The organism is Pseudomonas auratipiscis (genome assembly GCF_036324085.1).
GTDB lineage: Bacteria > Pseudomonadota > Gammaproteobacteria > Pseudomonadales > Pseudomonadaceae > Aquipseudomonas > Aquipseudomonas auratipiscis.
On sequence record NZ_JAZDCU010000017.1, the window covers coordinates 1 to 57,671 of the forward strand.

Annotated in this window: 51 protein-coding genes, 1 tRNA gene and 2 pseudogenes (1 of these 54 running past the window's edge); 29 read left to right on the forward strand and 25 right to left on the reverse strand. The window is 58.1% G+C overall.

Features of this window, described 5'->3' with window-relative positions; all coding sequences use genetic code 11:
- From V0R60_RS20635 to V0R60_RS20645, 3 genes and pseudogenes are all read left to right on the forward strand, one after another.
- A pseudogene (locus V0R60_RS20635) lies at window positions 1-1,503 on the forward strand (T6SS effector BTH_I2691 family protein); the annotation flags it as partial.
- A 16-nt stretch (window positions 1,504-1,519) separates the two neighbouring features.
- Window positions 1,520-2,278: a hypothetical protein gene (locus V0R60_RS20640; protein ID WP_330080596.1), complete on the forward strand. Its 759-nt coding sequence runs from the start codon at window positions 1,520-1,522 to the stop codon at window positions 2,276-2,278.
- A 271-nt stretch (window positions 2,279-2,549) separates the two neighbouring features.
- The gene (locus V0R60_RS20645; RefSeq protein WP_136478967.1) at window positions 2,550-3,308 is read left to right on the forward strand and encodes a hypothetical protein; all 759 of its coding nucleotides are present in this window, start codon (window positions 2,550-2,552) and stop codon (window positions 3,306-3,308) included.
- A 48-nt stretch (window positions 3,309-3,356) separates the two neighbouring features.
- Here V0R60_RS20645 and V0R60_RS20650 read toward each other — a convergent pair whose 3' ends face one another.
- Window positions 3,357-4,406, reverse strand: coding sequence for an AraC family transcriptional regulator (locus V0R60_RS20650; RefSeq protein WP_330080597.1), 1,050 nt, complete (start codon window positions 4,404-4,406; stop codon window positions 3,357-3,359).
- Between the two features lie 126 nt (window positions 4,407-4,532).
- Here V0R60_RS20650 and V0R60_RS20655 point away from each other — a divergent pair, with 126 nt between their 5' ends.
- The 4 genes from V0R60_RS20655 to V0R60_RS20670 all read left to right on the forward strand — a co-directional run bounded on the left by V0R60_RS20655 (window position 4,533) and on the right by V0R60_RS20670 (window position 9,463).
- Complete coding sequence (locus V0R60_RS20655) at window positions 4,533-5,222, forward strand: OmpW/AlkL family protein (RefSeq protein ID WP_330080598.1); 690 nt, start codon at window positions 4,533-4,535, stop codon at window positions 5,220-5,222.
- Between the two features lie 37 nt (window positions 5,223-5,259).
- The gene (locus V0R60_RS20660; RefSeq protein WP_330080599.1) at window positions 5,260-6,876 is read left to right on the forward strand and encodes a GMC family oxidoreductase; all 1,617 of its coding nucleotides are present in this window, start codon (window positions 5,260-5,262) and stop codon (window positions 6,874-6,876) included.
- Between the two features lie 3 nt (window positions 6,877-6,879).
- Window positions 6,880-8,316 carry a coniferyl aldehyde dehydrogenase gene (locus V0R60_RS20665; RefSeq protein ID WP_330080600.1) on the forward strand — a complete coding sequence of 479 codons (1,437 nt, stop codon included), beginning with the start codon at window positions 6,880-6,882 and terminating at the stop codon, window positions 8,314-8,316.
- Between the two features lie 223 nt (window positions 8,317-8,539).
- Window positions 8,540-9,463, forward strand: a complete 924-nt coding sequence (locus V0R60_RS20670) for a SphA family protein (protein ID WP_330080601.1) — start codon at window positions 8,540-8,542, stop codon at window positions 9,461-9,463.
- Between the two features lie 16 nt (window positions 9,464-9,479).
- Here the strand turns inward: V0R60_RS20670 and V0R60_RS20675 are convergent, their stop codons facing one another.
- Entirely contained in the window at window positions 9,480-11,318 is a 1,839-nt protein-coding gene (locus V0R60_RS20675) for a sigma 54-interacting transcriptional regulator (protein ID WP_330080602.1), read from the reverse strand.
- Between the two features lie 331 nt (window positions 11,319-11,649).
- Between V0R60_RS20675 and V0R60_RS20680 the strand changes: the two genes are divergently transcribed.
- From V0R60_RS20680 to V0R60_RS20695, 4 genes are read left to right on the forward strand one after another with little or no spacing between them, the layout of a single operon-like run.
- The gene (locus V0R60_RS20680; protein ID WP_136476915.1) at window positions 11,650-13,125 is read left to right on the forward strand and encodes an aldehyde dehydrogenase family protein; all 1,476 of its coding nucleotides are present in this window, start codon (window positions 11,650-11,652) and stop codon (window positions 13,123-13,125) included.
- A gap of 36 nt (window positions 13,126-13,161) precedes the next feature.
- Window positions 13,162-13,497, forward strand: coding sequence for a c-type cytochrome (locus V0R60_RS20685; protein WP_136476916.1), 336 nt, complete (start codon window positions 13,162-13,164; stop codon window positions 13,495-13,497).
- A 10-nt stretch (window positions 13,498-13,507) separates the two neighbouring features.
- Complete coding sequence (locus tag V0R60_RS20690) at window positions 13,508-14,197, forward strand: hypothetical protein (protein ID WP_330080603.1); 690 nt, start codon at window positions 13,508-13,510, stop codon at window positions 14,195-14,197.
- Between the two features lie 11 nt (window positions 14,198-14,208).
- The gene (locus V0R60_RS20695) at window positions 14,209-15,777 is read left to right on the forward strand and encodes an FAD-binding oxidoreductase (protein ID WP_330080604.1); all 1,569 of its coding nucleotides are present in this window, start codon (window positions 14,209-14,211) and stop codon (window positions 15,775-15,777) included.
- A gap of 56 nt (window positions 15,778-15,833) precedes the next feature.
- Here the strand turns inward: V0R60_RS20695 and V0R60_RS20700 are convergent, their stop codons facing one another.
- On the reverse strand, window positions 15,834-20,453 hold the full coding sequence (locus tag V0R60_RS20700; protein ID WP_330080605.1) for an NEL-type E3 ubiquitin ligase domain-containing protein: 4,620 nt from the start codon (window positions 20,451-20,453) through the stop codon (window positions 15,834-15,836).
- Between the two features lie 173 nt (window positions 20,454-20,626).
- A complete protein-coding gene (locus V0R60_RS20705; RefSeq protein WP_330080606.1) occupies window positions 20,627-22,045 on the reverse strand; it encodes an amino acid permease in 1,419 nt (472 codons plus the stop codon).
- Window positions 22,046-22,268: 223 nt separating this feature from the next.
- On the opposite strand from V0R60_RS20705, the gene V0R60_RS20710 reads away from it, so the two are divergent.
- A complete protein-coding gene (locus V0R60_RS20710) occupies window positions 22,269-23,690 on the forward strand; it encodes an aminotransferase-like domain-containing protein (protein WP_330080607.1) in 1,422 nt (473 codons plus the stop codon).
- A gap of 17 nt (window positions 23,691-23,707) precedes the next feature.
- On the opposite strand, the gene V0R60_RS20715 is transcribed toward V0R60_RS20710, so the two are convergent.
- From V0R60_RS20715 to V0R60_RS20725, 3 genes are read right to left on the reverse strand one after another with little or no spacing between them, the layout of a single operon-like run.
- A complete protein-coding gene (locus V0R60_RS20715) occupies window positions 23,708-24,739 on the reverse strand; it encodes a histone deacetylase family protein (protein ID WP_330080608.1) in 1,032 nt (343 codons plus the stop codon).
- Window positions 24,740-24,749: 10 nt separating this feature from the next.
- Window positions 24,750-25,979 (reverse strand): Zn-dependent hydrolase, encoded by a 1,230-nt coding sequence (locus V0R60_RS20720; RefSeq protein WP_330080609.1) that lies wholly within the window; start codon window positions 25,977-25,979, stop codon window positions 24,750-24,752.
- Between the two features lie 28 nt (window positions 25,980-26,007).
- Window positions 26,008-27,312, reverse strand: coding sequence for an MFS transporter (locus V0R60_RS20725; RefSeq protein WP_330080610.1), 1,305 nt, complete (start codon window positions 27,310-27,312; stop codon window positions 26,008-26,010).
- A 168-nt stretch (window positions 27,313-27,480) separates the two neighbouring features.
- Between V0R60_RS20725 and V0R60_RS20730 the strand changes: the two genes are divergently transcribed.
- Entirely contained in the window at window positions 27,481-28,443 is a 963-nt protein-coding gene (locus V0R60_RS20730; RefSeq protein ID WP_330080611.1) for a LysR family transcriptional regulator, read from the forward strand.
- On the opposite strand, the gene V0R60_RS20735 is transcribed toward V0R60_RS20730, so the two are convergent.
- From V0R60_RS20735 to lexA, 4 genes are read right to left on the reverse strand one after another with little or no spacing between them, the layout of a single operon-like run.
- Entirely contained in the window at window positions 28,394-31,501 is a 3,108-nt protein-coding gene (locus V0R60_RS20735) for an error-prone DNA polymerase (protein ID WP_330080612.1), read from the reverse strand. The genes V0R60_RS20730 and V0R60_RS20735 overlap by 50 nt on opposite strands.
- Window positions 31,477-32,892, reverse strand: coding sequence for a Y-family DNA polymerase (locus tag V0R60_RS20740; protein ID WP_330080613.1), 1,416 nt, complete (start codon window positions 32,890-32,892; stop codon window positions 31,477-31,479). Before V0R60_RS20740 ends, V0R60_RS20735 begins: the two co-directional genes overlap by 25 nt.
- 6 nt (window positions 32,893-32,898) lie before the next feature.
- Window positions 32,899-33,516 (reverse strand): translesion DNA synthesis-associated protein ImuA, encoded by a 618-nt coding sequence (gene imuA, locus V0R60_RS20745; RefSeq protein WP_136476927.1) that lies wholly within the window; start codon window positions 33,514-33,516, stop codon window positions 32,899-32,901.
- A complete protein-coding gene (gene lexA, locus V0R60_RS20750) occupies window positions 33,516-34,136 on the reverse strand; it encodes a transcriptional repressor LexA (protein ID WP_330080614.1) in 621 nt (206 codons plus the stop codon). The genes imuA and lexA overlap by 1 nt, the downstream gene beginning before the upstream one ends.
- 77 nt (window positions 34,137-34,213) lie before the next feature.
- Between lexA and V0R60_RS20755 the strand changes: the two genes are divergently transcribed.
- Window positions 34,214-34,876, forward strand: coding sequence for an HAD family hydrolase (locus V0R60_RS20755; protein WP_330080615.1), 663 nt, complete (start codon window positions 34,214-34,216; stop codon window positions 34,874-34,876).
- Between the two features lie 48 nt (window positions 34,877-34,924).
- Here the strand turns inward: V0R60_RS20755 and V0R60_RS20760 are convergent, their stop codons facing one another.
- The gene (locus tag V0R60_RS20760) at window positions 34,925-35,275 is read right to left on the reverse strand and encodes a hypothetical protein (RefSeq protein WP_330080616.1); all 351 of its coding nucleotides are present in this window, start codon (window positions 35,273-35,275) and stop codon (window positions 34,925-34,927) included.
- A gap of 160 nt (window positions 35,276-35,435) precedes the next feature.
- Between V0R60_RS20760 and V0R60_RS20765 the strand changes: the two genes are divergently transcribed.
- The 8 genes from V0R60_RS20765 (at window position 35,436) to csrA (ending at window position 41,165) form a co-directional block, all read left to right on the forward strand.
- On the forward strand, window positions 35,436-35,738 hold the full coding sequence (locus tag V0R60_RS20765; protein ID WP_038612501.1) for a DUF1883 domain-containing protein: 303 nt from the start codon (window positions 35,436-35,438) through the stop codon (window positions 35,736-35,738).
- Window positions 35,739-35,741: 3 nt separating this feature from the next.
- Window positions 35,742-35,912 carry a hypothetical protein gene (locus V0R60_RS20770; RefSeq protein ID WP_203481303.1) on the forward strand — a complete coding sequence of 57 codons (171 nt, stop codon included), beginning with the start codon at window positions 35,742-35,744 and terminating at the stop codon, window positions 35,910-35,912.
- A 28-nt stretch (window positions 35,913-35,940) separates the two neighbouring features.
- The gene (locus tag V0R60_RS20775; protein ID WP_136476931.1) at window positions 35,941-37,014 is read left to right on the forward strand and encodes an NAD(P)H-dependent flavin oxidoreductase; all 1,074 of its coding nucleotides are present in this window, start codon (window positions 35,941-35,943) and stop codon (window positions 37,012-37,014) included.
- An 81-nt stretch (window positions 37,015-37,095) separates the two neighbouring features.
- Complete coding sequence (gene modA / locus V0R60_RS20780) at window positions 37,096-37,854, forward strand: molybdate ABC transporter substrate-binding protein (RefSeq protein ID WP_136476932.1); 759 nt, start codon at window positions 37,096-37,098, stop codon at window positions 37,852-37,854.
- A complete protein-coding gene (gene modB, locus V0R60_RS20785) occupies window positions 37,854-38,534 on the forward strand; it encodes a molybdate ABC transporter permease subunit (protein WP_136476933.1) in 681 nt (226 codons plus the stop codon). The genes modA and modB overlap by 1 nt, the downstream gene beginning before the upstream one ends.
- A gap of 3 nt (window positions 38,535-38,537) precedes the next feature.
- Window positions 38,538-39,626: a molybdenum ABC transporter ATP-binding protein gene (gene modC, locus V0R60_RS20790; RefSeq protein ID WP_371922206.1), complete on the forward strand. Its 1,089-nt coding sequence runs from the start codon at window positions 38,538-38,540 to the stop codon at window positions 39,624-39,626.
- A 42-nt stretch (window positions 39,627-39,668) separates the two neighbouring features.
- Complete coding sequence (locus tag V0R60_RS20795) at window positions 39,669-40,682, forward strand: DNA topoisomerase IB (RefSeq protein WP_136476934.1); 1,014 nt, start codon at window positions 39,669-39,671, stop codon at window positions 40,680-40,682.
- A 282-nt stretch (window positions 40,683-40,964) separates the two neighbouring features.
- Window positions 40,965-41,165 (forward strand): carbon storage regulator CsrA, encoded by a 201-nt coding sequence (gene csrA, locus V0R60_RS20800; RefSeq protein ID WP_136476935.1) that lies wholly within the window; start codon window positions 40,965-40,967, stop codon window positions 41,163-41,165.
- Window positions 41,166-41,237: 72 nt separating this feature from the next.
- Here csrA and V0R60_RS20805 read toward each other — a convergent pair whose 3' ends face one another.
- Genes V0R60_RS20805 through V0R60_RS20815 form a run of 3 tightly spaced genes read right to left on the reverse strand, consistent with a single transcriptional unit; the run spans window position 41,238 to window position 44,241 of the window.
- Window positions 41,238-41,609, reverse strand: coding sequence for a response regulator (locus tag V0R60_RS20805; RefSeq protein ID WP_136476936.1), 372 nt, complete (start codon window positions 41,607-41,609; stop codon window positions 41,238-41,240).
- Between the two features lie 19 nt (window positions 41,610-41,628).
- Window positions 41,629-43,074, reverse strand: coding sequence for an ATPase domain-containing protein (locus tag V0R60_RS20810; RefSeq protein WP_330080655.1), 1,446 nt, complete (start codon window positions 43,072-43,074; stop codon window positions 41,629-41,631).
- Window positions 43,075-43,086: 12 nt separating this feature from the next.
- Window positions 43,087-44,241, reverse strand: a complete 1,155-nt coding sequence (locus V0R60_RS20815; RefSeq protein WP_256658222.1) for a two-component system sensor histidine kinase NtrB — start codon at window positions 44,239-44,241, stop codon at window positions 43,087-43,089.
- Between the two features lie 269 nt (window positions 44,242-44,510).
- On the opposite strand from V0R60_RS20815, the gene V0R60_RS20820 reads away from it, so the two are divergent.
- Together V0R60_RS20820 and V0R60_RS20825 are read left to right on the forward strand one after the other, a co-directional pair.
- Window positions 44,511-44,595: transfer RNA gene (locus tag V0R60_RS20820), tRNA-Leu, on the forward strand.
- A gap of 118 nt (window positions 44,596-44,713) precedes the next feature.
- Window positions 44,714-45,127 (forward strand): DoxX family protein, encoded by a 414-nt coding sequence (locus V0R60_RS20825; protein ID WP_136476938.1) that lies wholly within the window; start codon window positions 44,714-44,716, stop codon window positions 45,125-45,127.
- A 15-nt stretch (window positions 45,128-45,142) separates the two neighbouring features.
- On the opposite strand, the gene V0R60_RS20830 is transcribed toward V0R60_RS20825, so the two are convergent.
- Window positions 45,143-45,328: a hypothetical protein gene (locus tag V0R60_RS20830; protein ID WP_136476939.1), complete on the reverse strand. Its 186-nt coding sequence runs from the start codon at window positions 45,326-45,328 to the stop codon at window positions 45,143-45,145.
- An 85-nt stretch (window positions 45,329-45,413) separates the two neighbouring features.
- Here V0R60_RS20830 and V0R60_RS20835 point away from each other — a divergent pair, with 85 nt between their 5' ends.
- The gene (locus tag V0R60_RS20835; RefSeq protein WP_136476940.1) at window positions 45,414-45,656 is read left to right on the forward strand and encodes a hypothetical protein; all 243 of its coding nucleotides are present in this window, start codon (window positions 45,414-45,416) and stop codon (window positions 45,654-45,656) included.
- 1 nt (window position 45,657) lies between these two features.
- Here the strand turns inward: V0R60_RS20835 and V0R60_RS20840 are convergent, their stop codons facing one another.
- Window positions 45,658-46,116 (reverse strand): GNAT family N-acetyltransferase, encoded by a 459-nt coding sequence (locus tag V0R60_RS20840; RefSeq protein WP_136476941.1) that lies wholly within the window; start codon window positions 46,114-46,116, stop codon window positions 45,658-45,660.
- 117 nt (window positions 46,117-46,233) lie between these two features.
- Entirely contained in the window at window positions 46,234-46,425 is a 192-nt protein-coding gene (locus V0R60_RS20845) for a hypothetical protein (RefSeq protein WP_136476942.1), read from the reverse strand.
- A gap of 267 nt (window positions 46,426-46,692) precedes the next feature.
- Here V0R60_RS20845 and V0R60_RS20850 point away from each other — a divergent pair, with 267 nt between their 5' ends.
- Window positions 46,693-46,932: a hypothetical protein gene (locus tag V0R60_RS20850; protein ID WP_136476943.1), complete on the forward strand. Its 240-nt coding sequence runs from the start codon at window positions 46,693-46,695 to the stop codon at window positions 46,930-46,932.
- Window positions 46,933-47,257: 325 nt separating this feature from the next.
- On the forward strand, window positions 47,258-47,839 hold the full coding sequence (locus V0R60_RS20855) for a hypothetical protein (RefSeq protein WP_136476944.1): 582 nt from the start codon (window positions 47,258-47,260) through the stop codon (window positions 47,837-47,839).
- Between the two features lie 339 nt (window positions 47,840-48,178).
- Here the strand turns inward: V0R60_RS20855 and V0R60_RS20860 are convergent, their stop codons facing one another.
- From V0R60_RS20860 to V0R60_RS20880, 5 genes are all read right to left on the reverse strand, one after another.
- Entirely contained in the window at window positions 48,179-48,478 is a 300-nt protein-coding gene (locus V0R60_RS20860; protein ID WP_330080617.1) for a hypothetical protein, read from the reverse strand.
- A gap of 271 nt (window positions 48,479-48,749) precedes the next feature.
- A complete protein-coding gene (locus V0R60_RS20865) occupies window positions 48,750-49,118 on the reverse strand; it encodes a hypothetical protein (protein WP_330080618.1) in 369 nt (122 codons plus the stop codon).
- 238 nt (window positions 49,119-49,356) lie between these two features.
- Window positions 49,357-51,894, reverse strand: a complete 2,538-nt coding sequence (locus tag V0R60_RS20870; RefSeq protein WP_330080619.1) for a TonB-dependent siderophore receptor — start codon at window positions 51,892-51,894, stop codon at window positions 49,357-49,359.
- Between the two features lie 96 nt (window positions 51,895-51,990).
- The gene (locus tag V0R60_RS20875) at window positions 51,991-52,977 is read right to left on the reverse strand and encodes a FecR family protein (protein ID WP_330080620.1); all 987 of its coding nucleotides are present in this window, start codon (window positions 52,975-52,977) and stop codon (window positions 51,991-51,993) included.
- Window positions 52,974-53,489: a sigma-70 family RNA polymerase sigma factor gene (locus tag V0R60_RS20880; RefSeq protein WP_330080621.1), complete on the reverse strand. Its 516-nt coding sequence runs from the start codon at window positions 53,487-53,489 to the stop codon at window positions 52,974-52,976. Before V0R60_RS20880 ends, V0R60_RS20875 begins: the two co-directional genes overlap by 4 nt.
- Before the next feature lie 231 nt (window positions 53,490-53,720).
- Here V0R60_RS20880 and V0R60_RS20885 point away from each other — a divergent pair, with 231 nt between their 5' ends.
- Window positions 53,721-54,905 carry a zinc-dependent alcohol dehydrogenase gene (locus tag V0R60_RS20885; RefSeq protein ID WP_330080622.1) on the forward strand — a complete coding sequence of 395 codons (1,185 nt, stop codon included), beginning with the start codon at window positions 53,721-53,723 and terminating at the stop codon, window positions 54,903-54,905.
- A 279-nt stretch (window positions 54,906-55,184) separates the two neighbouring features.
- Entirely contained in the window at window positions 55,185-55,661 is a 477-nt protein-coding gene (locus V0R60_RS20890) for a hemerythrin domain-containing protein (protein WP_330080623.1), read from the forward strand.
- A 65-nt stretch (window positions 55,662-55,726) separates the two neighbouring features.
- On the opposite strand, the gene V0R60_RS20895 is transcribed toward V0R60_RS20890, so the two are convergent.
- Both V0R60_RS20895 and V0R60_RS20900 read right to left on the reverse strand, forming a co-directional pair.
- A complete protein-coding gene (locus V0R60_RS20895) occupies window positions 55,727-55,960 on the reverse strand; it encodes a PLD nuclease N-terminal domain-containing protein (protein WP_203542731.1) in 234 nt (77 codons plus the stop codon).
- Between the two features lie 68 nt (window positions 55,961-56,028).
- Window positions 56,029-57,671, reverse strand: a pseudogene (locus V0R60_RS20900) (DNA repair ATPase) (its annotated part continues 3,307 nt past the right edge of the window); the annotation flags it as partial.

Sequence of the window (57,671 nt, forward strand, 5' to 3'; positions counted from 1 at the left end):
GCCCTGCAGGCGCTGGATGGGCGAATGAAAACGCAGGTCCTGATGCGCCCCAACCAAATCATCGCCAGCGCCAGTGGTGCCACCCGCCTGAAGATCGGCGTGACGCAAATCAACCACTGGCTCACCGACCTGGGCCAGGCCGAAGTCATGGCAAACATGCAAACCAACGATCGAGGCCAGTATCTGGCCCGCACCAAAACCTGGATGGGACAAAGCCTGGGCACCGCCCTCCCCGCGGTGCTGGTCGGCTTGAACGCATGGAACCTGTGGAACACCGCCAAACAAGCCAGCAATGACGGACAGTTCACGGCGGAGGAATGGCGAGTACTGAGTGCCAATGCGGCGTATGCGGGGAATGCGATAGCAGCGCTGTGGGTGGGGCCGGCGTGGAATCGGGCGGGAGCGATGATTACCGAACTTGGTACGGAAACGTTGAAGGTCGCTCAAGCTGGCTATTCCCAATGGCTGCGAGAGGCGCAAACCGTTGCCAGCGGTAGTAGCCAGGCAGCAGTAGCACAAGAGTTTGCGGCGGTTTCGAAAGGTCTGATTCTGCGCACGGTGACATGGGCAACGCTGGGGGCTGTTGCAGCCGGGCTAGAAGCTTGGCAAATCGCAAATGAGGCCGCCCGTGCAACCAGTGAAGAAGAGCATGCGCTCCTCACTGGGAAGGAACGTATCGTCAAAGGGATGGCAGTCATTTCCACAGGGCAGTTGGTTGGCGTTGGCCTAGGCTACTGGTTCAACTTTGCTTGGGTCATGTCCACACCCGTGACAGTTGCTCTAGCAATTCTTGGCATTGCCTACTTATTGATCACTATGGCCGCCAACAACTACAAGCGCGAGGGTCTACGTCTATGGCTCCACCGGTGCAGTTGGGGACGCGGTATAAAACCTGAATGGATGGGCAACGACGGCCACCCCCAACAAATGCGCGCGCTGCTGGAGACGCTGCAACGCCCCACTGTCGTGGGCAGGGGATTGTATTACGGCGGTGGCCACACCATGAGAAGGTGGAAGGGCTTTTGGATACAGGTTCTAGTACCTGCGACATTGGCGGGAAAGGAGCTGACCTTACAACCTGCAATGGTCGACAAAACCTACTTTTGCAAGGCCGGATTGCAACTCACACCGGATAATTATTACGTCCAATTTCTTAACGGTAATTGGGTAAACCCCAGATTACTTGGTCATCTACCTGACGACCCTCGTGGAGCCACAAACAACAAAGATTACATCTATACCGATACCGATGAGCATAGACTTTGGCAAGCCTGGATCGAAACATCAACTGCCGAGCCTACTTTTGAAATGGAAGTTTTATATCCAGCCGATGTACTGCGGCGCGCTGACGGTCGCGGCTACCTATTTCGCTTGTCTCTTGCAGGGTTTGCAGAAGAAGCGGACCGTTCCAATAATGCCTTTAGCGGAGAACTGAAGGAAGAAGATGGCGTAGTGCTGATGAATAAAAGCACCCAACTATTAAAGCTAGCAATACCCCACTAAATTCAAGAGCATCATTATGCTAATCAGCCTCAACAAACCACCCGATCTACCAAGCCAACTCAAGTGGAAATTTTTGCATGAGCCCGAACTATTAACCTGGACAATTCAAGCACGGAACTACAACACATTCATAGCAAATTGCATGTTTGCATTCATGAACCTAATAACATTAGGTGTCGCATATTCCGTATACTTAAATCCCTCCCCAGGAGAGGGATTCTTTGCTCGAATATCCATCAGCATAGGCTTCTATATACTTATAATCTTGACCATTTCCTCCATGACCCACCAACGAATGAATTTCGCCTATCGCATCAGTAAGTCTGGCGTGGAGTATTGTAAATGGAAAGATTTTCCGAAATGGGCACTGCCCTGCCTAAAATGGATGGCTGGTATCACCGCTGTCATCTTCATTTTCATGGCAACCATTGACCCTTCTTTCTTGATCGGCGCCCTGGTAGGCCCAGGCGGTCTAGGCTTGACCTATCTTTCAATAGCACACTCAAAAAGCTATAGAGAGCTGCACACCCAATACCATCACCACGAATTCGAGTGGAAGGATATTGTCCAACTCGCCATTGCCACTAACAGAGAAGTGGTCGATGTGAAATACAAATTCTTCCGCAAAGGTGATACCGTCAAGACGTGCTGGAACTTCAACATTCATTGCCAAAAGAAAGATAAAGAGCGCGTTGCGAATTTCATTAGACCCTACCTTTTGCCTGGCGTACCTTTCATCAGAGCAAAAGTGAACGTTCCGCTGGGCACTGATTAACTCATCAAATTCGACCGTTAGAGACGCTCAGGTCAAAAGATCGACAAATCATCCAACCACCGAAATGGCAGCTTATTTCTGACCAATTTACTGAGTCGCGCGGACGGTCGCGGACACCAGTGATTAGCACTTGAAATGCCTAGAACAAGAGGCGAGTAACGCAATGACAACTTTAGGAGCGAATTCAGAGGAAGGCAAGACATTGTACCATTGAAAAATAATACAAACTTTAAAATTAAACCGCATCTAACCAGAAAACGTCGTGACGACCATGCTATTTAATATTTATAGAGCACCTGACCTCCCACCACAACTTTTGTGGAAATTTTCGCATGAGCCAGAACTACTTGGCTGGACGATCCGAGCGCGTAACTACAATACATTCGTAGCAAATTTCATGTTTGCATTCATGGCTGTAGCAACCATTGGCGGCGCCTATACGGTGTATTTACACCCTGCACCAGGAGTTGAGCACTTGACTCAACTGGCGATCAGTGCAGGTTTTTATATATTTATCACCTTGACAATATCCAGCATGACCCATCAAAGAATGAATTTCGCCTATCGCTTCAGCAAATCAGGTGTGGAATATTGTAAATGGAAAGACTTTCCGCAGTGGGCGCTGCCCTGCCTAAAATGGTTGGCTGGCATTACAGCTGTTATCTTTATTTTCATGGCGACCATTGATCCTTCTTTCTTGATCGGCGCCCTGGTAGGCCCAGGCGGACTAGGCTTGACCTATCTTTCAATAGCACACTCAAAAAGCTATAGAGAGCTGCATACCCAATACCATCACCACGAGTTCGAGTGGAAGGATATTGTCCAGCTCGCCATTGCCACTAACAGAGAAGTTGTCGATGTGAAATACAAGTTCTTTCGCAAAGGCGATACCGTCAAGACGTGCTGGAACTTCAACATTCATTGCCAAAAGAAAGACAAAGAGCGCGTCGCGAATTTCATCAGACCCTACCTCTTGCCTGGCGTACCTTTCATCAGAGCAAAAGTAAACGTCCCGCTAGGCACTGATTGAGGAACATCAGTCTGATTTGTCCTTATCTCTCTGGTCATCACCACACCGTCAAGAACCACTGCGCAGCGACCTGCGGTAGTCACCTGGCGCTCGCCCTGTCCATTTCCTGAACGCTTTGCGAAAGTTGGCCGCTTCGGAAAACCCCACTTGAACCGCCAGGTCGTCCATCGGCATATCGCTCTGCTGTAAAAACTCGATGGCCAAGGCGCAGCGTACTTCATCGAGTACGCTCTGGTAGGTGCGTTGGTGTTCTGCCAGGCGCCGATGCAGTGTGCGGGTCGATAGGCCAAGAGTTTGTGCAACTACGTCGATGCCAGGGAAGCGTCCGGTGCGACTCAGGCAGGCCAGGCGCACGGATTCAATCAGGTCGGATTCGTCGGGCAGGCTGGCAACGAGTTGTTGACAGAACCCCATCGACATCGCCGAGGTAATCGGGTTGGCATTCGGGCAAGGCTGTTGCAGCACCGAAGCATCAAAGCGCCACTCCATGACCGGGCTGTTGAATTCAACCGGGCAACGAAAGACTTCTTCATAGCGCTGCCAATAGGCCGGTGCAGGGTACGGGAACGCCATTCGCACGGACGGAAAAGGCCTTTCCAGCACACATTGGATCAACGACTGGATGGAGGCGAACCAGAACTCCGTAGCCAATGGCATCAGTTCGCCCAGGGCAAAGAACCCCTGGCCAACGAAAATGCCCTCATTTCCCTCCACTCGAAAGGTTTTTTCGAACACCGGCCCCAGCAAGCGGATGTGCCTGATGCCGAAATCCACGGCCTGACCGAAGTGTTCGCTGCTCAGCAAGGCGTAGCCGAAGATACCGAAGTCACTGATACGTTGGCGCTCACCGGCGCGCAAACCGCTGTCAGGGTGGCGCATCAGCCGCTGCATGTTGGCGAAAATTGTCACTTTTTGCCGATGAGAGATGCGCGTGTTGGCGTCCTGCATCTGTGCCAGCGAAAGCGCGGTGCCCTCCAGCAATCCCTCGACGCCCACGTCCTGGCTGCGCAGCTCGGCCAGCAACGCCGGGAGGCCGAACATATTGTTCTGTGGCACATCTTGAGAGGTGCCATATGCGCCCACGATCAGTTGGGTCATCAGCGGATCTCCATTCAGGGTTGGCAGAAATTAACCCCCACGCTGGCGGAATACAACCTCCCGTGCCATCACCAAGCGTTGCAGCATTAGATCAGAAGCACCAAAAAAATAAGATCTGAGGCTCCCATGAGACGAATGCTTGCTCCCACGCTAGCCGCGGGCACGCTGCTGATTTCATTACCGTCACTGGCCAGCGACGCCCCCCTGAATAGTGTGCGCATCGGCTACGCCGACATCCAGTTCAACACCCACTCCGGCGATATGACCGGGATGCCCGGCACCACCCCGGCCGATGTCCAGGCCACCGTGCGAGACAGCGGCACGCTAGCGCTGATTTATGAGCGCAGGCTCGGCGGACCTTGGTCCTTGGTGATACAGACCGGCGCACCGCCAGTGATTGATTTTGATGGTGCCGGCTCCGCAGCTCCGCTCGGTAAGGTCGGTAGTGCCCGGGCCTGGTTCCCCGCAGTGCTGCTGGCCTACAACTTCAATGTGCTGGGTGTCGAGCCGTATGTCGCCCTGGGTGTCAATTACACCTGGTTCAGCGAAGAAAAAATGACTGCCGCCTACAACACCGCCTTTGGCGGTACTTCCAGCACCTCGAAGATGGACGATTCCTGGGGCGCGGTCGCCAAGGTGGGTGTCGAGATCCCCTTGACCGGTCACTGGAGCGCCGGATTTTCCTACGCCCGCTACTGGCTCGACACCACCGCCACCATCAAGACCCAAACCCCAGGGCTAGGCCAGGTCAAACGCAAGATCGATGTCGAGGCTGACCCAGATGTCTATTCCTTCACCGTCGGCTACCGCTTCTGACTCTTCTTTTGCACGCGCACTTCACGGAGCACTGAACGTGACTACTGAACACAACAACAGTTTCGACTACATCGTCGTCGGCGGCGGCTCGGCAGGCTGTGTGATCGCCAGCCGCCTCAGCGAAGACCCGAACATCAGCGTCTGCCTGGTCGAAGCCGGTGGTGCCGATCGCAGTGTGCTGATCCATGCACCGGTCGGCATGGTTGCCATGCTGCCGACAAAGATCAACAACTGGGCGTTCCAGACCGTACCACAGCCCGGACTTAACGGGCGTCGGGGCTATCAACCACGCGGCAAGACGCTCGGTGGTTCCAGTTCGATCAACGCCATGCTCTATGTGCGCGGGCATCGCCAGGACTACGATCACTGGGCTGCGCTTGGTAACCAAGGCTGGTCATATGCAGAGGTGCTGCCCTACTTCATCAAGTCGGAGCACAACCACAGCCTCAACGATGACTATCACGGTCAACACGGGCCTTTGAGTGTGGGTGAGGTGAGTTGTCCCAGCGCCTTGAATGCAGCGTTTCTCCAGGCCGCCCAGCGCAACGGCATCGATCCTGTCAAAGACTACAACGGTGCCGAGCAGGAAGGCGCGTTCATGTACCAGGTCACTCAGCGCAATGGCGAACGTTGCAGTGCAGCCAAGGCTTTCCTTACGCCCAACGTAGAGCGCCCCAACCTCACGGTGTTGACGGGTGCCACTGTCGAGCGGGTCTTGATTGAGTCAGCCCGGGCCACCGGCGTGCAACTGCTACAGGGTGGCCAGCGTGTGGTGCTCAAGGCGCGTCAGGAGGTGATCCTCAGCGCCGGCAGTTTCGGCTCGCCGCAAGTGCTTTTGCTTTCGGGTATCGGTCCTCGGCAGGAATTGCTCAAGCATGGCATCAGTGTGGTTCATGAACTTGCGGGGGTGGGGGAAAACCTGCAGGACCATATCGACTATGTCATCACCTACCGCAGCCGCAATAAAACCGACACCTTCGGATTCTCGCCGACCTTCAGTTGGAAGATGCTCAAGGCCATGGTGCAGTGGAAGCGTGAGCGCAAGGGCCTGGTGACGTCGCCCTTCGCCGAATCGGGGGCATTTTTCAAAAGTCACCCCGACCTGCCAATGCCCGACCTGCAATTGATCTTCGTGCCGGCGATTGTCGATGATCACGCGCGCAAGATGCGCCCAGGCCACGGATTCAGCTGTCACCTGACGCTGCTACGGCCCGAGAGCCGCGGCACGGTGAAGTTGGCCAGCAAGGACCCGAGCGCCGCACCGTTGATTGATCCGTGCTTTTTCAGCCAGCCAGAGGATATGGAAGTACTGATACGCGGTGCCGACTTCCTTCGCACCCTCCTTGAGGACGCGCCATTGGCGCCGTTTCGCGGCAAGCCGCTCTACCCCCTGGGCGCGCAGAACCGCCAGGCGGTGGAGCAGGATATTCGCAACCGCGCCGACACCCAGTACCACCCGGTCGGCACCTGCAAAATGGGTAACGACCCCTTGGCAGTGGTGGATGACCAACTCCGCGTTCACGGTATCGCCGGCCTACGCGTCGCCGATGCCTCGATCATGCCAACGCTGATCGGCGGCAACACCAACGCGCCGAGCATCATGATCGGCGAGAAAGCCGCAGCCATGTTGCTGCAATGCCACCAGAAGGGCTGAACCATGAATGATCTTGTCCGGGCAATCGACATCCAGGAAGTCGAACGCATGCAACGCTTGCTGCAGCGTCAGCGCCAGGCATTCAACCAGCAACCTTTTGCGCCGTTGAATGTTCGAATCAACAACCTCAAACGTCTGATCGCCGTGTTGCGTCGCTACCAGCAGCCAATCATCAAGGCCCTTGATGCGGACTTCGGCGGCCGCGCAGCATTCGAGACCCTACAAATCGAAGTCCTCGGGCCGGTGTTGCAGGCACGCCATGCAATCGCTCATCTGCGCCGCTGGATGAAAGCCGAGCCACGCAAGACCGAGCTGTTGTTCCTCGGCAACCGCGCCTGGGTGCAGTACCAACCCAAAGGCGTAGTCGGCATCGTCGGCACCTGGAACTTCCCCCTGTACCTGACATTGGGGCCACTGATTGCAGCGCTGGCTGCCGGCAACCGGGCGATGATCAAAGTGTCCGAGTACGCACCGCACAGCTACCAGGTGCTCAAGGACATGCTTGGCGAGGTGTTCGACGAAGACGAGGTAGCGGTGTTCACCGGTGAGCTCGCCAGCGCTCAGGCTTTTACTGCACTGCCATTCGATCACTTGGTGTTTACCGGCGCGCCGCAAGTTGGCCGTCAGGTAATGCGCGCCGCTGCCGAGCATCTGGTGCCGGTGACGCTGGAGCTGGGTGGCAAGTCTCCGGCGCTGGTTGGCGAGGCTGCCGATCTTGAAGAGGCAGCGTTGCGCATTGCCCACGGCAAGGGTTTCAACGCCGGCCAGGTGTGCATTGCCCCAGACTATGTGCTGGTACCGCAAGGCAAGGCCGAGGCGTTTGCCCAGGCGCTCAAGCGGGCGTTCGAGCGGCTGTACCCAGACCCGGCCCACAGCGCCGACTACACCAGCCTTATTAATGACCGGCAGGCTCAACGAATGCAGGCGCTCCTGGCCGATGCCCGGGACAAAGGTGCGGTGGTCCTGGCTTGTCGAAGCGCCTCGGCATCGTCACGACGTTTGCCGCTGCAGGTGATTACCGGGGTGAACGAAGACATGCGCGTGGCCCGGGAAGAAATTTTCGGCCCCTTGCTGCCGATCATCGAGTACACCGATCTCAGCCAGGCGATCGCTTACATCCAGGCCCGTCCACGCCCGCTGGCGCTCTATCCGTTTGGCCTGGATGCACGACAAACCGAGCGCCTGCTCAAGGAAACCCACAGTGGTGGGGTAACCCTGGGCGATTGGGCCTGGCACGCGTTCCAGCACGACCTGCCATTCGGTGGGGTGGGTAATTCCGGCATGGGTTCCTACCACGGCCAGGAAGGCTTTCGCACCTTGTCGCATGGCAAAGCCGTGCTCAAGCGCCAGCGCTGGTTTCCTGTCCAGCTGTTTTACCCACCCTACGGACGCTGGGTGCAACGCCTTGCCGTGCGCTTCTATCTGGGCAAATCCGAATAACCGCACGCACATCAGGCGTTGGGTATCAAACACTGACGGCGTCGTGAGTTTTTCACACGCCGCTGAATTTTCTTAATAATTCCCGACAACAGTTCTGGAGAAACGACGCGATAAAATCGCAAGCTACTGATAAATGAAGAAATAATAGATGGCATGAAACTTGAGAGGGTCGGACCAGGCGCTACTGCATGGCGCTGCCCATAACAATAAGGTTAACCCTCTCATGCTCAAACACGCCCCACTGCACCTTGCCACCAGCCTGTTGCTGGCTACCTCCACCTGGCACGCTCAGGCTACCGAAGGCGGCATTTCTTCCTGGCCCATGGGTATCGAAATTTACGGCATGGGTATCCTGCCGCCCCCTGGTACTTACGGCCAATTGTTCGTAGGTAATTACCTGGCTGACAGCTTGCGCGACAACAGCGGTGCCAAGGCTGCTGACATCGACTTGCGTGTTACCACATTGGTGCCGCGCTTTGTCTGGGTCACGGAACAGAAAGTACTCGGCGGCGACCTGGGTTTTCACGCGCTGCTGCCCCTCAATGACATGCGTCTGAACATCAAGGGTGGACCGCATGATCACAAGCGCGGCATCGGCGATGCCCACTTGGGCCCGGTGATCGGTTTTCATCCAAGCGAGAAGCTGCACATCGCCACCGGTGTCGATTTCGTCCTGCCCACTGCCAGCGAGTACGACGAGGATGACTTGATCAATCTCGGCAACAATTACTACACCGTGCAAGGTGTGCTGGCGATGACCTACCTGGACCCCGCCGGCCTGAACGCCGATGTGCGCCTGATGTACGACTACAACGTTGAAAACAAGGCGACGCACTATCAGTCGGGCCGTGAACTGCATGCCGACTACACCTTGGGCTGGGGCCTTGGCAACGGCTGGGTGCTGGGCGTCGGCGGGCACGCCTATCAGCAAGTCAGCGACGACAAGTGCAGCGCCGGAGACTGCTCCGCCGCCGCCCTGGTCGAGGCCAGCGACGGCAACCGTGGTCGCTCCTTCTCCATCGGCCCTGCCGTGCAGTACAGCAGCAAGCAAGGCTGGATGTTCAGCGCCAAATGGCAGGACGAATCCGGTGTGCGCAACCGTGCCGAAGGCCAGACGTACTGGTTGAAGTTCACCACGCCGCTGTAACGCCCGCGTGCCCGGGTCAGCTGCCTTTGAGTCGGTAGCTGACCTGGGCACGGCTCATGCCGAGCATTTGCGCTGCCGCCGTAACGTTACCGCCGGAGCGCTCCAGCGCCAGACTCACCAACAGTCGCTCGATTTCTTCCAGCGAGGTGCCCAGCACCCGCTCCTGACCGGCAAAGAACGCCTGCAGACGCGCCAGTTCCGGGGCATCGGCTGCAGCTTCGCCGGGGCGTTCTTGCTCCTCGCTGGCAGCGGGCCGAGGCGCTGCTTCTCGCAAAGCCAGGCGTCCCTCGGCGGTCAAGCCAATTGCCGAATCAATCAACGGCGCGCCAGCTTCTGCCAGGTGCACTACATCGATCGCTTCACCATCGCTGGCAGCGATCACGCCGCGCTCCACCAGGTTCTGCAGCTCGCGAATGTTGCCGGGAAAGCGATAGGTCAGCAGTGCGTTGACCAGACGCATACTGAAGCCTGCCAATTGGCGACCATGGCGCTGGCTGAAGCGGCGCAGGAAATAGCTCATCAACAACGGAATATCTTCGCGCCGCTCGCGAAGCGGGGGTAAATGAATGGGAAAGACGTTCAAACGGTAGAACAGGTCCTCACGAAAACGCCCCGCCTTTACCTCCTGACGCAGATCGAGGTTGGTTGCGGCAATCACGCGTACATCAACCTGGATCGATGCGGTGCCGCCCACACGTTCGATCTCACCTTCCTGCAAGGCACGCAATATCTTGCTTTGGGCATGCAAGCTCAAGGTGCCGATTTCATCGAGAAACAAGGTGCCACCGTTGGCCCGCTCGAATCGCCCTGGACGGGAACGCTCGGCACCGGTGAAAGCGCCACGCTCGACGCCAAACAGTTCGGCTTCAATCAGGTTCTCCGGCAGCGTTGCGCAGTTCAACGCCACCAATGGCGTGTGGTGACGGCGGCTGGCCTGGTGCAAGGTGTGGGCGAACAGCTCCTTGCCCACCCCGGATTCACCGGTCAACAAGACGGTTGCCTGGGTAGGCGCCACGCGCTGAAGCAACTGGCTGGCAGCAACAAAGCTGGCTGAGATGCCTACCAGTTGCTTGCCATCGCTGGGCACCTCCAGCTCAGCCAGGCGCGTGTCGCCCCCCGAGGTATAAGCGCTGCGACTGAGAAAATCCCCCGGATCCAGATAGGCCAGATCAACATCGATGTCTTCCCACTGTTCGGCAGGCTTACCCACAATACGACAAGCCGGATGGCCCATGGCACGGCATTGCAGTTCGCGAAACACTACCAGGCGCCCCAGCAGCGAGGAGGCGTAGCCGCTGGCATAGCCGATTTCCATCCAGCACGCCGGTTCCCCGCCAAGACCATAGGCGGCAATGTGCTCGTCCACCTCCAGGGAGTTGTGCCAGAGAAACTCGGAGTAGAAATGCCCGACACTGGAATCGATCTCAAAACGCACGACTTCGACATTGACCATGCCTTCGAGCATGTGCAAACGAGGACCGGCACTGTAGAGGCTGGCGTGATCACCTTCAGGCCATTGTTCGCTGACTTGCGCAGCGTCGCGGGCGCCAGCCTGCCAGCCAATGCGCGTTAACAAGCCACGGGCCTTGTCCAGGCCCAGGGCGTCGATCAGCTCGCGGCGAATAGCACCAAAGGCCGAGCCTTGCAGCAGCATCATGCGCTGGCCGCACAACCAGATACTGCCGTCCTGAGGGGCGAAGGCCACAGACTGCGCCAATTGCTCGGCTGATGGCAGACCACTGCTGCCGAACTGGTTGGTGCGGTCGACGATCAGGCGTTTATGGCGGCCCAGTACCTGTCGGAAAAAATCTTCATCGACGGTGCGGCCAGGCTTGCCAGGTGTTGTAGGAGTCATAGGCAATACCAAAGGCATTAAGGTGAGTCTTGCAGTATGCCCCCCGCTTCGGCCGGGTCAATTGGCCGCTCGGCCAAGGCCGGTGCTAGAGGGCGAAAATGTCCGATAACCGCCCAAATTTTGCGTCAGACCGAGTGTGTCGAGCTTTCTGCAGTCGCCGACTTCTCTGCATAAATTTTCGCACTGTCCCCTCTTTCCAACTCTGCCGAAAACACCCAAATAATAAGCAACCCTCTGTTTTATCTATGTTTTCTCTCTAAAAAACAACATGGCACGATAGTTGTTATGGGCTGTTCATCGAAATCATTTCGACACAACAAGAGAGAAACCGATGACCCTTACCCGCCCTGCCTACCAGAATCTTCACCTACAGCCGTTGGCCGGAGAATGGCGTGCTGGCAGCGCTGAGCGCTCGCTGACAGTGTCCGACCCCTTCACTCAGCAATCACTGCTGCAGATTCCCATGGCCACCCGCGCAGACCTCGATGCCGCCTACTGCTGCGCTCGCCAGGTTCAGTCGGACTGGGCCGGACAATCGCCGGCCTCACGCAGCAAGGTGATGCTTGAAGCCGTGCGCATTTTCGATGAGCGCCGTGAAGAAATCATCGACTGGATAATCCGCGAATCCGGCAGCACCCGGATCAAGGCCCAGATCGAGTGGGGCGCTGCCCGCGCCATTACCCAAGAAGCGGCCAGCCTGCCCAGCCGCGTACACGGCCGCATTGTCAGCTCCAATATTCCCGGCAAGGAAAGCCGTGTGTACCGCAAGCCCTTGGGCGTAATCGGTGTGATCAGCCCGTGGAACTTTCCCCTGCACCTGACAGCCCGCTCTCTCGCCCCAGCCCTGGCCTTGGGCAATACCGTGGTGGTCAAACCGGCCAGTGATACCCCTGTCAGCGGTGGCCTGCTGTTGGCACGCATCTTCGAGGAAGCCGGCCTTCCAGCCGGTGCGCTGAGTGTGGTGGTGGGCGCTGGTGCCGACATCGGTGATGCCTTTGTAGAGCACCCGGTGCCTGCCTTCATTTCCTTTACCGGCTCGACCCAAGTGGGCCGCAACATCGGCCGCATTGCCAGCGGCGGCGAGCACCTCAAGCACCTGGCCTTGGAGTTGGGCGGCAACAGCCCCTTCGTGGTCCTGGCCGATGCCGACCTGGAACAGGCAGTCAATGCCGCCGTGGTCGGCAAGTTTCTGCACCAGGGTCAGATCTGCATGGCGGTCAACCGCATCATCGTCGAACAACCGCTGCTCGAATCCTTTACCCAACGTTTTGTCGAGCGAGTCAAAGCCTTGCCCTACGGCGACCCAAACTTGCCGACGACGGTGATCGGCCCGGTCATCAACGCCCGGCAGTTGGCCGGCCTTGAGCAAAAGATCAGCACGGCCCTGGCAGAAGGCGCGCAATTGCTGGTCGGAGGTCAGGCCCAGGGCAACGTGCTGCCACCTCACGTGTTTGCCAACGTCAGTGCCGACATGGACATCGCCCATGAAGAGATCTTTGGCCCGTTGGTAGGTATCCAGGCTGCGCGCGATGCCGAGCATGCGCTGGAATTGGCCAATCGCAGCGAGTACGGCCTGTCCAGCGCGGTGTTCAGCGCCAGCCTGGAGCGCGGCGTGCAGTTCGCTCAACGCCTGCAGGTGGGCATGACCCACATCAACGACATTCCGGTCAACGACGAACCCAACGCGCCCTTCGGCGGCGAGAAAAACTCGGGGCTAGGTCGTTTCAACGGCGACTGGGCAATCGAGGAGTTCACCACCGACCACTGGATCACCGTGCAACACCAGCCACGCCATTACCCGTTCTGATTGTGCGTTCTGCCCCATAAAAATAAGGAGTCTGCCATGTCACTCTTGCCCAACCGTCAGGCTGTGCGACGAAGCGTCACCACCTGCCTTGCCTTGCCTGTGATCCTCCTGGCCACTGCGGCCGTCGCCGATGGCGACGGCGTATGGAAAGGCGGCGAAAATGTCTACGCCAAAACCTGTGGCCATTGCCATGAAGGTCAGGTCGGCCCGCAGATCAAGGGTCGCCAATTACCAGCAGCCTATATCACGGCTGTGGTGCGCAACGGCTTTCGCGCCATGCCCGCCTTCCCCGCCTCGTTCATTGACGACCATGCCCTGCAACAGGTGGCGGACTACATTTCCCAGGCGCCAGTCACGCCGGCCAAACCCTGAGGACACTGTGATGATGAACGTCGAACGTCGCTCACTACTCAAGGGCATGGCGCTAGGAGGCCTGGCCGGCGTGGCCATGGGTAGCTCAAGCCTGAGCCTGGCCAACAATCTGCTGGGTCGCGCCGGCCCTGCACAGGCCGCCAGCCTGGCACTTGTCTGCCCTGCAGTGGCAGGCTCAGCTTTCGTCCAGGGCCTGCAAGCCAGCCCCTCCACGCCGCACATTCAAATCCTGAGCGCAGATCTGAAAGCACTGCTGGATGTGCAACAGCGCCTCTCCAGTGGCCAGCCCCAACGGCTGATTGGGCTGCTCGATGATGCCAGCGCCACGCTGATCATCGACCTGGCACGCAGTGCCGGGGCACGTGTGCAGTGGCTTGGCCAGCACAGCGCCAATGCCAGCCACTCGCGCCACCGCCTCCTCAGCACCGAGGCTGCACACGGCTGCGCCTTGCAACTGGGGCAACAACTCAATCGTTGCGGCCTCGGCTTCGACCTGCATGAACAGCGCCTGCACAGCCCTGCCCCCACCCTGCAACTGGCGACCAGCGCCGGCCAAGGCAGCGGCAATGATCAATGGGCGGCCACCCTCGGTTACGCCCTGGCAACCCTGGGCAGCACCGACACCGGCCAGGCACCGTTGAGCGCCAAGCATCCCGGTGCACTGACCGGCACTTATGTGTCGTTCTCGATCCACGTCTGAAGGATTCCAACATGACTCAAGCAACTGCCAAATCCCTGCTGCCTCGTGGCGTCGATAGCGACCATTTCCAGCAAGCCGTCACCCAGTTCCGCGCCCTGCTGGGTGATGAAAACGTGTTGCTCAAGGACGAGCAACTGATCCCCTATAACAAGATCATGATGGCCGTGGACAACGCCGAGCACGCGCCTGCAGCGGCGCTCACCGCCACGACAGTGGAACAGGTGCAGGGGGTGGTGAAGATTTGCAACCAGTTCAAGATCCCGATCTGGACCATTTCCACCGGTCGCAACTTCGGTTATGGCTCCGCCGCACCCGGCCAGCGCGGGCAGGTGATCCTGGACCTGAAGAAGATGAACAAAATCCTCCACGTCGATCCCGACCTGTGCACGGCACTGGTCGAGCCCGGGGTAACCTACCAACAACTCTACGACTACATCCAGGAACACAAGCTGCCGCTGATGCTGTCGTTTTCCGCGCCTTCGGCGATTGCCGGACCATTGGGCAATACCATGGACCGTGGTGTGGGCTACACGCCTTACGGCGAACACTTTCTGATGCAATGCGGGATGGAAGTGGTTCTGGCCAGTGGCGATGTCTATCGCACCGGCATGGGGGGCGTAAAAGGTGACAATGCCTGGCAAGTCTTCAAGTGGGGCTACGGCCCTACCCTCGACGGAATGTTTACCCAGGCCAACTATGGTATCTGCACCAAGATGGGCTTCTGGCTGATGCCCAAGCCACCAGTGTTCAAACCGTTTGAAATCAAGTTCGAGAATGAGTCGGACATTGCCGAAATCGTTGAATTCATCCGCCCGCTGCGCATAGCCCAGATCATCCCGAACTCGGTGGTGATCGCCGGTGTGCTGTGGGAAGCATCCACCTGCAACACTCGCCGCAGTGACTACACCAGCGAGCCTGGTGCGACCTCCGACGCCATCCTCAAGCAGATCCAGAAGGACAAGAACCTCGGTGCCTGGAACGTCTATGCCGCGCTCTATGGCACCCAGGAGCAGGTCGAGGTGAACTGGAAAATTGTCAATGGCGCGCTTAAGCAATTGGGCAAGGGGCGTATTGTCACTGAAGAGGAAGCAGGTGAAACCCAGCCGTTCAAATACCGTGCACAGTTGATGTCCGGAGTACCTAATCTTCAGGAGTTCGGTCTGTACAACTGGCGTGGCGGTGGTGGTTCGATGTGGTTCGCGCCAGTCAGCCAGGCACGGGGCAGCGAGTGTGACAAACAGCAGGCGCTGGCGAAGAAGATCCTCAACAAATATGGCCTGGATTATGTCGGCGAATTCATCGTTGGTTGGCGTGACATGCACCACGTCATCGACGTGTTGTACGACCGCACCAATACCGAGGAAACCCAGCGCGCCAACGCGTGCTTTGCCGAGCTTCTGGATGTGTTCGAGCAACAGGGTTACGCCGTGTACAGGGTCAATACCGCGTTCCAGGAACGCGTTGCGCAAAGCTATGGCCCGGTCAAGCGCAAGGTCGAACATGCGATCAAGCGTGCGCTTGATCCGAACAACATCCTGGCACCCGGCAAATCGGGAATCGACTTGAACAACCCATTTTGAGTCCTGCCCCGCCAGAAGTGCCTGGCGGGGTTTCCCCATAGGCTACATAGCCCCGATCATGTACGACTTGAGGGGCCGGGGGTCGGTGCTTGAGTGACCGTTTCTGGGGGCTCGCCCGGCAATCCCAAGGCGTCCCGGGTCAAGGTCTTGATAAGCGCAGCTACAGCCAGATCCCACTCGGCCTTGAGCTTGTCCTGCGCCGCCTTGTACTGCCCATCAGGCATGCCGCCGCTCGCCGCAGCGTCCATCAGTTCGGTCGACCGCACCTGGGCAGGTGTATTGACCGTTTCGAAGCGCGAGGCATACGCCCGCCTCAGGTGTTCTACCCAGAAGTCCCGCGTTACCAGGGACCCCGCCAGTTGCTCTGCACTTTCTCGCGCAAGTATTTGCTCCCCGCCCAATCGCACCCGCTTGATATCCAGCCCCGCGACCACACGAAAGTTCATGTCGCCTGGCTGTGCTGGCAAATCTAGCAAGTTGCGCAGTTCCAGACGGTAGGCAAGCCCTACCTCGATTTCATCGGGATTATGACCTGCCGCCTGCCGTGCCTGGATATCCTGCAAAGCGAGTTGATCCACCTGTTCCAGACGCCACAGTTGCCGTCCCAGACCAATCAGGGCAGCCTGCTCTTGACCTGGCCCGACCTCGCTGCACGCGCGCCATACCAGCATGCGCAGTTCCAGCGCGCTCAGGTGCAGCGCTGCACTGTCCTGACAGGTCAATTCCAGGTTTGCCATCAACTCGAACAGTGCTTCACGTAACCCACTGTACTGACGCATGGCCTCAAGGAGGGTAAAGACACGCTCGGCCAGGCTCACTCGGTGATGCACAAAATCGGCGGTTTCAAGCAAGCGTTCGAGTAATTCGAAAAGCGCTGTGGAACCGCTGCAAGCATGCATCTGGTCCCATGTGTCGGCGCGCGCCGTGCGCTCGTCAATACCGATCACCTGCAGCCAGCGCTCACGGACAGTAGCCAGATTGGACCGGGTACCCTCCAACCAGCCCGCCGCCACATGCCAGCCGTTGGATTGCATGAACGCGCGCAATCGGTGTGCGGCATCTTCCTGCAATGGATTCCACTCCAGCAAAATAGTGCTACTGAGCCACTGAGGCAGGCGGTAATACTGCTCAGGCACCTGGGTAATTTGATTGTTGCGCAGGTCCACGATGCTCAATTCCTGACGAGTGAGCAGATCTGGCGGGAACTCGGTGATGTGGGTGCGCTGCAGGTGTACGCGTTGCAGTCGCAGCATCCTGGCGAGTGAAAACACACGGCCCAACGGGTTGGAGGACAGGTTTATGACTTCCAGGCTTTCACAGGTTTCAAGCATCTGTGCCTGCGCTTGATCGAGCGCGATATTGTTATTGGCGCAGTCCAGTTCGCGCAGCAAGCGAAGTTGCGCCAAGTCTTGCGGCAACCGGGTTAAACGATTGTTGGGTACCTCAAGATGAGTCAACCTGGGAAATGCCCGAAGAAAACCTTGAGGAATTTCCTCTAGACCCATGTCCCGAAAGGCAAGCTGGCGGACATGCTCGAAGCTGACCGACTCAGGTAGCGTCGGCAGGGTATCCACGTTCAATCCCCAGATCAGCAGGCGGTAGCCTTCCAGCTCACCGGTCGCCGAGTGGATTTCAGTGCCCAGCGTGTGCTGCCAGCAACTGATTAAAGCGCGGCTCAAGCTACCCCGCGGCACCCGCTGCGACGACTGCATGGGAAGGCTTTCACTCCAGCGATGCAGCTCATCCTGCAGCCTTGAAAACTCTCGCTGCAAACGCAGCACTTCACGCTGTGGATCTTGTCCCGACCGCCTAACTGCCTCAAGCCAACTTTCGATTTGCGCGTCATGAAACGCCGGATATAGCAAACGTAGCTGGTTATACAAAGCAGCAGGCCGACGTGGCTGGCCAAGGCGGCGACCGGACAAAGGATACCCCAGGCGACCGCCGGCCAATCGCTGGGGTGGACGAAACCAGCCGATACGCGCTGGCTGCCCAATCAGTTGCTCGACTTCCTGGCGCTGCATTTTGGCCTGCGCTGCCAGGAGTACGCGCAGGTTGTGATCGAAGGGTTCACTTAAACGCATGCCGTCGCGGTGGGCATCCTCAAAGCCTGCAGCCATTACACTGAAAAAATCACCCGGTCCGGCCAGTAGCTGGCCTTGTGCATCGAATAGTTGAAAGTCCCCGGCATCGTGCACCAGGTCGAGGCGTCGGCCTGCCTCCACAGGCCCCGTCGACAACAATGCAGGCCCTTGCAGGTGACCGTCGAACAAGCGCCACCCCATCGTTGCGGGCGCCCCCGGCAGGCTGTCGCACAATGTCAGGCATACCCGGGCAAGATCCAGCGATTGCGGTGTGTACAGATACAGCGATTCATACACGCGTGTTACGCGGATTTGCCGCACTGCAGTGCGTGCGGCTTCGGCCATCGCCAGCGGCACACGCCCGCTCTCAAGCAAACGAGCCCTTTGGCTGACGCTTGCAGCTTCGAGTACAGCGACTGCCGCCGGGGAGTGCAAACTGGGGAAAGCCCGGCGCAACAGCATAGCCCCCTGCGGCTCACGACTCAGGCTGGCGTCGTAGAGTTGCTGAAACAACAATCGCCGCTGCGCCACGACCACCCGGCCCAGCGCCGGCCCTGACAATTGCGCGGCCTCGGGCAGTACGCTGATCGCGGCGCGCACCGTTGGATCATCGACCGTTTGCCCTTGGTTCACCTGAGTAAGTGCGCTGCGGATGCGCTGATCGATGGCAAAGCGTTCGCAGGTATCGACGAAACAGGCATCAGGGACGTGGGCATATACATGCAGGGCGCGTAGTTGCTCGTCCGTCATAGCGGTAGTAGTGAGGATTTCTTCGATCTGTTGATCGGCGAAGTTCCGGTAGAAACTGCCAAGCCGACGAAACATATGATAACGAGCGTCCCACTGGGTAGGTTGTTCGCTCCCCAAGCGCCATGCGCCGGCACCGTTGCTTACCAGTACTGGCGCATGCCCCTGGCGTGAATTCAAACACCAGGTCCTTGCGCGCTGACGTTGACTGACTGCGTAGTAGCTACCCTCCATCTCGACCCAGTTCCGACTGTTCACACGAAACAGCCCGTCCTGGCGCTGGACCAGCGCAACGGGCGGTGCCTCACTACGGTAGGGGGTGATGTCTTGGTTCCATAGGCGCTGGCTGCCGTTTTCCAAGTGTGCAGGGACCAGACTATCGACCACCACCGAGCGCTGCCAGGCACCGCGCGCAGCATGCACGCCTGCAGCTGTTGCCGCCAACGTCGCCAGATCGATGCCGACATTGAGCAAGTGATCCAGGGCTTCGTGAGTATCGCCCTCTCGCCAGGCCTGAATCCCATAGAAGCATCCTCGCAACAAATCCCAGACCGCCACGGCAAGTAACATCGCACCGAGCACCGGCACGAACAACCCTGCCAGGTTGAGCAGGGTCCAGCCTTCGGCTGCCAGGCGCTCGTCGTGCGCACGCTGGACTTCGCGATCAACCGCTGCTGTCGGCATTGCGATCATTGCCGCGTCGTCCTTGATTCGCCTGATCCAGGCCTGGGCCAGGCTTTCGAACACATAGCCGTCAAAGGCGTGCATGCGTTCTTGCAGATCGATGTTGGCCAGGTCGGACACCTGCGAGTAGCCGCTGATCACGCTGTTGAAGAAGCGTTGGCTGTCTCGGCGCCGCACGAAACGACTGAAAAAGTGTTGATAGGTGTGCGTGCGCAGTCGCTTGCCCAAATCGTTCGCGAAATACCGCAACGAACGGTAGGCAAGCCAAGGTGATTGAGGATCGCCAGGTATGTACACCAGTACCCGATTGCTGGAGCTGTACCACGGACTGAGGCTGTCATCGCGCACATCGAGGACGACTATCTCCTCCAATCGGCATTCCAGCAGGCTCAACTGCTTGGGTATGACGTGATCGTCGTTGAGGCTGATCGGACTTCGCAGGGCACACAGTTCAACAAGCAATTGGTGTTCATCGTCCCTCAACTGCCCCTTGATCCACGCGATGTGGGCATCAACCAACATTGTGTAGCGCTGCGCGCGGGCAATCAGCGAGGCTACTCGGCGGCGCCCCTCACCTGGCTGTTCGTCGGCGGCATCGGCAGGTTCGAGCACCGAGCCCAGGTGGCTTTGATAGCGCTTGCCCAAGTCCAGATTTCGGCACAACTGAGCGAATTTATCGGCTGTGGGCAGTACCGCCTTGGGGTCTTGCTTATCGAGCAAGCGGTTACCAGCCAGGTAGCCACCGGGCTGGGTTTCTGCCTCGGTGAAGTTGCGCAGCGCCGCTTCCAACACTGGGACATTGGTATACACCGCAGCCGTTACCGGATAACCGATGGGCTGGGAGGTGACCACCGGCTCCTTGCGCCCCACTCTAAATTGCAGGCGTTTGGCGTCATACCCTGGTCCGAAGCGGGTACTCATAGCCTGTTGCAACAGTGGAAGGGTAAAACCTTCAATATTCTGCAACCCGGCCAGCGCACTGCGCATGCGCTGGTTGAAGTACAGGCTCAAGACCATTGCCTCTTTAAGCGCCGTCAGTTGCGCAACACTGGCGCTACGAAGCCATGCAGGAAAAGCGCCGCTGATAAAGCCGTCCTGATAGTCCTCCAGGCTGCTTTCCAAAGATCCTTTAATCGGGGTGTCGTCATTGCTCGCCGACATATGCTCAACCTCCTGTAGAAAATGCACAGGTTAGGTCTGCATAAGGCGGCAATGTGCTAAGTATCTACGACCACTTCCTGCGCCGAGCTTACTTGGCGCAGGAAGTGGTTGAGCCTGCTCATACGCTTGCCCTTGCAGCAAGCGTAAGCTTTCAGAACAGACGGTTCATTACCTCACGCAGCGGCTTCTTTCGCGGCGCGTATGTGCAGCACTGCGCCCATCAAGGCCACGACAATAGCGGCTGCTGCGGTCGAGAACACCAGTACCTGATAGTCCGGCACAAATGCCATGGTCACCAGACAGCCGATGATGAACACAATCACCAGATAGGTCAGCCACGGGAACAGCCACATCTTCAGGTGGATCTGCTTGCCTTCGGCCTCCAGCTTGCGACGCATCTTCAACTGCGAGAAGGCGATCACCAGATAAACCAACAGCGCAATCATGCCGGTGGTGTTCATCAGCACATCGAGTACATCTTTCGGACGCAGGGTTTCGCTGAAATTGATCAGCGCCACGAAAACGGCCACAGAGCACGAACCGATGATCGAGAACACCGGCACACCGGTACCTGCCCGGGTGATCTTGAAGAACGAGGGCGCATCACCACGGGTCGATAGGGAAAACAACATGCGCGAAGCGGTGTAGTGCGCCGAGATCAAGCAACTGCTCACCGACGTCAGGACCACGAAGTTCATTACCAGCTCGGCGCCAGGAATCCCCAGCAGTTCCAGGGTGCGACGGTACGAGCCGTAACCCGACTGGCCCATCAGTGGATCGTTCCAGGGTACCAGGGCCACGATCAGGAAGATCGAACCGACATAAAACAGGCAGACCCGCCACACCACCGAGTTGGTCGCCTTGACGATTTGCTCGGATGGATTTTTCGATTCGGCCGCAGCGATGGTCACAATTTCAGCACCAAGGAACGCAAACATCACCCCGAGCATGGCCACCACAACCGACTCCACGCCATTGGGCATAAAGCCCTGGGCGGTCAGGTTGCTCAAGCCGTGGACCTCTCCGGTAGGCCAGAGGTTGACCACTGCCATACCGCAGACCACAAGGAAACATATGATCGCCACTACCTTTATCAGCGCGAACCAGAATTCGAACTCACCGTAGTGCTTGACGTTGAAGAAGTTGACACTGATCAGCACCAGCGTGGTGGCCAGTACAAAGACATTGACGCTGACCGACGGGAACCAGCCATGCAGGATCTTGCCTGCCACATAGGCTTCCCAGGCCATGAGAATCACCCAGAACCACCAGTACAGCCAACCGATGGTGAAACCCGCCCAACGGCCGATTGCACGTTCAGCGTAGGTGGAAAACGAACCGGTATCAGGCGACGAGGTCGCCATTTCGCCCAGCATACGCATGATCAGCACGACCAGGATGCCCCCGGCCAGATAGGCCAGAATCGCCGCCGGGCCTGCGCTGTGGATCACGCTGCCAGAACCTACGAACAATGCGCCGCCAATAACTCCAGCGATCGACATCATGGTCAGGTGACGTGATTTCAGCGAAGCGCTGAGCTTGCTTTCGTGCTCCACCTTCCCTGCGGAAGTGGATGTGGATGTTGCGTCCATCTGTAGCTACCTCGTGTTCTTTTTATGCAAGGAAACTCATGAAACCGCAGCTGCTTGAATCTTCTTTAGCTAGCGATTGCAGGGCGCTAATGTAAAAATGTATGTCCCAGAGAGCCATGCACAGCACGATGCAAAGTTCACTGCACTGTACAGGTCGCCATTGCAGTACACCCTCGCCCTGAACGCGCCAGGCGTTACGCACACCCGAAGGCAAAGCTTGCAAATGTTTGATTTACGCCCCGACGAATCGCCTCCCCTGGTCAATCAGATCATCAACAGGCTGCGCGAGCTGATCGAAAACCAGACCCTCAAACCGGGCGCCAAAGTGCCTTCCATACGGGCGTTCGCCGCGACCTACTCGGTGAGCACCTTCACGGTGGTGGAGGCCTATGACCGCTTGGTTGCCCAAGGCATGCTGGTGAGCCGAGGCAACGCAGGATTCTTCGTCAACCGCTCGGTGGTGGAGCTGATCGACAGCCACGCGAGCGGGCCTGCCACAGGCAAGCCGGCGTTCAATTCCGAGTGGTACATGCAGCAGATCTTCGAAAGCCGCCGACTGGCACTGAAGCCTGGTTGCGGCTGGCTGCCCAACGACTGGATGTTCGAGGACGGCTTGCGTCGGGGCATGCGGCAGGTCGCTGGCAGCGTGCTGGAGCTCAGTGGCTATGGCGATCCAATGGGGTTGCTGGAATTGCGCACACTGACCGCACAGAATTTGCAGCAAGACCTGCGCATCGTCGCCAATCCTGCACAGCTGATGCTGACCCACGGCGCCAGCCAGGCTCTGGACCTGGCTGTCCGCACGTTGGTTTGCCCTGGCGATGTGGTGTTGGTGGACGACCCCGGTTACCCCAACCTGATGAGCATCCTGCGTTTTCAGGGGGCGACCCTGCTAGGTGTCCCGCGCACCCCCAACGGCTATGACCTCGACCACTTGGAACACTTGCTCGAACAACATCGCCCGACTGTGTTCTTCACGCAACCACACCTGCACAGCCCGACCAGCTCATGCGCGCCCTTGGCACAGTTGCATCGATTGCTGCAGTTGGCCGCCAAGCACGATTTCCGCTTGGTGGAGAACAATCTTTATGCCGACATGATTGCCGAACCCCTGCCGTGCCTGGCCAGCCTCGATCAACTGCAACAGGTGGTGTATGTCGGTAGCTACTCGAAAAGCATTTCGCCCAACGTACGTGTCGGTTTCATGCTCTCCAACCCACAGTTGATGCAGCAATTGTTGCAGCTAAAAATGCGCTCGGGCCTGACCACCTCGCAATTGATGGAGCGCGTGGTGTATGCGGCGATCACCGACGGGCGTTGGCGCAAGCATCTCAAACGCTTGCGCCAACGCCTGGCCGAGGCCCAGCAGGAGGTCAGCGAACAGCTCTCGCGGCTAGGCTTTGAACGTTTTATCGAAAGCGATGAGGGCATGTATTTATGGGCCCGTCACCCTGCTATCGCCAACAGCGCTGCGCTGCTCGATGACGCCCTGGCTCAAGGCATGATGCTGGGGCCAGGGCAGCTATTTATGGTGGACTCACAGCCCACCGGGTGGATGCGTTTCAACGTCGCCTTCAGCACCGATCCGCAGCTGTGGGAGAAGCTGGAAAAACTGCTGGTCAAGCACGCCCGACGCGGGCAGTAACGCCTGGTCGGCGACCGTTAGGCGGGCAGGCACCAGTCACGCTTGTCGGCAAAAAATGCCCGTGCATTGTCTTCAAGACTGTCCAGGTGATACCCACCTTCCTGAACGATCAGGCAGGGCACGCCCAGCTCACGAATACGCTCACCCAAGGTGGCGAAACCTTCACGGCTGACGGCAACCTTGCTCTGCGGATCCAGCTCGAAGATATCGAAGCCCAGTGACAGCACCAGCACTTGCGCACCAAAATTCTTCACTGCCGCTAGGGCAACGTCCAACTGAGCGAGAAAGTCCGCTTCGCTGGCGCCATGAGCCATGGGCAAATTGAGGTTGTAACCCTCCCCTGTGCCGCTTCCACGCTCATCGGCAAAGCCGGCTACGCCAGGGTAGAAGTTGGTCGGGTCACCGTGTACGGAGACATACAGCACATCGTCGCGCTCATAGAAAATCTCCTGAATACCTTGACCGTGGTGCATATCGGTATCGAGCACGGCAACGCGACTGAAGCGCTCACGCAGCACCTGGGCTGCAACGGCGGCGTTGTTGAGATAGCAGAAGCCACCCGCTGCTTCGGCACGGGCGTGGTGTCCTGGCGGCCGGCACAAGGCATAGGCAGCCGGCTCACCATCGAGCAGTGCTTTGGCTGCAGCCACTGCGCTTTGTGCCGACCAGTAGGCAGAACGCCAGGTCAATTCACCCACCGGGCAGCTGCCATCGGCCAGATAGCGGGCGGCTTGGGCAAGGATGCCGCGCAAAGCATTGGGCTCGCGCACAAAAATGTTCGACATGACTTCATCGCCCCAGTCCTCTGGAATTTCCTTCCAACGCTGATGAGCTTCTTCAAGAAAGTTCAGGTACGGCGCGCCATGTACAGCCAGCAGGGGTTGCAATCCCGCATCTTCTGGCTGGAGTATTTCAAAGTCGAGGTTTTTCGCGGCCTGCAGCAAATGCTGGGCACGTTCGGGCACTTCCTGAGGAGTGCGCATCTGGCCGCGCGAATAGTAACTGCGTGGATGATGCAGCAACTGTTCCGGGTGAAAGTAGCAACGCATGGGCTTCTCCTTATTCAACTCGGCCAGCGCGGGCCAGTATGGCGTTGAGCAACACGTCAGCGCCTTGGCGCACGTCCTCGGGCAATACGTCTTCGGCCTCGTTATGGCTCAAGCCGCCCACGCAAGGAATAAAAATCATCGCCGTCGGGCAATAGCGAGCTAGCAGAATCGCATCATGACCGGCACCGCTGACGATTGATTGCTGGGCGTAACCCAAGCCATCAACCGCCTGTTGCACTGCCGCGACGCAATCTGCATCAAAAGGGGTGGCGGGACTGACCCAGTGCCGTCTGATGCTAACCTTCAGGCCGCGCTGACTGGCGATGGCCTGTAAGCGCTTGGTAACCTGGCACTCCATTTCCTCAATCGCGCTGTCGAGGTGGTGGCGCAGGTCCACGGTGAACTGCAACAACCCGGGAATGGTATTGCGCGAAGATTTGCTGATGCTCAATTCACCGACGGTGGTCAGCCCCTGAGGCGCGAAATCACTGGCCAACTGTTCAATCGCCTGGATCATTGGTGCAGCGCCGTAGAGCGCATCTTTGCGTAGCGGCATGGGGGTGGTGCCTGCGTGGGCAGCCATGCCTTGAACTTGAACATCGAGCCAGCGAATGGCCTGCCCGCCGCTGACCACGCCAATGCTCTTGGCGTTGTCTTCAAGAATCGGACCTTGCTCGATATGCGCCTCGAAGTAGGCATCCACCACGCCGCCCAACGGTCGCTGACCAGCGAAACCTGTACGCTGCAATGCCTCGGCAACACTGACGCCATCGGCATCGCGCACCGCCAGTGCCTCTTCAAGTTTCATCGTGCCGGTAAATACTGCCGAACCAAACATCGCCGGTGTGAAACGGGCGCCCTCTTCGTTGGTCCACACCGCTATTTCCAGCGGTTTGCGGGTCTGGATCTTTAGCTCATCAAGGCGGCGCACCACTTCAAGGCCGGCCAATACACCGTAGACACCGTCAAAGCGTCCCCCTTCAGGCTGGGTATCGAGGTGGCTGCCGATCATCACTGCAGCAGCCTCGGGATCAGTTCCACGGCGACGGGCAAAAAGATTGCCGATAGGGTCGACGCTCAAGGTCATTCCCGCCTCGCGGCACCAATGGGCGAACAACTCACGGCCCGCTTTGTCTTCGCCGCTCAAGGCCAGGCGGCAACTGCCACCACGGGCCGTTGCACCGATTTCGGCCATGGCCATCAGGCTCGCCCACAGGCGTTGGCCGTTACTTTTCAACATCGCGACTACTCCAGTATTCATTGATAAATCAGGCCATTTCCAGGCGATGCGCCGAGGCATGGCGACGCGCCAGGGCCAGCACGCAGAGCAGCGAAATCGTCGCGATCAAGCTGTAGAACACCGCCATTGGCCACCACTGACCTACAAATTTATGCGCCAGCCAGGTGCCTATCAGCGGGGTCAGGCCTCCTGCAACAGCTCCACAGACCTGATAAGCCATGGAAATGGCGGTATAGCGCACGCGGGTCTCGAACATGCCACTGACGTACCCCGCGATCACTGCATAAAAGGACGCCATGCACACCACCGCCAAGGCGATACCCACAACGATCAATGCGGCCTGGCCGGAGCTGACCAGCACGAACATTGGATAAGGCGAGGCAATGGCCAGCAAAGACACCAGGCACAGGAAGCGCGTAGCCCCGATTTTCTCTGCCACCCAGGCGGCCAGGGGCTGAATGCAAAACTGGATGATCGCCACCACAAACAGGCACTCCAGAATCAACGAACGCGGCAGTTCCAGCTGCTGGGTGCTGTAGGCGATCATGAACGTATTGGTGAAATACACCCCGGCAATGCCAAGGGTGTTGGCGCCAATGCACAACAACAGGGGGCGCCAGGCCGTGCGCAGCACTTCCATTACCGGTGCCTGCTCTTTGCGCTTGGCCTTGCTGGCCTGCTCGCGGCTGGCGAGAAACTCCGGCGATTCGTTAACGCCCAGGCGAATGGCCAGGCCAACCAGCAGCAACAAGGCACTGGCCAAGAACGGCAAGCGCCAGCCCCAGGTCATCAGCTGTTCTTCAGGCAAACGCGTCACCGCGCTAAAGGCCAGCAACGACAGAATCAAGCCTGCCGGGCTGCCCAGCTGTGCGAAGGAGGCAAAGAAATTGCGTCGCCCCTTGGGCGCATGCTCCCCGGCCATCAGCACCGCCCCACCCCACTCCCCACCCACGGCAATGCCCTGGACAATGCGCAGCAGAATCAGCAGAACCGGTGCCGTGGCACCGATCTGGGCGTATGTCGGTAACAGGCCAATGCACACCGTGACCACCCCCATCATTACCAGGGTAATAACCAGTGATTTCTTGCGCCCGATCCGGTCGCCGATATGACCGAAGACAATGCCGCCCAAAGGCCGTGCGAAAAAGCCCACGGCGAAGGTGCCGAAGGCGGCCATGGTGCTGAACAGCTTGTCGTCGGAGGGAAAGAACAAAGCGCCGAACACCAATGCCGCGGCAGTGGCGTAGATGTAGAAGTCGTACCACTCGATCATGGTGCCGATAAAGGCGGCAGCTGCAGCCCGGCGTGGCTGGGGAGAAGCGGAAGGCTTCATGGGTCAGGCTCCTTTGATTATTTTTCTGGCAGGAGAGAACGGTAGGTCCGCGGCATTCTGATGACGCCTGTATGACAACGATTTTTCGTCTCGGGGCTATGATTAGTCAATTTTCTATTTATTATTTGCACTATTAGCCATCGTTATATTCAAACAGCGGAACCCGCCATGCCTGACCGCCTGCTCAACGACCGCCTTGACTGGAACCTGCTGCGCACCTTTCGGGTCATAGGCCAGGAACTCAGTATCAGCCGCGCTGCAGCGCGCTTGCACCTGACCCAACCCGCAGTCAGCCAGGCCCTCAAGCGCCTGGAGGAACAGCTCGGTCGGCAATTGATCGCCCGCCGCGGTCCGCGCTTTGCGCTGACCGAAGTGGGCGAGCAGATATTTCATTTGGCTGGGGAAATCTATGGGCAGATGTCGCAGATCGGCGGGGTGCTCGAAGAACCTGCCGACGAAGTGATTGGCAAAGTGCGGCTCCTGATGATCAGCCGTATTTTCTGCGACTGGTTCGACGGCTTTCTTGCCGACTTCCATCGCCAGCATCCACGTGTGGACCTTGAGATCGACGTGATGCGCAGCTCCGACATCGTCAGTGCTCTACAGGAAAAAACTGCAACACTGGGCCTGAGCCTCAATCGCCGACCGCAGCCGCGCCTGCAACAGCGTTTGTTTCTGCGTCAGCGTTATGCCTTCTTCTGTGGCAAGCATCATGGGCTGTTCGGCAAGCACGATGTCGCTGAGGGCGATCTGCAACGTGAGAACTTCGTCAGTTTCACCAGCGATCAGATCGGCGGCATGCTCTCACCACTGACCATTTTTCGCGACCAGCAAGGCTTCAGTGGGCGCATCGTGGCTTCCTCTCCGAGCCTGGAGGAAGTGCGGCGCCTGGTCATTGCCGGGTTCGGCATTGGTTGCTTGCCGGCCCATGTGGTGGCAGCGGATGCCAAGGCCGGATTGCTCTGGCAACTGCCGCCCCATGAAGGCATTGCCGATGTAGACATTCATTTGCTGTGGAACCGCGAACAGCGCATGAGTCGGGCTGAATCGCTGTTCATCGATGCTCTGCAGGAGCGCGCGGCTAACGAAAATCCCGACTGCGCACATCCAGCCCCTGCAACAACGGACTGAGGTCTTCCAGGCGTTGGGCGATCAAGTGGCGCACCCCGCTTTCACACTCAAGGCGCCCACTCACGCGCATCAGCCTGGAGCCGACCAAGGCGCGGCGCTGACGCTCTGCCAAATCACGCCAGACCACCACGTTGACATTGCCGAATTCATCCTCAAGGGTGACAAAGGTCACTCCGCTGGCGGTGCCTGGGCGTTGTCGACCGGTGACCAGCCCGGCGACGCTGACTTTGTCGCCATGCTCGGCGCCCTCCAGCGCCTGGGAGCTGCGACAGCCCAGGGCGTCCAGGCGACGGCGCAGCAAGGTCAAGGGGTGCGGACCCAACGTCGTGCCGACGCTGGCGTAATCGGCGAACAGGTCTTCGCCAACCGAGGGCTGGGGCAAGTCAACCGGCGCCTCCTGCGCGGCTTCGACGCCTGCGAACAACGGCAGTTGTGCCTGTACCGCCGCTACGCTCCAGCGCGCCCGGTAACGGTCGCTGGCCAGCCCGCGCAAAGCGCCCGCATCGGCCAGCAGCTCACGCGCCCGGGTATCAAGTTGAGCGCGCAGGCAAAGGTCACTGACATCACGCCAACCCGCCTGGGTCCGCGCCTGCTCAATGCGTCGGGCATCGTCCTGGCGAAACCCGCGTATCTGCCGTAACCCCAAGCGAATCGCCAGCGCCTGCCCTGCTCCAGGTTCCAGGCTGCAATCCCAGTCGCTATGGCAGGCATCCACCGGACGGATCTCGATACGGTGCCGGCGCGCATCCTGAAGAATCTGGTCGGGGCTGTAGAAACCCATCGGCCAGCTATTGATCAGCGCGCAGGCGAAGATCGCCGGTTCATGACATTTGAGCCAGCAACTGGCATAGGTCAACAAAGCAAAGCTGGCCGCATGGGACTCGGGAAAACCATAACTGCCAAAGCCCTTGATCTGTTCGAAGATGCGCTCGGCGAATTCACTGCTGTAGCCGTTGCCAAGCATGCCGCGAATCAAGCGTTCGCGGTGCGGTTCAAGCCCACCATGACGTTTCCAGGCAGCCATGGCCCGGCGCAGTTGATCAGCCTCGCCCGCCGAATACCCTCCCGCGACCATGGCCAGTTCCATCACCTGCTCCTGGAACAGCGGCACGCCCAGGGTGCGCTCGAATACGGCCTTCAATGCCCCAGAGGGGTAGCTCACCGGCTCCGTCCCCTGGCGCCTGCGCAAGTAGGGATGGACCATGTCACCCTGAATCGGCCCAGGTCGAACGATCGCTACCTCAATGACCAGGTCGTAGAACTTCTTCGGCTTCAGGCGTGGCAACATGGCCATCTGCGCCCGCGACTCGATCTGGAAGACCCCAACCGTGTCGGCACGGCCAATCATTTCATAGGTGGCAGCACAATCAGGCGGAATCGTCGCCAGACTCAGCTCGCGACCGCGATACCGGTAGAGCAGGTCAAAGCAACGACGCAAGGCACTGAGCATGCCCAGGGCGAGGATATCGACCTTGAGCAGGCCGACCAGATCGAGGTCGTCCTTGTCCCACTGAATCACTGTGCGTCCTTCCATCGCGGCGTTCTCCACCGGCACCAGGCTATCCAGGGGCTGTTCGGAAATTACGAAACCACCGGGATGCTGGGAAAGATGCCGGGGAAAGCCAATAAGCTCGGCGGTCAGTGCCAACACCCGGCGCAGCAAGGGACTATCAGGATCGAAGCCGGCTTCGCGCAACTGTTCGGCCGGCGGTAAGCGATCGCTCCAGCGCCCGCAGCAGTCAGCCAGGCTGTTGATCTGCGCCACCGGCAAGCCCAGCACCCGGGCAATATCGCGCACCGCGCCTGCGGCATGGTAAGTACTGGCCACGGCGGTCAAGGCCGCACGGTGGCGACCGTAGCGACTGAACACATACTGCAGGACTTCTTCTCGACGCTCGTGCTCGAAGTCGACATCGATATCCGGGGGTTCGTCACGCTCGCGTGACAGGAAGCGCTCGAACAACAGGTGGCTATGCATCGGGTCCAGCTCGGTGATCCCCAGCACGAAGCAGACCACCGAGTTGGCCGCCGAACCGCGCCCCTGACAGAGAATGCCTTGGCCACGGGCAAAGTTGACGATGTCATGCACCGTGAGGAAATAGCTTTCGTAGTTCAGCTCGGCAACCAGCTCGAGTTCGGATTCAAGCGCCTGGCGGGCTTTTTCTTCGATACCGCCCGGCCAGCGCCAACGCTGCCCCTGTTCGCACAAGTGGCGCAACCAGGCGCTGGCCGTCTGTCCTTCAGGCACCAGCTCCCGAGGGTACTGGTAGCGCAATTGGCTGAGGTCGAAAGAGCAACGTGCGGCAATGCGCAAGGTTTCCTCAAGCAAGGCTGACGGGTAGAGTTCGGTCAGTTGCGCCATGGGTCGCAGGTGACGCTCACCGTTGGCGAAAAGCCGCTGCCCGGCCTCGGCCACGGTGCAGTGATGACGGATCGCCGTCATGCTGTCTTGTAAAGCGCGCCGACCGCGGGCATGCATGTGCACATCACCTGTGGCCACGGCAGGAAGCTGCAGGGTTGCCGCCAACGCCAGCAACTGCTGCAGGCGCTGGCCATCGTCGGCGCCGCGATGCAGTTGCACCGCCAACCACAAGCGCTCGGCAAAACGTTCGCGCAACCAGTTGCCGACGCTTAGATCCTGCTCGCTTTCGTCAGGAATCCACAGGGCCAGCAATCCCTGTGTAGAGGCGTCGAAGTCCTCGCGCACGACCTGATAAGCCCCCTTCGGCGCGCGTCGGCGCCCTTGGGTGATAAGTCGACAGAGGTTCTGGTAACCGCGCAGATTCTCTGCCAGCAACACCAACCTGGGGCCTTCGTGCAGGCGTATCTCGCTGCCGACAATCAAGGGTAGCGCGGCAGCCTTGGCCGCCTGCCAGGCGCGGACGATTCCCGCCAAGGTGCATTCATCGGTGATCGCCAGTGCCTGATAACCCTGCTGCTTGGCACGCTGGAACAGCTCCTGGGCACTTGAGGCGCCGCGCTGGAAGCTGAAATTCGATAGGCAGTGCAGTTCAGCATAGGCCGTGACCTTGCTCATGCAAACCAGCCCTGCAGCCACAATGGCCCCTCTTCCCCGATATTGCGGTAGGCCCAGGCGTACAGGCCGGTCGGGGTCTGTACCCGATAATAATCGCGCCGTACATCACCGCCATCCCACCAACCGGATTCGATCCGCTCGGCGCCTGTCAGCAATTGCATCCCCACTCCTGACAAGGCCTGGGGCTCGGCTAACAACCAGCCTGGACGCAGTGCTGCGGGGCCGAGCGGTGCCAGTTTGGCTGCGTGATCCAGACGCCAGGCACATTCGGGGCGATGATCAGCCTGGGCCGTCAAGCTGTGCACCGCCGTGTCGCCCAGGCGGGCACGCAGGCGCTCACGCAATTGCTCCCAGGGTTGACTCTGCTGCGGGCGTGGGTCAAACAGTTCGCGATGCTGCGGCACAAAGGCTGGCAGATCTTCGGCCTGCAGGCGCAGATTGCGCACCGGGGCCCGTAACTGCAGTTGTTCAAGACGCCCCCGGGCCAGTTCGAAAAGCATCAACGCATCGCGCTCGGCAGCCAACAGGCCAACCGGTACACAGGTGTCCGCTCCCTCGGCATGCTCCAGGTGCAGAGTAAAACGCTGTACCCCGCTGTCACGCCCTGCCAGAAATGCGACCAGATCGTTGATCAGGCGCCGCAATGGAAAGAGCAAGGCCTGGTGCGACTCGACATCGAAATTCAACTCCAGGCGCAGATCGAAGCGATCCGGCGGCAAGTAGAAACTCAATGCCATGGGCCGCACGCCCAGCAAGCGGTCCAGATGCAACTGCACTGCAGCAGCAAAACGCCGGGCCAGGGCCTCCCGGGGTAAGGCCATGACCTGGCCGAGTCGACGCAGCCCCATGCGGGCAAAAGCGTTGGCAGCCTCCGCTGGCAGGCCAACGCGCTCGATAGGCAACGATTCAAGGGCGGCGCACGTCTGCTCCGGGCAATCGAGCGCCAAGCCATCGTGACAGTTGGCGAGCATGCGCGCCGCTACCGGGTTACTGGCCAGGACTATACGGTGGCGAAAGCCCAAGGCGCTCAATTCAGCACGTAAACGCGCCTCAAAGCTTGGCCAAGGGCCAAACAGCCCGAGACTGGATTCGATTTCCAGCAACAACACTCTTGGATAATGCAGGCTGACCTGGGAACTGAAGCGGTAGGCCCAAGCCGCCAATAGCTGCTCAAGTGCCTCGACAGCGGCAGGGTCGTGATCGACACAGGTAAAATTACCTGCCAACGCCTGCGCGGTGGTCAACGCTTGACCGGCGCGCAGGCCCAGGTTGGCTGCAGCAGTGTTGACCGCCTGCAGGATCCGCCGCTGAGGCGGACCACTGAGCAGCACCAGTGGCGTATCAGGATCGGCGCGCCCACGCTGCACGGCGTCGAGTGCCAATTGTGGCAGCAGGATACAGGCCCAGAGCATGATCCATCAGCCTCGACCGGCGCAGGCAATGGGCATCGCGGGCGCCAGCCCACCCCGACACTTGAGCACCCGCCATTGCGCCGGGCGCGCGTCGATGGCAATGCGTAGTGCCGCAGGAGAAGGGTTGGCGGCTGCCTGCAGGGAACGCAAGGCAAAAGCCAGGGTCTGGCCACTTTCGGCAGCGACCTGCAAGCGACGCAAGGCGCGGTCATCGGCCTTGTGCGGCCAGCACAGCACCGCGCCGCAACTGCCGGAGCGCAGGCACTGTTCGGCAGCCCAGAGCACTTCATCGACGGGTGTCTCGACCAGGGTCAACCATTGCAGATCGACGCCCGCCGCTTGCCAGGCAGGGGCATAAGGAATGAACGGCGGTGAAATCAAAACCACCCGTTCTGCATTGGCTGTCAGCCGCGCCAGGCTGGGCCAGAGCAACTGCAACTCGCCACAGCCTTGCGCCGCCAGCAGCAACTCGGTGAGCGCCCCTGGCGGCCAGCCACCACCGGGCAATCGCGTGTCCAACGCGGCATGGCCTGTTGGCTGCACACCCTGAGGCTGCGCCTGGGGCCGGCCCTTCCAGACACGGCGCTGGTCGAGCAACCCATCAAGGCTGACTACCGCGCCCATCAGCCGCGCCTCACCAAGCCACAGAACACGCCCTCGATGGCAAAGTCCTGACCGGGGCCAATCTCTATGGGGGTATAGGCCGGGTTGCGTGGCAGCAGCCGATAGTGCTCGGCGTTGATCCGTTCGAAGCGCTTGATGGTCACCTCGCCATCGAGGCGAGCGACAATGATCTGCCCGTCACGGGCTTCAGCCTGTTGCTTGATACCGACCAGGTCGCCATCGAGGATGCCATCGTCGAGCATGGAATCCCCCCGCACCTTGAGCAGATAGTCGGGCGAACGGCTGAATAATTGAGCATCGAGCATGAGCTGCTCATGGATGTCGACATCCGGGCCAATGGGGCGCCCTGCTGCCACCTGGCCCAGCACCGGGATTTCCAGGACCTCGGGCCGACGCGCAACCCCGCAAAGACGGATGGACCGGGCCTGATTGCGCGTGACCTCGATGAAGCCGGCCTCGGTCAGCGCCTGGATATGCTTGCGCGCCACGCTGCGCGAGGCAAAGCCGAAGGCCGTGGCGATGTCGGCCAGGCTCGGTGGCTGGCCATGATCGGCTATACGCTCACGAATGAACGTGAGGATGGCGCTGCGTTTGGGCGATAGTGTATTCATGGAGTACATTTGTACTCTTTTCATCGTTCACTGACCAGCCCCGGTGATCAGGTTATGATGAGCGGCCACTGCAGCGGATACCCAGAATGCTTCAAGCCTTGTTGTTCGATCTCGACGGAACCCTGACCGACACCGACAAACTCCACCTGCAAGCCATGCAGCAGCTATTGCTGGAAGAAGGCCGGGTGTTCACCGAGGCAGAGTTCGACGCCCATGTCAGCGGACGGGCCAACGCCGACCTGTGTCGCTACCTGTTTCCCGACCGTTCATTGGCCGAGCACCAGATGTTTGCCGACCGCAAGGAAGCGCGATTTCGTGCCCTGTCGCCCACACTGCAACCCACCGCCGGCCTGCTCCGGCTGCTTGAGCACGCCGAACAGACCGGCATTGGTATGGCCGTGGTAACCAATGCGCCACGGGCCAACGCCGTGCACATGCTGGCAGCCCTGGGGCTGGGCGAACGTTTTGCGCATGTGCTGGTGGCTGAAGAACTGCCGCGGGCAAAGCCCGACCCGTTGCCCTATCTCAGCGGTCTTGGGTGCCTGCAAGCACACGCCGGTCACGCCCTGGCGTTCGAGGACTCGGTCCCTGGTGTGACGGCGGCCAGCCGCGCCGGAATATTCACCGTCGGCCTCTCTACCAGCCAGACGCCCGAGGCGTTGCTCGCAGCTGGGGCGCAATTGGTCGTGGCAGACTTCGATGACCCACGATTGTGGGCACTGATAAAGCGAATGCAGACAACTGTTTGAGCCAGATTGACCTGGCAAGAAGCTGCACCTGCGCCTGTTAAACTCGGATTACCCGGAAATGCAGCGCGTCGCCGCGGTTTTCACATCACCCAGGCGCAGGGGAAAGTTGTTCAGGCGCTCGTAGAGTTTGATGCTGCTGCCACTGCCGCGCTCATTGATGTCCACCAGCGCTGCCGGCCCGGCACCCACCTTTTGCGGAACGATCAGACGCAGGCCGTCGCGGTGCGGCTCCACCTCAAGAGGACCACGGCTTTCAGCCAATTGTTGCTGCACGCAGGTCGCGTACTCCTGGGGCTTTTTGCCGGAAATAACGTTCAAGGTTTCCGGCGTACTTTCGAGCTCGGACACGCTGACACAACCACCTAGCGTAACTGCCAACGCTGCTACAACCCACTTCATCAAACTGCACCTCCACCACGGAAAAATATTCAGACCGCGCCCAGACCATTTTGCTCCCTTAATTGGCAGATTTATCCTGGGTCGGGCACGAAGGGCGACAGTGTAACCGTTGATCATGGTATCGTTTTGATTTGGTCCAAGATCCAATGCGGAGAGCAACATGAAATTCGTACACCAGCGCGAACATCTCAACGAAGACGATATTGTCGTCATCGAGTGTTCCCAGCGCTGCAACATCCGCCTGATGAACGACGCCAACTTCCGCAGCTTCAAGAATGGCGGGCGGCATACCTACCATGGCGGTGCTTTTGTCGACTTCCCGGCGAAGATCACTGTCCCCAGCACCGGCTTCTGGAATATCACCATCGATACCGTTGGCCCGCGCGCGCTGTCGGCGGTGACCAAGCCAACGTTCACCCACAAGATCAAGTTCATCCGCCGTTCGTCGTCGAAACTGAGATAAGCCATGAGCCAGACCACCAAGTACGTCATCAAATACAAGCTTGACGGCGAGCAACGCTTCGATTTCGCGCAGATGAGCAGCGATGCGCCGCAAGAAGTTCAGGCCGCCCTGCAAAAACTGCACGGCGACGATGCGAAGAAAATCACCGATATCAAGGTGAGCAAAGCCCTGTAACGGTAACTGCGCACAAGGAACCCCAGGCATGAGTCATTGGCCAGACACCCGTCTTCTCGATCTGCTCGGTATCGAACTGCCGATCCTTCAGGCACCTATGGCCGGTTCCACCGGCTCGGCCATGGCCATTGCCGTGAGCAACGCCGGTGGCCTGGGTGCTCTTCCCTGCGCCACCTTGAGCCTGGAACAACTGCGCGCCGAACTCCAGGTGTTCAAGCAAGCCTGCAATGGCCCGCTCAACGTCAATTTCTTCTGCCATCAGCCACCCCAGCCCGACCCTGAACGTGATGCTGCCTGGAAGCAGGCACTCAAGCCCTACTATGAAGAACTGGGCGCCGACTACGAGGCACCGACGCCGGTGTCGAACCGTGCGCCGTTCGACGATGCCAGCTGCCGATTGATCGAGGAATTCAAGCCTGCAGTGGTCAGTTTTCACTTCGGCCTGCCGGAGGCGAGCTTGCTGGCTCGGGTCAAGGCTACCGGGGCGAAAGTGCTGTCGAGCGCGACCACCGTGGATGAGGCTATCTGGCTGGAGCAGCATGGCTGCGATGCGATCATCGCCATGGGCTATGAAGCCGGCGGCCATCGTGGCATGTTTCTAAGCACCGACTTGAATACGCAGGTTGGGACCTTGGCATTGGTGCCGCAGATCGTCGATGCGGTAAAAGTGCCTGTCATTGCAGCAGGTGGCATCAGCGACCATCGCGGCATTGTGGCCGCCCTGGCCCTGGGTGCCTGTGCCGTACAAATGGGCACCGCCTATCTGCTTTGCCCTGAAGCCAAAGTGTCAGCCGCCCACCGCCAGGCGCTGAACACGGCCAAAGACAGCGACACAGCCCTGACCAACCTGTTCACCGGCCGCCCTGCCCGCGGCATCAACACCCGGATCATGCGCGAACTGGGGCCGATCAGTAGCCTGGCCCCGCATTTTCCGTTGGCGGGGGGCGCCTTGATGCCGTTGCGAGCAATCACTGAACCTTCAGGCAACAGCGACTTCAGCAGCCTATGGGCAGGTCAGGCGGCCTCGTTGGCCCGTGCATTACCTGCAGGCGAACTGACCCATAGCCTGGCAGAAAAAGCCCTGGCACAGCTACTGCGCTAAAGAGGTACTTTCCGTTTGTCGGGTATTGGCTATATATTCACGTATATAGCGAATATCCCTCAATCAGTGGAGCTGTGTTTCATGAGTAAGTGCGCACCTCGCTTTGCCCTGGCCGCCCTGGCCACGTTCATGACGTTCAACAGTGCATGGGCCGATGAAGTCCAAGTAGCTGTAGCGGCCAACTTCACCGCGCCAATCCAGGCCATTGCCAAGGATTTCGAGAAAGACACGGGGCACAAACTGGTTGCCGCCTACGGGGCTACTGGGCAGTTCTATGCGCAAATCAAGAACGGCGCACCGTTTGAAGTATTCCTCGCCGCCGACGACAGCACCCCGGAAAAACTCGAGAACGAAGGCGCCGGCGTCAAGGGTTCGCGCTTTACTTACGCCGTTGGCACCCTGGCTCTGTGGTCGGCCAAGGCTGGTTATGTCGATGACCAGGGCGAAGTACTGAAGAAGAACCAGTACAAGCATCTGTCCATCGCCAACCCGAAAGCTGCACCTTACGGCCTGGCCGCCACGCAAGTGCTGGACAAACTACAACTGACCGACGCCACCAAGGGCAAGATCGTCGAGGGCCAGAACATCACCCAGGCTTATCAGTTCGTCTCCACCGGCAATGCCGAACTGGGTTTTGTCGCCCTGTCGCAGATCTACAAGGACGGCAAGGTAAGCGAGGGCTCGGCCTGGATCGTACCGTCCAACCTGCATGAGCCCATCAAACAGGATGCACTGATCCTCAACAAAGGTAAGGACAGCGCCGCCGCCAAAGCCCTGGTCGAGTACCTCAAAGGTCCGAAAGCCGCTGCCGTGATCAAGTCCTACGGTTACGAAATCTGATGCCACTCGATGCCAGCGACCTGGGTGCTATCTGGCTGACCTTTAAACTGGCCAGCCTCACCACCTTGATTCTGCTTCTGGTCGGCACACCCGTTGCCTGGTGGCTGGCGCGCACGCGCTCGTGGCTGCGTGGGCCCATAGGTGCTGTGGTGGCGCTACCCCTGGTGCTACCGCCGACCGTAATCGGTTTCTATTTGTTGCTGGCCTTGGGGCCCAACGGCTGGATTGGCCAAACCACCGAGGCACTGGGACTGGGCACCGTGGTGTTCAGCTTCACCGGCCTGGTGATTGGTTCAGTCATCTACTCGATGCCTTTCGTTGTGCAACCCCTGCAAAATGCCTTCAGTGCTATTGGCGAACGACCTTTGGAAGTGGCTGCGACACTCAGAGCCAGCCCCTGGGATACATTCATTCATGTTGTGTTGCCGCTGGCCCGACCAGGTTTCATAACCGCCAGCATCCTCGGCTTCGCCCATACCGTGGGTGAGTTCGGTGTGGTACTGATGATCGGTGGCAATATTCCCGACAAGACCCGCGTGGTGTCGGTACAGATCTTCGACCATGTCGAAGCCATGGAATACGTGCAAGCGCACTGGCTGGCCGGCGCCATGTTGGTGTTCTCCTTCCTCGTGCTGCTGGCGTTGTACTCCAGTCGCCGGGGCCGATCAGCCTGGAGCTGAACCTTGCAAAAAATGATTCATGCCCGGCTCAAGGTCGCGCGCGACACCTTCGACCTGGATGTCGACCTGCAACTGCCCGGACGCGGCATCAGCGCGCTGTTTGGCCACTCAGGCTCGGGGAAAACCACCTGCCTGCGCTGTCTCGCCGGGCTGGAGCGGGCGTCCGAGGCTTATATCGAGGTCAACGGCCAAGTATGGCAGGACTCGCGGCGCGACCACTTCATTGCCCCACATCAACGCCCTGTTGGCTACGTGTTTCAAGAGCCCAGCCTGTTTGCGCACCTGACCGTGCATGGCAACCTGACCTTTGGCTGGCGACGCGTAGCGCCGCAGGCGCGCAAGGTAGGCATGCAACAGGCCTGTTCACTTCTCGGTATCGAGCACCTGCTCGAGCGCAAACCCTCCACCCTCTCAGGCGGAGAAGCACAACGCGTCGGGATAGCCCGGGCACTGTTGAGCAGCCCACAACTGCTGTTGATGGATGAGCCCCTCGCCGCCCTCGACGGTCCGCGCAAGCGCGAAATCCTGCCGTACCTGGAACGGTTACACGAGGAACTGGAAATCCCGCTGATCTACGTCAGCCATGCCCAGGACGAGGTTGCCCGCCTGGCAGATCATCTAGTGTTACTAGAGCACGGTAAAGCCTTGGCCAGCGGCCCGATTACCGCCACCCTCTCGCGTCTCGACCTGCCGCTGGCCCAGGGCGATGATGCAGGGGTAATCATCGAAGGCCGTGTCAGCAGCCATGACGCAAGCTACCAGTTGCTGGGCCTGCAACTACCCGGCAGCACCCTGGAGCTACGCGTGGCCCACGACCCCCTGGCACTGGGCACAGCGCTGCGCCTCAAGGTTCAGGCACGAGATGTGAGCCTGAGCATGGGACGAGAAGCGCACTCCAGCATCCTCAACCGCTTGCCAGTGAGCGTGATCGGCTTTCAACCCGCGGATAACAGCGCTCACGTTCTGGTCAGCCTCGACGCGGCCGGCAGCGTGCTATTGGCACGTATAACCCGGTATTCTGCCGATCAGCTTGGCCTGCACAGCGGCCAGCACCTGATAGCACAGATAAAGTCAGTGGCACTGCTGGGCTGAGCCTGTTGTCCATAGCACAGACCCCGTCAGCGGATTTGTGCCATGGCCGAAGCTGCTTTACCCGAGAGTTTGCACTACGTCGAAGACAGCCAACCGGGGCTGCGCCGCAGCACCTTGCGCGGCCAATTCGTCTACGTTGATGCGCAAGGCCGACGCATCGAGGATGCGGCCACCCTCGACCGGATAAAAGCCTTGGCCATCCCCCCGGCCTATACCGATGTGTGGATCTGCGCCGACCCGCAAGGTCATGTGCAGGCTACCGGACGCGACGCTCGTGGGCGCAAGCAATACCGCTATCATCCAAAGTGGCGTGACTTTCGCGACAGCCATAAGTATGCGCGCATGTTGGAATTTGCCAGCACACTGCCCAGAATTCGCAGCCAGTTGGACAGCCATCTCGCCCGGCCTGGCCTGGATCGACAGAAAGTAATGGCCCTGATTGTCAGTCTGCTCGACGCGACCCTGATAAGGGTTGGCAATCGCCAATATGCCCGCGACAACAATTCTTTCGGTCTCACGACCCTGCGCAACCGCCATGTAAAAGTACAAGGCATCGCCATACGTTTTCGCTTTCGCGGCAAGAGCGGTATCGAGCACCAGGTCACCTTGCGCAACCGGCGCCTTGCCAACCTGATCAAACGATGTATGGATCTACCCGGCCAGGATTTGTTCCAATACCAGGACGAGCAAGGCAATCGTCACAGCATTGGATCGAGCGATATCAACGCGTACCTGCAAGAACTGACCGGCAGCGACTTCACCGCCAAGGACTATCGCACCTGGGCTGGCAGCGCGCTGGCCTTGAGTTTGCTGCGCAAGTTGCAATGGCAACCGGAGTCCGAAGCACGTCGACAGGTGGTCGAAATCGTCAAACAGGTCGCCTTGCGCCTGGGAAATACCCCAGCGGTATGCCGACGCTGCTATATCCACCCGCAACTTCTGGAGTATTTCGCACGCGGCGAGCTGGCCAACCTGCCACGCGCCCGCAAGCGCAAGGGGCTGGATGCAGAGGAAGTACGCCTGGCGGTGTTTCTAAAATCCATCCCGCCCCCTTGAAAGCCAATACAATCGGCCTCAATTTCCCTATCATGCAGAGAAATTTCCCATATTCGCTCAAGCCCCCTATGCTTGCGGGTGTGAGCAGCGTTCGTTGCCACCAAGCACTTATCCGCCCCAGTGGGCACATGCGACTAATGACTCACTACAGAATATGTGTTCGGGGGAATTAATATCCGCCGAAAGCGTCTTTAATGAAGGAAAAGAGGAACGCGCGCGGCGCATTCCCGGGCTTATGCGGGCTCAGTCTGCAAAGCAAATTACGTTACCAAGGAGATATACATGCTGATACTCACCCGTAAGGTTGGCGAAAGCATCGTCATCAACGATGACATCAAAGTCACCATTCTGGGCGTTAAAGGTATGCAAGTGAGAATTGGCATCGACGCGCCTAAAGATGTTCAGGTGCACCGCGAAGAAATTTTCAAGCGCATTCAGGCCGGCAGCCCGGCGCCAGAAAAAGGAGACAGTCACCACGAGTAATGCTCGCTGACCCAAGCCGCACGGATGCGCTTGACCCTCATCACGTCAGCCTTGATGGCGGGCCCAATGGCTCTATGACGACTTGGGTGGGCGAAGCAATTGATTTACCGCAGCGATCAACTTGGGGATATCGAAGGGCTTTTCGAACACGGCAGCAAACAGATCAGGGCTTTCCCACCCCTCGTGAGCTTGGGCACCACTGATCAATATCATTGGCAAATGCCGCAGCTGTTCGTTCTCACGAATTTTCATCGCCAGGTCCTTGCCATTGAGCCTGGGCATCATGTAGTCGGTGATCACCAACTCGACACGGGTACGCTCCAGCGCTTGCAGAGCTTGTTCGCCGTCACCTGCCCTGACCACCTCAAAGCCCTCATCTTCCAGGAACATGCCCAGAATATCGGCGATCAGATACTCGTCGTCGACGACCAGAATCGTGCTCATGATACTGCAACCTGACGGTTCATTTGCCCGCCGCCAGCACGGGAGTACCGGATAACACTGCCATTGCCTGGGTAAATGTCTTTTTCAGATCGATGCCGTGATTGCTGAAAGTCAACTCCAGCAGTGCCGGGTCATAGCCACTGTCGCGCACCTTGAGAATCGACAGCAAGCGCTTGAGCTGCGAATCGAATTCGACAAATCGCATCAACATGAGGTTATCGACAATACTCGACAGATCCGGCGCCGGGGCATTGATTTCCGAACCAAATATATCTCGCATCTCCCAAGTTGCGACGACGCTGACATCCAGGGCGCGAAGCTCACCAGCCAGCGCCCGGAAAAACTCATTGAGGCGTTCCGGAGTGGTGGCCAGACGGGTGAAGGCACCGAGGCTGTCGATCAACACCCGCCGGATTTTCTTCTCTCGAACCAGACGCAACAGGCGTGCGCCGACATCATCGAGAATACCCTCGGTGGTTGGCTGCCACGCAATATGCAGCGCGCCCTCTTGCTCCATGGCAGCGAAATTGTGCCCCAGGGCGCTGGCCTTCAAACGCAGGCGCGCAGGCGTTTCGTAGAAACCAAAATGCAGCCCCGGCTCCTCGGTAGTGGCCGCTGCCAGGAAACTCAGCCCAAGGGAAGTTTTGCCTATTCCCGAGGGCCCCATCACCAGAGTGATGGAACTGCCTGGCAAGCCGCCGCCCAAAAGCTCATCGAGAACTTTGATACCGCTACCGACTCTGGTCAGCTCTTCACTGCCCATACTGCTGGGGTAGCTGTACAGCGACTCCAGACGCGGATAGACCTGCAGGCCATCGGCGGTGATTTCACACTCGTGCAACCCTGACAATGCACCGCTACCACGGGTTTTGCGTACCTGAATACGGCGCACCGAGCGACTGCTGAACAACGTCTCGCCCAACTCGATAACGCCATCGACCATGGTATGTTCCGGGCTGCCGTCATCGAGCCGAGAACTGGTCAAAAACACCACCGAGCAACCGGCAAAGGCCGCGTGGCCTTGTAGGCCGGCAATGAACTTCTTGGTGTCGAGGGAGGATTCAGCCCGAGACCTTGCCGTCAGCAAGCCATCCACCACCAACAATGTAGCTTGGTGACGGCTTATTTCACCACGCAGCAATTTGACGACTTGATCCAGCCCATCTCTTTCCAATGTGTCGAAGGCGCTGACGAACTGAATCTGTTTGCCCACCAGGCTGGGGTCGAAAAAACTCAAGGTCGAGAGATATTGAAACAGGCGTTCGTGGGACTCGCTCAACAATGTCGCGACGAGCACTCGCCCCCCCTGACCGACATGATTGAACGCCAGTTGGTTGGCCAGGATGGTTTTTCCTGAACCTGGAGCCCCTTGAATGATGTAGGAAGCACCAACAATGAGCCCGCCCTTGAGCAGTGCGTCCAGCCCGTCGATTCCACTAGCGAGGCGTTTGAGTTGTTCCACGATACGCGTAACTGTTCAGTTCGACGTAACAATGACTGGCTGAAAAACCGGTAGATACAAGGTCATGCATGTGCCCTCTTGCGGCACACTGGCGACGGTCACGGCACCGTTGCTCTGCTTAACGAATCCGTAGACCTGGCTCAACCCCAACCCAGTCCCCTTGCCGAAGGCCTTGGTGGTGAAAAAAGGCTCGAAGATCCGCGGCAACACGCTGGGGGAGATCCCCCTGCCATTGTCAATGACGTCCAGTTGCACGAACGCACCATACAGATTTTCGATCTCGCCCTCGAGTTGGCAATTACGCCCCAACAAACGAATCACTCCATCGCTTTCTACTGCATCACGGGCGTTGAGAATCAAATTGAGCAGAACCATCTGCAGTTGTCCACCGTCGACCTCGATGTCCTGCAGCTCTGGCTCCAACTGTATTTGCAGCTCGACATTTTCAGGCAACGCATGGGCGAGTAACGTGCAAATCGACTCGATCAGAACCGGCACCTGCACCTTGCCTGACTTGAGCACTTTAAAGCGGGCAAAGCTGAGCAATTGCTGAGTCATCTGCGTGCCACGCTCGCCAGCATCGAGAATATGCTCCAGTAAACGTTGGCTGCGTTGTGGGTCGCGACTGGTCAGGGCCAGTTTTGCCGAACCGATGATGATGGTCAGCAAATTGTTGAAGTCATGCGCCATGCCTCCGGTCAACAGGCCGAGGGCTTCAAGCTTCTGTGCCTGAAACAACTGCGCGCGCATGGCATCAAGTTGCAGGGCGGCCTCGCGCCGATCAGTGATGTCACGGGTAATCTTTGCCAGCCCGATGATTTCGCCCCCCGGGGAGCGAATCACATCCAGCGCTGCCAGGGCCCAGAAACGCGTGCCATCTTTGCGCACACGCCAGCCCTCATCCTGGGCGACACCCGTGCGAATGGCACGCTCGAGCAGGAAAGCAGGCTTGCCATTGACGCGATCTTCTTCGGTAAAAAATAGCGAGAAATGCTTGCCGATAATTTCCTGCGCGTCCCAGCCCTTGATCCGCTGGGCACCTGCGTTCCACGACACAACCCGACCTTCAAGATCGAGCATATAGATGGCGTAATCCACCACCGCCTGCACCAGTTGTTCGTAGAGACTGGCCTGCATGGTGTGCAAATTCGAGTGATCAGGAGAACTCATAGCAACCCCATGCAAACTGCAGATGTATTCAAGCATAGACAGCCAACACTACGCGCAATTCCAGCAGGAGGGTATTTCTCCTTGAAAAGATAGACACAGATTGAATTCAAAGGATGGGCAACTGGTCGCCCATGCGCCTGTAAAGGCCGTACCAGCCACCTGCGTGCAGTTGACGCAAATATAACGATGAGTTATAAAGCTCGCTTGATTGTGGAGGAAATACATTTTCTCCAGGGCGCACGCCCCGGTTTCCGGACCCTGTCAAACTTGCGAGTGTGGTGGAATTGGTATACACAGCAGACTTAAAATCTGCCGGCGTGAGCCTTGCGGGTTCGAGTCCCGCCACTCGCACCATCTTTTGAGAAAAGGCGCCTGCAAGGCGCCTTTTTGCTATCTGCACCACCGCTCCACTGACGCAGTGGCGGCAACCAACTGCTAAGGTAAAATGGCCCTATCACAAAGGAAGGCGGCCATGCGCTATACCCTGTTCGATAACCAGCGTGATGTAATCATTTTGCTGGCACGTATCTTGTTGATGATTCTGTTCGTCATGTCTGGCTGGAGCAAACTCACAGGCTTCGAGGGTACGGTGAATTACCTGGCTTCCCTGGGTGCGCCCATGCCCGTCGTCGCAGCAGCGGTTGCGGTGGTCATGGAATTTTTCGTCGCTATTGTGCTGATCGTGGGCTTTTTCACTCGCCCATTGGCGTTTCTATTCGCTTTGTTCGTGGTGGGAACCGCATTGATCGGCCATCCATTCTGGAACATGGTCGATCCGGAGCGAGCAGCAAACAGCGTGCAGTTTTTCAAGAACCTGAGTATCTGTGGAGGCTTGCTACTGCTGGCGGTGACCGGCGCGGGTAGATTCTCGGTAGACGGGCGTTAGCGCGACGCCCCTGACCTACAGATCGTCCAGGGGATCGACACCTTCGTCCCAATCAACCTCATCCAGGACGTCGACAGGTTCGTCGTCCTGGGGGTCAAACAATGGATCAACTTCATCCTGATGCTCAGGATCGCTTTCGTAGAACTCATGATCGAGCAAATGATCGTGCTCAGGTTCGTGAATATCCAGCTCGTCGTGCATCATCAGTTCCTGCAATTGTGCTTTTGGTACAAAGGGATGCTTATATAAGCCAGGGCCTTGCAGTCGTCAACGCCAGGGGGGCGCTATGAAATACCTGCTGATTCTTATCATCAGTCACGCGGCAACCTACTATGCCGTCGGCGCCATTATCGATTCTCGACTTCAGCATCTTGCCGAAGACCTGCGACACAATCCCTATGCTCCCTCCCAAGCCCAGTACTTGGAGGACGTGCGCCTGCACGCGCAGCACTCCAAGATTGAATACTGCGCAGTACTGGGCACGCTGCTGGCTGCGCTCTTGTCATTAATAACGTGGGTAATGACTTGAGTTACAGCGTCATCCGGTATTCGAGTGAGCCGGCATTCTGTGCAACCCAGTCGTATAACTTCTGAGCCTGCTTGTTGCTATGGTGGGTATGCCAGTACAGCCGCCCACACTGCTGTTGACGGGCAAAAGCCTGCACCCACTCGATCAACGCCTTGCCAACGCCCCCTCCACGAACTGAAGGCAGAACATACAAGTCTTCCAGGTAACAGAAATCTGCCGACGACCACGTCGAACGGTGCAGTACTGCGTTCACCAGCCCGACAACCTCACCCGCCCTCACAGCCACCGCCGAGACCATTGGCTCGTCAGGGTCGAGAAAGCGATTGAAGGTACGTTCCGTAACCGCGTCCTCGAAGGCCACCTCGTAGAAATCCTGATACGCCAGCCACACCCCTAGCCACTGTTCGTAATCGTCAGGGTTAACCGCTCTTACAATTATCGTATTGTGATCACTGGTCATTGCTCGAACACTCCGTGTTGATTGGGAATGCTGGCAATGTAAGGGTTGAGGCCGTCGGCAATACCGACCAATTCGGCGACAAGTGGCAGGCCACTTGCTCATCCACTGCTGCGCTTATTAGTGGCGCAGCAACGCTGCATTGGCCTGGCGAACCATGTCCAGCCACTCACTGGCGCTCACCGATCCCGACCGCTCCAGGCGCTCGGCAGCCATCAATGCCTGGTCGTAGGCCGCTTCCTGAAGAACACCCTCCCCCAGGAAACGAGCACGCCATTGCAGAATCGCAACAGCCCCTTTTTTGTCATCCATCTCCATCCCCACGTAGCACTGATAAGGGCAACAAAACTGGGTTGCCGTCCAAGCGCCGGGGAGATTACACGACGACATCGGCCTTGAGAATAGTTTGCATTACCGTAATTAGTGTCATTAAGACCAACGGTAACACCCCCACTCCGTTGACTAAAAACCTGAAGGACAAAAGCGCTTTCATACCTCTGGTCGCCTCGCTTGAAGCTTTGTTGCAGCCACTCAAAAGGATGGCTAATAGTTAGATGTCTGCCTGGGGAGGCATAAAAAATGCAATCAAGATTCGTTATCGTTCCGGCAGTGCCGATAGAGCAGGAATCCTTCCGCGCTGGCACCCGTTTCTACGCCACGACCGTGCCTGGTGGTTTTGATATCTATGACAACCAGGAAAAAATCAGGCTAAAACCCAGTTATCAAGGCAAGGATGAAGCAATGCTCCATTGCGCTCGCCTAAATGCGGAGGACAGCTCGATCCCGATTGTCCGCCCGACATACCTGCTACCAACCTAACCCAAAGCACTAAGCGGCGCGCTCTGGTGCCGCTCATCCAGTGGCGCGTAAATGCCGATGATCAGCGGCAAAAATTCGCGGGATGCCCAAGAACGGATGTGTATAATGCTATCTCCAATGCAACTGATATTCAGTTGCATTGGAGATTCGCGAATATGCTGAAAATTTGCACGATCTATGGCCTAATTGCCGCGAATTTTCTTACATAACCCGTTTTCAACTTGAATGCGGCCAATGACACTCAACATCGTATGACTTCCATCAAACTCACTTTCCCTCTAAGCGCCCTGCTTGCATCGAGCATAGCTCCATCAAGGACGATCTCATGAACGCTCTCCAACTCGTGATGTCAGGAATTCTCATTCCTTCCTGTGCACTGGCAGCCGATGCCGTGCAGCTCTCCCCTTGGGCGCAGGAACCTACCTCCTTCATGGGCGTAGATCTGCAGGGAGACTTTCTGAAAGACGTGGAAGAATGCCCGACCGCACCGGTAACAACGCAAACGTTATGCCGCGTGAATACCGATACACCCGACCAGTACCTGATCCAGGGCGCGAACTCCCGCCGCGTGCTACTCGGTTATCAACTTGTTGCCCAGCTGTCCAACGGCAAAATCGAAAAACTGGTTTTTACCGGCCCTTCCAATAGCAGTGCCTTGGTTGCCGAAATGCTGCGTACCGATTACGGCCCACCGTCGCACAGTAAAACCAACTTGGTCAAAACCCGGTCTGGCACCATGTTCGATAACGAAGTGCTTCTGTGGAAAGGTCAGAAACTATCTATCGAATCGCAGCGTAACGACAACGACCTGAGCACCTACAACGTTATGTTCACCAATGCACCCGTTTCGATCAGCAACGTGCAGGACGCAGAACAACCGTCTGATGATGGCGTGTCACAGATTTGATTTCCCAGGAAGGTGACACAACAGTTGGCGCAGGATTTGGAGCAGGCACAGGATTGCTGGTAGGAGGAGCGGCAGGTGGCCCCATAGGTGCGTTGGTGGGGGCTGGCGTCGGGCTGTTGGTCGGGTCGGGCGTGCAGTCTGCCACCGGCCAGCAAGGACGAAGCTACACGGTGAGAAGCAGTACTGGCGAAGTAAAAACAGTGCGTTCACCGCGTGAAGAATTCGCCATTGGTCAACAAGTGGAAATGAACGGCATAAGACTGCGCGCCGCTGCACCCTGAACGCTTGGACACCCCAGGGAGAAGCCCGCTTCAGCGGGCTTTCTAACGCCATCCAGGCTTACATCGAGCCGGTTATTCTGTCGTCTGTAGAAGCGCCACCTGCGGCAACCTGACGGGCCCGACCTACTCCCCAGGCCAAGGCCCTGGTCATCGACTCGCCAGGGCGCGAATCAAAAGCCTCCTCATGCAACGCCATGCCGGAAGCTGCATACACACCAATAAACATCTGCGTAGTACCGGTACGCGACAACCTTACCTGCACCTCGATGTAAGTACCGTCATCAAGGGTTTCATCATGGGTTCGACTGTGAAGCGTAGGGTCTGCCCAAGACCAGAAAATGTCTCCGCGTGTTCTCATACAGCCCTCCTGCAACCGTCTGTTGAGCGTGTGACAAATACCAAGATAGCCAACGTGTCGCGATGTTCAAGGGCAACATGCAGCATTCAGAGCGCAGCCGGACAATCGGCCTGTGGAGGGGCGCAGATCATTTTTATCGTTTACAGAAAGGCCCGGCGCAGGGCCGGGCCTCCAAGCTGCTGCAGCGCGCTCCACCCCGGCGCCCGGTTATCTTTCATTGAGAGTTCAACAGCTCACCGCGGTATGCTGGTAGTGCCTTTTCAACCACCCTTTATGTTCTTGAGCACACGTAGGCTGCATCTAGAAGCTTTCCATGGTCATACCAGGCATCTCGCTGATAAGCAGCGTACTGATGTTGGTTGCCTGCACCATAAACCTCAACAAGGCCTGAGGCTTGGTTTGGGTCGGTACTATTAACGAACAGCTTGAGCGTATTGTCTCCCTTCTGCACGTAAGTGCTTGAACTGCCTCCAAGCTCCTTTTGAACACATCCTAAATAATCTGGCTGGCCTTTCGCGATGCTCCCAGAAATCTGGTCATGTCCAATACGGACATCCGGGTTGTGTGCACAACCGGACAGTAAAACAATGACAACAAACGACGATATCACTCCGTGGGCGGCCGTCCTTAAGCTTTTCATGCGGCACCTCCGACCCCCAACAAAAACTAATGGATAGCTCGGATGATATAAGCCCTTTCTAATTGTAAGACACTGCTGGATAACGAAATATCATTGCGCTTCTAAATGATAGTTCGTTGATAACAGCGCCATATTCAAGTTAGCTATATTTTTCCTTGGCAACCGAATCACAGAGCAGTCAGCCTATTGGGTGAGGCGCTGTTAACGCAAACAACAGGCTTGCACCCGACCAGCAACTTCAAAATTGGCCACGCAACGTCAGCATGTAGTTGCGCGGCGCTCCATAGTAGTTACCGTACTCCGCCGTGTTGACGGTCTCGAAGTATTTGCGATCGAACAGGTTATTGCCATTGAGCGCGACGGTCCAGTGTTCATCCAACTGGTATTCCACCATCGTGTCCCATACGGCGTAGCCGCCCTGGCTGAAGTCGAATGGGGTTGTACTGTAGGGATTGCCCTTGCTGTCCAGGCGGTAGGATTCACCACTGACAAAATTGGCGCTTTGCGCTGTTACACCTCCCCCGACTTTCCACTGGGACATCCTGTCAGGCAAGGTATAGACCGCCCAGAGCTTGGCCAGATGTTTAGGCGTCACACTGCTGAACGCCTTGCTGGTCTCTCGGTTTCGTGTATTGGTGTAGGTATAGCCGCCCATTACCATCAGACCGGGTAGCAGTTCACCGCTGGCCTCCAGGTCGACACCCTTGCTGACCACCTCCCCTTGCGGCAAATAACAGCAACTGCCACCGTATAGTACCGACTGCCCTGTGTGAGCTGGGTCCAATACCGCCTCGTGCTCGCGCTGGGTGTAAAACAGCGCTGCAGATACGTTCAGAGAACTGTTGAACAACTCACCTTTCAAGCCCGTTTCATAGGTTTTACCCACCATGGGTTCTACTGTCTTGCCGGACGTGACAGGCCCCTCGCGACGCTGAGCCTGGGGTTTGAATATCTCCGAGTAGCTTGCATATGCCGACCACTGCTCATCCAGGGCGTAGACCAGCCCGCCGAACGGTACCATCTTGGTGGGCTCGCGATAGTCGATTCCAGGTTGGGCCTCCCACGCGCCAGTTTTGGCGTTTACCGTCTGGTACTTCTGCTCATATTTGTAGCGCTGAGCGCGGGCACCAACGATTAGTTGCAGCGGGTCAGTCAGCTGCAGGCGCAGCGTCGAGTACAACCCGTACTGCTTGCGGGTGTTCGGGCTGTAGTCACGGGTCAAGTCATCGCCAATTGCATCGGGGCCCAGCGGCGTGGCATTTGGATTGTAGACATCTATGGGAATGATATCGGTCATGCCCCCGGTCGCACGCCAGCGACTTGTGACCTTTTGCGCATCGGCACCAACCAACAACTCATGCTCACGACCGAAGGCCGAGAACGTGCCGGAAACGTTTGCATCGAACAGCGACTGCTCGCTCCACGACTTGATGAAGCTGCCACCCCACGTGGCGCCTTGCATCGTCTCTGGATCCGGCGCCCCCCAAAGAAACGCGCTTTTGGCCTCGGTCTTGTCATAGGTATTGGTGAAACTGACGTTAAGCTTCCACGTCTCGCCCAAGTCCTGATCGTACTTGACGAACCACTCCTGCGAAGCGTTATCGCTGTACGCCCAGTTCGGGGTGTACCACGTGCTCCGCCCTAGTTTGAGATCCTTGCCGGTGCTGTAGCGTGGCAGACCGTCTCCGGTACCGTTTTCATGGATCCGCTCATAACGCCCGCCGACGGTCACCCGGGCGCTATCGGTAAGGTCAGCTTCGAGTACCGCGTAAATAAATGGCTTGTCGGTGCTGCGGTTGTCATAAAAGTACTGGCGGTCGGTGTAAGCCGTCACCACACGCCCACGCAGGCGACCATCGAAAGCGATTGGACCGGTGACATCGATTTCGCTGCGGTAGTTGTCCCAGGAGCCGGCGGAGGTGTTTATTTTCAGTTGGTTGTAATCCAACGGGCGCTTTCGCACAGCGTTGATGATGCCACCGGGATCGCCGGTTCCACCAAACAGCCCAGATGCCCCACGCAAAATCTCTATGTGGTCGAACTCGGCCATATCGTAGGTTTTATTGGCGTAGAACGTGCCGATACCCGAACCGATGTCCATGGGCGAGGCGCCATCGATCTGAATGTTGTCGATGGGGAAACCGCGCGATAAAAACTGCGGCAATCGGTAATTCGAATTTTTCACCGTGATGCCAGGCGCGCGCTTAAGGGCATCGCTCAGATCAACCATGCGCAAATCTTCGATTAACTGTTGGCTGACCACCGACACACTCTGCGGCGTATTTTTCAAGCTTGTCGGCGTCTTCGAACCGGCGCTGACCAAACCCGTCGTGTATGAACCCGAGTTCTCGGTTGCCTGGCCCATCCCCTGCCCGCTGATCATGGTGTTATCGAGTTCCAGCGCAGCGCCGGCATCCATCAACTGATACAGCATCCAATTGCCAGCAGCAGTACGGCTAGCGGCAAGACCAGAACCATTGAGCAGAATCTCAAGACCTTGCGCAACTGCGTACTCACCTCGCAGCGCAGGCGCGCGCTTGCCCTGGACCATCCCGGGATTGAACGGCAAATTTATCCCTGCAGTCTGGGCAAAGGCGTTGAGCGACTGTTCAAGCGTACCGGCCGGCAGATCGTAGCGATGTACTTGGGCCTGCTCGGCATAGGCTGGCGGAATGAACAGGGTCATGGCTGTGGTGCTGGTGAACAGCACCCCGCGCAGCGCGAGCGCAAGACGGGTTCGAGGCAAATGGGGTGGTTGGGAGGAAGCAGATGACATGAAACGCGAGCTCCTTTCGGTTGGCGAGTGGTTTTTCTTATTTGCCGAAGAGCTCAGAAAAACCCGCAATGCCATACCGCATTTTTCAGCTCACACTTAACGTGCAACCACCCTCCTCCACAGCGAGGTGAAGCGCTCGATCCGAACCGGCAGGGAGTCGCCGAGGGCATTGAGCGCCCGATCGATGTCATCAAGCTGGAAGACTCCCGACACCTCGACATTGGCGATCTGCCGGTCACAGCTGATCCAGCCACGCTGATAGCGCGCAAACTCGGCGACCAAATCGCGCATGCGCATACGGCTGGCGACCAGCTGGCCCCTGGTCCAGGCGCTGGCATCCATGTCGGTAGCCGTCACTTTGCTCAGTCCGTTGGCTGTAATCACATATTCCTCGCCCGCCTCAACGCGTTGCCGCTGCACGGCGTGATGGATGACCACCGCATGTTCCTCAACCCTAAGGCGGGTCTGGTCTTGCTCCTGGCGCACGGCAAACGCGGTGCCGAGCGCCTCTAAACTTGCCTGAGGGGTCTGAACCCAAAAGCCACGTCGCCCCCCAGGGGCACCATCGTCCGCACCAGTGTCGATAAATATCTCGCCACGCTGAAGCGTGAACACGCGCTTGTGTTGACTGAAGGCTACATCGACCGCACTGGAAGTATTGATCTGCAGCCGAGTGCCGTCAGCGAGTACAAAGCTGCGACGCTCGCCGACTTGAGTGGTGTAATCCGAGTTCCAGGGAGCAAGCGCTCCCCTATGCACCTCCCAACCCATGCCTCCCATTACCAGACCGCCGCCGACGACCTGCAGCAACCGACGGCGACCAATGCGTCCGCGTTGCATACGCTCAAGGGTATCCAAAGCGACACGGCTGCTGGCACCTGAGAGCGTTGCAAGGCCATGAAACGCGGACTCACTGGCTTGCAAGGCTTGCCAGGCGGCCTCATGAACAGGCCGCGCCTGTCGCCACTGCAAGCACCCCTGACGTACGCGATCATCGGCGTCGCCTGACTGCAGCCGAACCTTCCAGGCAATCGCCTGATCGAGAACCTCGTCAGGCAACTCCGGACGACCATCTGCGCTCATAGCGTCGCGAGGTAGCAGTGGCGGATGGCCTTTGCCATATACCCTTCCACCGATCTCAAACTAACCCCCAGATGTATGGCTATCTCTTTGTAGCCCAGCCCTTCCAGTCGCGAAAGCAGAAACGCGGAGCGCACTTTAGGCGGCAAACCGTCGAGCAATGCATCGATCCTGGTGAGGGTTTCCAGCAGGATAAATTGAGTCTCGGGTGATGGGGTTTCGGCATCAGGTAAACCGGCAACAGCGTTGAGGTAGGCCCGTTCAACGCGCTGGCGACGAGCACGGTCGATCATCAAAGCCCGTGCAACAGTACTTAACCACGCCCTAGGCTGGCGCAAATCCTGTAGCCGTTCAGGTTTGCCCAATATGTTCACAAAGGTGTCTTGAGCCAGATCGGCAGCGTTATCTCCCTGACGAAGCCGCGTGCGTAACCAGCCAACCAACCAAGCGTGATGATCGAGGTAAAGCGTGTGGATATCAGCCTGCGCTGACGGTGAGACAGGCTGTGAAGACACGAGAAATCCCTACTTGATATAACAGTGCATTTGCGAATTTATCGCATTCTATACAGCACTGATCTCGAATGACAAGCGCCCCCCTGTATTGAAAACGCTTGATCCGACTTCCTCATTGCCTTGTGCCAAGCCCTGTGTGCGCCCTCAAGCTGAACATTCGTTTGAACTTTGCCAGGCAGCTCGGCTTCCTCTCTAAAGATGCCCAAAAATCCATTTTGAGGAGTACAGCCCATGCGAGCATTGACCTACCACGGTGCACACGATGTCAGGGTGGAAACCGTTGCCGACCCCGCGATCCAAGAGCCAGACGACATCATCCTTCGAGTGACCGCTACCGCAATCTGTGGATCGGACCTGCACCTGTATCGAGGCAAGATCCCGTCTACCGAACATGGCGACATCTTCGGCCATGAGTTCATGGGAATAGTGGAGGACACTGGCAGTGCCGTGACCGAATTGCACCGCGGTGATCGGGTGGTTATTCCTTTCGTCATCGCCTGCGGCAGCTGCTTTTTTTGTCAACATGAGCTGTTTGCCGCCTGTGAAACCACCAATACAGGACGCGGCTCGATCATCAATAAGAAAAGTATCCCGCCAGGTGCGGCGTTGTTCGGCTACAGCCATCTGTACGGGGGTATTCCTGGCGGCCAGGCTGAATTAGTAAGGGTTCCGAAAGCCAATGTCGGACCATTCAAGGTACCCGCAGCCCTGACCGACGATAAAGTGTTGTTTCTCTCGGACATCCTTCCGACCGCTTGGCAGGCGGTACTCAACGCCGATATTGGCCAAGGCTCCTCACTTGCCATCTATGGTGCCGGCCCCGTTGGCCTGCTCAGTGCCGCATGCGCAAAGATGCTTGGCGCACAGACGATTTTCATGGTCGATGACAACGATTACCGGTTGGCCTATGCCCGCGACACTTATGGCGTCATTGCGATCAACTTTGAACAAGATGACGATCCCGCCGATACCATCATTCGCCAGACGCCGGGAATGCGCGGCGTCGACGCGGTGATCGACGCAGTTGGCTTCGAAGCCAAAGGCAGTACAACCGAAACCGTCCTCGCAGCCCTTAAGATCGAAGGCAGCAGCGGCAAAGCTCTACGCCAGAGTATCGCCGCCGTTCGCCGCGGCGGTGTGGTCAGCGTGCCAGGCGTCTACGCGGGGTTCATTCATGCCTTCATGTTCGGCGATGCCTTCGACAAGGGTCTGACGTTCAAGATGGGCCAGACCCATGTGCAGAAATATCTGCCGACGTTACTGGAGCACATTGAAGCTGGCCGCTTGCAACCTGAACTGATAGTCACCCATCGGTTGGCGTTGGAAGAGGCAGCCCAAGGCTACAAAATATTCGATAAAAAAGAAGATGAATGTCGCAAGGTCATTCTTGTCCCAGGCGCTGCGCAAGGCACTTAGGCCCAAAGCTGCAACAGACCCCGGCTTCGAGGTCCATCGCTTACCCTTGCAATGATGTGGGCTCTGTCTTCGAGGGCGAACGGACCTTGCTGTTTGCAATATGGAAAAAGCGTATCGGGCAGCTTGCACGAAGCAAGTCGCCACTACACTAATCCAAGCAATTGATTTTTCAGGATTAATTATTATCAAACGGTAGGCACAAATGCTGCGTGGGTCTCAGGGTTGTTTAATCGGCATCGGCACCTTCGTTGATGCGAATCGAATCCCGAGGAGACGATGATGAACGCCATCGAGTTGTTGAAAGAAGACCACAAACGTGTGAAGTCGATTCTTGAAGCGCTGAGTGAATCAACCGAGCGCGGTATCAAAAAGCGCACTGACTTGCTTTCCAAGCTGGAAATGGAAGTCGCGATCCATACCCAGCTGGAAGAGCAAATCTTGTATCCCGCTTTCAAAGCCGCCGGGAGCAGAGAAGAAGATGTCATGTACTTTGAAGCCAAGGAGGAGCACCGTACTGTCGACTCATTGGTGCTGCCGGACCTGCAGCAGACTGATCCGGGCACACCCGAATTTGCCGGGCGCGTGAAGGTCGTCAAGGAACTCCTCGAGCATCACATCGAAGAAGAGGAGAAAGAAATGTTTCCTAAAGCCAAGAAGATACTCGGCAAGGCAAAACTCGATGAAATCGGAATGCAGATGGAAGCGATGAAAGCTGAGCTCAAGAAGTCCATGTCTGGGATTGCTGTCGGGGCCTGAACTGTCTTTCTCGATAAGCCCGCGTAAGCGGGCTTATTGTTGATAGCGGGGTAACCTTTACGACGTCAGCCTTTACTGTGCTCGGGTGAACTCGGCCCCGTGCCGGGTTTGATTCCGCGAGGGCCGAACAGCGCCCAGACAATCAGCCCCAGAACGGGGAAAATAACGATGCCTAGAAACCACAGGACTTTAACGCCATCTGACTTATCACTACGGAAAACACTGATGATCGCCCACAGATCGACGAGCACGATGATTGCTGCAACGAATATCCAGAAATAGATAACGACATCTGCCATGGCTGCTTCTCCCTGGGATTGATATAGGGTTGGCAGCGCGTTATCCGAGGCGTTCAAATTTTCGACTTCTGTTTAACGGCCACCAAACCACGTACGCTCTCGACCAGGTCATTGAGCTGCGCAACCACCCGGCCACCCACGTCGCTGCCACTGCCAGCCATGGCCTTGTTGCGCATGAAGTCGCGCTTGATCTGTGCCCAGCGCTCAGCCTGCTCGGGCGTCTGGTTGCCGCGCAGCTCGGCAAGCTTAAGCAGGTTTTCCTCAGCACCCGTGGTGAGCAGTTGCGATTCGCCCTGGTAGTGATCAGCGATCAGTTGCAACAGTTCGGCGTCGTTCATGGCTGAGCTGATTTTCTCCGCCATCTTGTTCATATTGCGATAGCTGCCCTGCAGCTTGAACGCCGGCTCGCAGCGGTAGCTATCGGCCTGCGCAGCGCTGACGATGTACTGCTGGTTGACCCGACCGACCACATCGCGAACCTGCATCAGACGCTGTAGGGTCGCACTGATTTCGTTGATCTCGGCGGCGCTGTAGGGGTGCGATAGCTCGCTCGCTGAGAAGGGTTTTCCCTCAGCCTTGGCCACAAGACAATAGACATCGGCCATGTCGCGAGTGGCCAGTGGTGCCAATACGGGGTTGGAGGTCAGGGCGTTCTCGATATAGCTTAAGTCGAAGGATTCCTGCATTCCGCCCAAAGTGTCGCCGAGGTTGTAGATATCGGCACGGTTGGCAAGCATGTCGGGAATTTTGAACACGTCACCGGATTCGGTGTAGGGGTTGCCCGACATCACCACGCAAAACTTTTTGCCGCGCATGTCGTAGGTCTTGGTCCTGTCTTTCCACACACCCTCAATACGCCGTGTTCCGTCACACAGCGAGATGAATTTCTGCAGGAACTCCGGGTGGGTGTGCTGGATGTCGTCGACGTAAAGCATCACGTTGTTGCCCATTTCCAGCGCCAGGTTGAGTTTTTCCAACTCCTGGCGCGATGTGGCGTCGGGTGCCTGCGCCGGATCCACCGAACGCACCTCGTGTCCCAGCGCCGGGCCATTGATTTTCATGAATATCAGACCCAGGCGATGAGCAACGTATTCCATCAGCGTGGTCTTGCCGTAGCCGGGCGGCGAGATAAGCATCAGCAGCCCCATAAGATCAGTGCGTTTGTTCTCGCCAGCGGTGCCCATCTGCTTGCTCAGGTTATCGCCGATATAACCCAGATACACATCATTGATCAGTTTGTTGCGTACGAACGACGACAACGGCCGCGGCTTGAACTCGGCCAGGCGCAGGGCCTGACGCTCGCGGTTGATCACTTCCTGGCGCAGCGCCTGATAGCGCTGCAGTTGCGGCACGAATTCGTTGCGGTGCTGTTGCAGGCGAGTGAAGTAATCATCGATAGCCAGCACCAGCACCCCGCTTTGCACGCACGGATGCTCACCGAGCAAACCGCCAACGCCCAAACGCAGATCGACCTCGGTGAAGCGATGCGGGAATTTATCGTCCAGCAGGCTGATGGCAACGGCTTCGGGAATATACTCGGCCAGCCCGGTGAGCGTCTCGTCCTTGGCGCAAAGACCCTCGAGCCAGGACTGCACCAGCGCCCAGCGTTGCAGCGTGCGGCCACGCAAGTTGTCCAGCGCCTCGCGATAGTCGTCCCACATATGGTTGGCCTGCAGGCGCAGTTGCAGACAGTCGAGCAATTGTCGGGCGT

Coding starts and splice junctions, on each gene's coding strand:
- V0R60_RS20680 (WP_136476915.1), top strand. CDS start 11,650: ATGACCCTTACCCGCCCTGCCTACCAGAATCTTCACCTACAGCCGTTG.
- V0R60_RS20840 (WP_136476941.1), bottom strand. CDS start 46,116: ATGACCAGTGATCACAATACGATAATTGTAAGAGCGGTTAACCCTGAC.
- V0R60_RS20740 (WP_330080613.1), bottom strand. CDS start 32,892: ATGCTCTGGGCCTGTATCCTGCTGCCACAATTGGCACTCGACGCCGTG.
- V0R60_RS20710 (WP_330080607.1), top strand. CDS start 22,269: ATGTTTGATTTACGCCCCGACGAATCGCCTCCCCTGGTCAATCAGATC.
- V0R60_RS20890 (WP_330080623.1), top strand. CDS start 55,185: ATGAACGCCATCGAGTTGTTGAAAGAAGACCACAAACGTGTGAAGTCG.
- V0R60_RS20805 (WP_136476936.1), bottom strand. CDS start 41,609: ATGAGCACGATTCTGGTCGTCGACGACGAGTATCTGATCGCCGATATT.
- lexA (WP_330080614.1), bottom strand. CDS start 34,136: ATGTACTCCATGAATACACTATCGCCCAAACGCAGCGCCATCCTCACG.
- V0R60_RS20765 (WP_038612501.1), top strand. CDS start 35,436: ATGAAATTCGTACACCAGCGCGAACATCTCAACGAAGACGATATTGTC.
- V0R60_RS20870 (WP_330080619.1), bottom strand. CDS start 51,894: ATGTCATCTGCTTCCTCCCAACCACCCCATTTGCCTCGAACCCGTCTT.
- V0R60_RS20760 (WP_330080616.1), bottom strand. CDS start 35,275: ATGAAGTGGGTTGTAGCAGCGTTGGCAGTTACGCTAGGTGGTTGTGTC.
- imuA (WP_136476927.1), bottom strand. CDS start 33,516: ATGGGCGCGGTAGTCAGCCTTGATGGGTTGCTCGACCAGCGCCGTGTC.
- V0R60_RS20825 (WP_136476938.1), top strand. CDS start 44,714: ATGCGCTATACCCTGTTCGATAACCAGCGTGATGTAATCATTTTGCTG.
- V0R60_RS20675 (WP_330080602.1), bottom strand. CDS start 11,318: ATGACTCCTACAACACCTGGCAAGCCTGGCCGCACCGTCGATGAAGAT.
- V0R60_RS20725 (WP_330080610.1), bottom strand. CDS start 27,312: ATGAAGCCTTCCGCTTCTCCCCAGCCACGCCGGGCTGCAGCTGCCGCC.
- csrA (WP_136476935.1), top strand. CDS start 40,965: ATGCTGATACTCACCCGTAAGGTTGGCGAAAGCATCGTCATCAACGAT.
- V0R60_RS20755 (WP_330080615.1), top strand. CDS start 34,214: ATGCTTCAAGCCTTGTTGTTCGATCTCGACGGAACCCTGACCGACACC.
- V0R60_RS20885 (WP_330080622.1), top strand. CDS start 53,721: ATGCGAGCATTGACCTACCACGGTGCACACGATGTCAGGGTGGAAACC.
- V0R60_RS20720 (WP_330080609.1), bottom strand. CDS start 25,979: ATGTTGAAAAGTAACGGCCAACGCCTGTGGGCGAGCCTGATGGCCATG.
- V0R60_RS20835 (WP_136476940.1), top strand. CDS start 45,414: ATGAAATACCTGCTGATTCTTATCATCAGTCACGCGGCAACCTACTAT.
- V0R60_RS20700 (WP_330080605.1), bottom strand. CDS start 20,453: ATGTCGGCGAGCAATGACGACACCCCGATTAAAGGATCTTTGGAAAGC.
- V0R60_RS20855 (WP_136476944.1), top strand. CDS start 47,258: ATGAACGCTCTCCAACTCGTGATGTCAGGAATTCTCATTCCTTCCTGT.
- V0R60_RS20865 (WP_330080618.1), bottom strand. CDS start 49,118: ATGAAAAGCTTAAGGACGGCCGCCCACGGAGTGATATCGTCGTTTGTT.
- V0R60_RS20655 (WP_330080598.1), top strand. CDS start 4,533: ATGAGACGAATGCTTGCTCCCACGCTAGCCGCGGGCACGCTGCTGATT.
- V0R60_RS20695 (WP_330080604.1), top strand. CDS start 14,209: ATGACTCAAGCAACTGCCAAATCCCTGCTGCCTCGTGGCGTCGATAGC.
- V0R60_RS20850 (WP_136476943.1), top strand. CDS start 46,693: ATGCAATCAAGATTCGTTATCGTTCCGGCAGTGCCGATAGAGCAGGAA.
- V0R60_RS20640 (WP_330080596.1), top strand. CDS start 1,520: ATGCTAATCAGCCTCAACAAACCACCCGATCTACCAAGCCAACTCAAG.
- V0R60_RS20830 (WP_136476939.1), bottom strand. CDS start 45,328: ATGCACGACGAGCTGGATATTCACGAACCTGAGCACGATCATTTGCTC.
- V0R60_RS20650 (WP_330080597.1), bottom strand. CDS start 4,406: ATGACCCAACTGATCGTGGGCGCATATGGCACCTCTCAAGATGTGCCA.
- V0R60_RS20670 (WP_330080601.1), top strand. CDS start 8,540: ATGCTCAAACACGCCCCACTGCACCTTGCCACCAGCCTGTTGCTGGCT.
- V0R60_RS20770 (WP_203481303.1), top strand. CDS start 35,742: ATGAGCCAGACCACCAAGTACGTCATCAAATACAAGCTTGACGGCGAG.
- V0R60_RS20685 (WP_136476916.1), top strand. CDS start 13,162: ATGTCACTCTTGCCCAACCGTCAGGCTGTGCGACGAAGCGTCACCACC.
- V0R60_RS20875 (WP_330080620.1), bottom strand. CDS start 52,977: ATGAGCGCAGATGGTCGTCCGGAGTTGCCTGACGAGGTTCTCGATCAG.
- V0R60_RS20795 (WP_136476934.1), top strand. CDS start 39,669: ATGGCCGAAGCTGCTTTACCCGAGAGTTTGCACTACGTCGAAGACAGC.
- V0R60_RS20775 (WP_136476931.1), top strand. CDS start 35,941: ATGAGTCATTGGCCAGACACCCGTCTTCTCGATCTGCTCGGTATCGAA.
- V0R60_RS20845 (WP_136476942.1), bottom strand. CDS start 46,425: ATGGATGACAAAAAAGGGGCTGTTGCGATTCTGCAATGGCGTGCTCGT.
- V0R60_RS20895 (WP_203542731.1), bottom strand. CDS start 55,960: ATGGCAGATGTCGTTATCTATTTCTGGATATTCGTTGCAGCAATCATC.
- V0R60_RS20860 (WP_330080617.1), bottom strand. CDS start 48,478: ATGAGAACACGCGGAGACATTTTCTGGTCTTGGGCAGACCCTACGCTT.
- modA (WP_136476932.1), top strand. CDS start 37,096: ATGAGTAAGTGCGCACCTCGCTTTGCCCTGGCCGCCCTGGCCACGTTC.
- V0R60_RS20665 (WP_330080600.1), top strand. CDS start 6,880: ATGAATGATCTTGTCCGGGCAATCGACATCCAGGAAGTCGAACGCATG.
- V0R60_RS20730 (WP_330080611.1), top strand. CDS start 27,481: ATGCCTGACCGCCTGCTCAACGACCGCCTTGACTGGAACCTGCTGCGC.
- V0R60_RS20645 (WP_136478967.1), top strand. CDS start 2,550: ATGCTATTTAATATTTATAGAGCACCTGACCTCCCACCACAACTTTTG.
- V0R60_RS20705 (WP_330080606.1), bottom strand. CDS start 22,045: ATGGACGCAACATCCACATCCACTTCCGCAGGGAAGGTGGAGCACGAA.
- V0R60_RS20815 (WP_256658222.1), bottom strand. CDS start 44,241: ATGAGTTCTCCTGATCACTCGAATTTGCACACCATGCAGGCCAGTCTC.
- modB (WP_136476933.1), top strand. CDS start 37,854: ATGCCACTCGATGCCAGCGACCTGGGTGCTATCTGGCTGACCTTTAAA.
- V0R60_RS20690 (WP_330080603.1), top strand. CDS start 13,508: ATGATGAACGTCGAACGTCGCTCACTACTCAAGGGCATGGCGCTAGGA.
- V0R60_RS20715 (WP_330080608.1), bottom strand. CDS start 24,739: ATGCGTTGCTACTTTCACCCGGAACAGTTGCTGCATCATCCACGCAGT.